Origin of the sequence: Antrihabitans stalagmiti, assembly GCF_016482825.1 — a bacterium.
Taxonomy (GTDB): domain Bacteria; phylum Actinomycetota; class Actinomycetes; order Mycobacteriales; family Mycobacteriaceae; genus Antrihabitans; species Antrihabitans stalagmiti.
In genome coordinates, this window is record NZ_JAEMNV010000008.1 from 115,344 (window position 1) to 173,014 (window position 57,671).

The 57,671-nt window shown below is 64.0% G+C and carries 56 protein-coding genes (2 of these 56 cut by a window edge); 10 read left to right on the forward strand and 46 right to left on the reverse strand.

Annotation, left to right across the window (positions count from 1 at the left end):
- The 4 genes from JGU71_RS22410 to JGU71_RS22425 form a co-directional block, all read right to left on the reverse strand.
- Positions 1-228: the 5' portion of an alpha/beta hydrolase gene (locus JGU71_RS22410; RefSeq protein ID WP_199706735.1), read on the reverse strand. It extends 810 nt beyond the left edge of the window; 228 of the gene's 1,038 nt are visible here — the first part of the coding sequence; the start codon lies at positions 226-228; its stop codon lies off the left edge, out of view.
- 153 nt (positions 229-381) lie between these two features.
- Positions 382-630, reverse strand: coding sequence for a F0F1 ATP synthase subunit C (locus JGU71_RS22415; protein ID WP_199706737.1), 249 nt, complete (start codon positions 628-630; stop codon positions 382-384).
- Positions 631-664: 34 nt separating this feature from the next.
- On the reverse strand, positions 665-1,900 hold the full coding sequence (locus tag JGU71_RS22420; RefSeq protein WP_199706739.1) for a glycosyltransferase: 1,236 nt from the start codon (positions 1,898-1,900) through the stop codon (positions 665-667).
- Entirely contained in the window at positions 1,900-2,544 is a 645-nt protein-coding gene (locus tag JGU71_RS22425; protein ID WP_199706740.1) for a TetR/AcrR family transcriptional regulator, read from the reverse strand. The genes JGU71_RS22420 and JGU71_RS22425 overlap by 1 nt, the downstream gene beginning before the upstream one ends.
- Positions 2,545-2,683: 139 nt before the next feature.
- Here JGU71_RS22425 and JGU71_RS22430 point away from each other — a divergent pair, with 139 nt between their 5' ends.
- The 3 genes from JGU71_RS22430 to JGU71_RS30440 all read left to right on the forward strand — a co-directional run bounded on the left by JGU71_RS22430 (position 2,684) and on the right by JGU71_RS30440 (position 8,044).
- A complete protein-coding gene (locus JGU71_RS22430; protein WP_199706742.1) occupies positions 2,684-3,370 on the forward strand; it encodes a hypothetical protein in 687 nt (228 codons plus the stop codon).
- 71 nt (positions 3,371-3,441) lie between these two features.
- Complete coding sequence (locus JGU71_RS22435; RefSeq protein ID WP_307829773.1) at positions 3,442-6,732, forward strand: arabinosyltransferase domain-containing protein; 3,291 nt, start codon at positions 3,442-3,444, stop codon at positions 6,730-6,732.
- A gap of 64 nt (positions 6,733-6,796) precedes the next feature.
- Positions 6,797-8,044: a GGDEF domain-containing protein gene (locus JGU71_RS30440; protein WP_199706743.1), complete on the forward strand. Its 1,248-nt coding sequence runs from the start codon at positions 6,797-6,799 to the stop codon at positions 8,042-8,044.
- 32 nt (positions 8,045-8,076) lie between these two features.
- Here JGU71_RS30440 and JGU71_RS22445 read toward each other — a convergent pair whose 3' ends face one another.
- Positions 8,077-8,448, reverse strand: a complete 372-nt coding sequence (locus JGU71_RS22445) for a hypothetical protein (RefSeq protein WP_199706744.1) — start codon at positions 8,446-8,448, stop codon at positions 8,077-8,079.
- Positions 8,449-8,493: 45 nt separating this feature from the next.
- On the opposite strand from JGU71_RS22445, the gene JGU71_RS22450 reads away from it, so the two are divergent.
- Positions 8,494-9,261 carry an AraC family transcriptional regulator gene (locus JGU71_RS22450; protein ID WP_199706745.1) on the forward strand — a complete coding sequence of 256 codons (768 nt, stop codon included), beginning with the start codon at positions 8,494-8,496 and terminating at the stop codon, positions 9,259-9,261.
- A gap of 2 nt (positions 9,262-9,263) precedes the next feature.
- Here the strand turns inward: JGU71_RS22450 and JGU71_RS22455 are convergent, their stop codons facing one another.
- From JGU71_RS22455 to JGU71_RS22520, 13 genes are all read right to left on the reverse strand, one after another.
- On the reverse strand, positions 9,264-9,437 hold the full coding sequence (locus tag JGU71_RS22455) for a hypothetical protein (RefSeq protein WP_199706746.1): 174 nt from the start codon (positions 9,435-9,437) through the stop codon (positions 9,264-9,266).
- 37 nt (positions 9,438-9,474) lie between these two features.
- The gene (locus JGU71_RS22460) at positions 9,475-10,023 is read right to left on the reverse strand and encodes a hypothetical protein (RefSeq protein WP_199706747.1); all 549 of its coding nucleotides are present in this window, start codon (positions 10,021-10,023) and stop codon (positions 9,475-9,477) included.
- A 73-nt stretch (positions 10,024-10,096) separates the two neighbouring features.
- Positions 10,097-11,950, reverse strand: a complete 1,854-nt coding sequence (locus tag JGU71_RS22465; RefSeq protein ID WP_199706748.1) for an ABC transporter ATP-binding protein/permease — start codon at positions 11,948-11,950, stop codon at positions 10,097-10,099.
- 161 nt (positions 11,951-12,111) lie between these two features.
- On the reverse strand, positions 12,112-12,990 hold the full coding sequence (locus tag JGU71_RS22470; protein WP_199706749.1) for an acyl-CoA thioesterase: 879 nt from the start codon (positions 12,988-12,990) through the stop codon (positions 12,112-12,114).
- A 28-nt stretch (positions 12,991-13,018) separates the two neighbouring features.
- Positions 13,019-14,437: a pyruvate kinase gene (gene pyk, locus JGU71_RS22475; protein WP_199706750.1), complete on the reverse strand. Its 1,419-nt coding sequence runs from the start codon at positions 14,435-14,437 to the stop codon at positions 13,019-13,021.
- 62 nt (positions 14,438-14,499) lie between these two features.
- A complete protein-coding gene (locus tag JGU71_RS22480) occupies positions 14,500-16,008 on the reverse strand; it encodes a glutamate synthase subunit beta (RefSeq protein ID WP_199706751.1) in 1,509 nt (502 codons plus the stop codon).
- On the reverse strand, positions 16,001-20,575 hold the full coding sequence (gene gltB / locus JGU71_RS22485) for a glutamate synthase large subunit (protein WP_199706752.1): 4,575 nt from the start codon (positions 20,573-20,575) through the stop codon (positions 16,001-16,003). Before gltB ends, JGU71_RS22480 begins: the two co-directional genes overlap by 8 nt.
- Positions 20,576-20,950: 375 nt before the next feature.
- Positions 20,951-22,555, reverse strand: a complete 1,605-nt coding sequence (lgt, locus tag JGU71_RS22495) for a prolipoprotein diacylglyceryl transferase (protein ID WP_307829774.1) — start codon at positions 22,553-22,555, stop codon at positions 20,951-20,953.
- Positions 22,552-23,355 carry a tryptophan synthase subunit alpha gene (trpA, locus tag JGU71_RS22500; RefSeq protein ID WP_199706753.1) on the reverse strand — a complete coding sequence of 268 codons (804 nt, stop codon included), beginning with the start codon at positions 23,353-23,355 and terminating at the stop codon, positions 22,552-22,554. Before trpA ends, lgt begins: the two co-directional genes overlap by 4 nt.
- Positions 23,352-24,656, reverse strand: coding sequence for a tryptophan synthase subunit beta (trpB, locus tag JGU71_RS22505; RefSeq protein WP_199706754.1), 1,305 nt, complete (start codon positions 24,654-24,656; stop codon positions 23,352-23,354). Before trpB ends, trpA begins: the two co-directional genes overlap by 4 nt.
- Before the next feature lie 75 nt (positions 24,657-24,731).
- Positions 24,732-25,541, reverse strand: coding sequence for an indole-3-glycerol phosphate synthase TrpC (gene trpC / locus JGU71_RS22510; protein ID WP_199706755.1), 810 nt, complete (start codon positions 25,539-25,541; stop codon positions 24,732-24,734).
- An 87-nt stretch (positions 25,542-25,628) separates the two neighbouring features.
- Positions 25,629-26,285 (reverse strand): TIGR02234 family membrane protein, encoded by a 657-nt coding sequence (locus tag JGU71_RS22515; RefSeq protein ID WP_199706756.1) that lies wholly within the window; start codon positions 26,283-26,285, stop codon positions 25,629-25,631.
- On the reverse strand, positions 26,282-27,856 hold the full coding sequence (locus JGU71_RS22520) for an anthranilate synthase component I (RefSeq protein WP_199706757.1): 1,575 nt from the start codon (positions 27,854-27,856) through the stop codon (positions 26,282-26,284). The genes JGU71_RS22515 and JGU71_RS22520 overlap by 4 nt, the downstream gene beginning before the upstream one ends.
- Positions 27,857-27,912: 56 nt before the next feature.
- Here JGU71_RS22520 and JGU71_RS22525 point away from each other — a divergent pair, with 56 nt between their 5' ends.
- On the forward strand, positions 27,913-28,368 hold the full coding sequence (locus JGU71_RS22525) for a peroxiredoxin (protein ID WP_199706758.1): 456 nt from the start codon (positions 27,913-27,915) through the stop codon (positions 28,366-28,368).
- 10 nt (positions 28,369-28,378) lie between these two features.
- Positions 28,379-28,960: a permease gene (locus tag JGU71_RS22530; RefSeq protein ID WP_199706759.1), complete on the forward strand. Its 582-nt coding sequence runs from the start codon at positions 28,379-28,381 to the stop codon at positions 28,958-28,960.
- 65 nt (positions 28,961-29,025) lie between these two features.
- Here the strand turns inward: JGU71_RS22530 and JGU71_RS22535 are convergent, their stop codons facing one another.
- The 14 genes from JGU71_RS22535 to hisD form a co-directional block, all read right to left on the reverse strand.
- Complete coding sequence (locus tag JGU71_RS22535) at positions 29,026-29,892, reverse strand: DUF559 domain-containing protein (RefSeq protein WP_307829775.1); 867 nt, start codon at positions 29,890-29,892, stop codon at positions 29,026-29,028.
- Positions 29,893-30,049: 157 nt separating this feature from the next.
- Entirely contained in the window at positions 30,050-30,415 is a 366-nt protein-coding gene (locus tag JGU71_RS22540; protein WP_199706760.1) for a hypothetical protein, read from the reverse strand.
- Positions 30,416-30,477: 62 nt separating this feature from the next.
- On the reverse strand, positions 30,478-33,201 hold the full coding sequence (locus JGU71_RS30445) for an AAA family ATPase (RefSeq protein ID WP_199706761.1): 2,724 nt from the start codon (positions 33,199-33,201) through the stop codon (positions 30,478-30,480).
- Positions 33,202-33,260: 59 nt separating this feature from the next.
- Positions 33,261-33,440, reverse strand: coding sequence for a tautomerase family protein (locus tag JGU71_RS22550; protein ID WP_199706762.1), 180 nt, complete (start codon positions 33,438-33,440; stop codon positions 33,261-33,263).
- 22 nt (positions 33,441-33,462) lie between these two features.
- Positions 33,463-33,810, reverse strand: a complete 348-nt coding sequence (gene hisI / locus JGU71_RS22555) for a phosphoribosyl-AMP cyclohydrolase (RefSeq protein WP_199706763.1) — start codon at positions 33,808-33,810, stop codon at positions 33,463-33,465.
- Between the two features lie 24 nt (positions 33,811-33,834).
- On the reverse strand, positions 33,835-34,608 hold the full coding sequence (hisF, locus tag JGU71_RS22560; RefSeq protein ID WP_199706764.1) for an imidazole glycerol phosphate synthase subunit HisF: 774 nt from the start codon (positions 34,606-34,608) through the stop codon (positions 33,835-33,837).
- Positions 34,605-35,423 (reverse strand): inositol monophosphatase family protein, encoded by an 819-nt coding sequence (locus JGU71_RS22565; protein WP_199706765.1) that lies wholly within the window; start codon positions 35,421-35,423, stop codon positions 34,605-34,607. Before JGU71_RS22565 ends, hisF begins: the two co-directional genes overlap by 4 nt.
- A gap of 10 nt (positions 35,424-35,433) precedes the next feature.
- Positions 35,434-36,168 (reverse strand): bifunctional 1-(5-phosphoribosyl)-5-((5-phosphoribosylamino)methylideneamino)imidazole-4-carboxamide isomerase/phosphoribosylanthranilate isomerase PriA, encoded by a 735-nt coding sequence (gene priA / locus JGU71_RS22570; protein WP_199706766.1) that lies wholly within the window; start codon positions 36,166-36,168, stop codon positions 35,434-35,436.
- An 11-nt stretch (positions 36,169-36,179) separates the two neighbouring features.
- Positions 36,180-36,440: a hypothetical protein gene (locus tag JGU71_RS22575; protein ID WP_307829777.1), complete on the reverse strand. Its 261-nt coding sequence runs from the start codon at positions 36,438-36,440 to the stop codon at positions 36,180-36,182.
- Entirely contained in the window at positions 36,437-37,069 is a 633-nt protein-coding gene (hisH, locus tag JGU71_RS22580; protein ID WP_199706767.1) for an imidazole glycerol phosphate synthase subunit HisH, read from the reverse strand. The genes JGU71_RS22575 and hisH overlap by 4 nt, the downstream gene beginning before the upstream one ends.
- The gene (locus tag JGU71_RS22585) at positions 37,066-38,217 is read right to left on the reverse strand and encodes an MFS transporter (protein WP_307829778.1); all 1,152 of its coding nucleotides are present in this window, start codon (positions 38,215-38,217) and stop codon (positions 37,066-37,068) included. Before JGU71_RS22585 ends, hisH begins: the two co-directional genes overlap by 4 nt.
- Positions 38,218-38,224: 7 nt before the next feature.
- On the reverse strand, positions 38,225-38,848 hold the full coding sequence (gene hisB, locus JGU71_RS22590) for an imidazoleglycerol-phosphate dehydratase HisB (RefSeq protein ID WP_199706930.1): 624 nt from the start codon (positions 38,846-38,848) through the stop codon (positions 38,225-38,227).
- Entirely contained in the window at positions 38,845-39,981 is a 1,137-nt protein-coding gene (locus JGU71_RS22595) for a histidinol-phosphate transaminase (protein WP_199706768.1), read from the reverse strand. The genes hisB and JGU71_RS22595 overlap by 4 nt, the downstream gene beginning before the upstream one ends.
- A complete protein-coding gene (hisD, locus tag JGU71_RS22600) occupies positions 39,978-41,339 on the reverse strand; it encodes a histidinol dehydrogenase (protein ID WP_199706769.1) in 1,362 nt (453 codons plus the stop codon). The genes JGU71_RS22595 and hisD overlap by 4 nt, the downstream gene beginning before the upstream one ends.
- 125 nt (positions 41,340-41,464) lie before the next feature.
- Here hisD and JGU71_RS22605 point away from each other — a divergent pair, with 125 nt between their 5' ends.
- Entirely contained in the window at positions 41,465-41,938 is a 474-nt protein-coding gene (locus JGU71_RS22605; RefSeq protein WP_307829780.1) for a GNAT family N-acetyltransferase, read from the forward strand.
- Positions 41,939-41,945: 7 nt separating this feature from the next.
- Here JGU71_RS22605 and nadC read toward each other — a convergent pair whose 3' ends face one another.
- The 3 genes from nadC to nadA all read right to left on the reverse strand — a co-directional run bounded on the left by nadC (position 41,946) and on the right by nadA (position 45,464).
- Positions 41,946-42,803 carry a carboxylating nicotinate-nucleotide diphosphorylase gene (gene nadC / locus JGU71_RS22610; protein ID WP_199706770.1) on the reverse strand — a complete coding sequence of 286 codons (858 nt, stop codon included), beginning with the start codon at positions 42,801-42,803 and terminating at the stop codon, positions 41,946-41,948.
- A 1-nt stretch (position 42,804) separates the two neighbouring features.
- Positions 42,805-44,361, reverse strand: coding sequence for an L-aspartate oxidase (locus tag JGU71_RS22615; RefSeq protein ID WP_233529974.1), 1,557 nt, complete (start codon positions 44,359-44,361; stop codon positions 42,805-42,807).
- 77 nt (positions 44,362-44,438) lie between these two features.
- Positions 44,439-45,464, reverse strand: a complete 1,026-nt coding sequence (nadA, locus tag JGU71_RS22620) for a quinolinate synthase NadA (RefSeq protein WP_199706771.1) — start codon at positions 45,462-45,464, stop codon at positions 44,439-44,441.
- Between the two features lie 74 nt (positions 45,465-45,538).
- Between nadA and JGU71_RS22625 the strand changes: the two genes are divergently transcribed.
- Positions 45,539-46,246 (forward strand): NUDIX hydrolase, encoded by a 708-nt coding sequence (locus JGU71_RS22625; RefSeq protein ID WP_199706772.1) that lies wholly within the window; start codon positions 45,539-45,541, stop codon positions 46,244-46,246.
- 27 nt (positions 46,247-46,273) lie between these two features.
- Here JGU71_RS22625 and JGU71_RS22630 read toward each other — a convergent pair whose 3' ends face one another.
- Genes JGU71_RS22630 through bioB form a run of 3 tightly spaced genes read right to left on the reverse strand, consistent with a single transcriptional unit; the run spans position 46,274 to position 48,118 of the window.
- Positions 46,274-46,876: a DUF2567 domain-containing protein gene (locus JGU71_RS22630; RefSeq protein WP_307829782.1), complete on the reverse strand. Its 603-nt coding sequence runs from the start codon at positions 46,874-46,876 to the stop codon at positions 46,274-46,276.
- Positions 46,873-47,082 carry a biotin synthase auxiliary protein BsaP gene (gene bsaP, locus JGU71_RS22635; protein ID WP_199706933.1) on the reverse strand — a complete coding sequence of 70 codons (210 nt, stop codon included), beginning with the start codon at positions 47,080-47,082 and terminating at the stop codon, positions 46,873-46,875. Before bsaP ends, JGU71_RS22630 begins: the two co-directional genes overlap by 4 nt.
- Before the next feature lie 22 nt (positions 47,083-47,104).
- Complete coding sequence (gene bioB, locus JGU71_RS22640; RefSeq protein ID WP_199706774.1) at positions 47,105-48,118, reverse strand: biotin synthase BioB; 1,014 nt, start codon at positions 48,116-48,118, stop codon at positions 47,105-47,107.
- 109 nt (positions 48,119-48,227) lie between these two features.
- Between bioB and JGU71_RS22645 the strand changes: the two genes are divergently transcribed.
- Positions 48,228-48,815, forward strand: a complete 588-nt coding sequence (locus tag JGU71_RS22645; RefSeq protein WP_199706775.1) for a TetR family transcriptional regulator — start codon at positions 48,228-48,230, stop codon at positions 48,813-48,815.
- 21 nt (positions 48,816-48,836) lie between these two features.
- Here JGU71_RS22645 and JGU71_RS22650 read toward each other — a convergent pair whose 3' ends face one another.
- From JGU71_RS22650 to JGU71_RS22685, 8 genes are all read right to left on the reverse strand, one after another.
- A complete protein-coding gene (locus JGU71_RS22650; RefSeq protein ID WP_199706776.1) occupies positions 48,837-50,150 on the reverse strand; it encodes an AAA family ATPase in 1,314 nt (437 codons plus the stop codon).
- An 81-nt stretch (positions 50,151-50,231) separates the two neighbouring features.
- A complete protein-coding gene (locus tag JGU71_RS22655; RefSeq protein WP_199706777.1) occupies positions 50,232-51,395 on the reverse strand; it encodes an alpha/beta fold hydrolase in 1,164 nt (387 codons plus the stop codon).
- 70 nt (positions 51,396-51,465) lie between these two features.
- Complete coding sequence (sthA, locus tag JGU71_RS22660) at positions 51,466-52,869, reverse strand: Si-specific NAD(P)(+) transhydrogenase (RefSeq protein WP_199706778.1); 1,404 nt, start codon at positions 52,867-52,869, stop codon at positions 51,466-51,468.
- A 90-nt stretch (positions 52,870-52,959) separates the two neighbouring features.
- On the reverse strand, positions 52,960-53,316 hold the full coding sequence (locus tag JGU71_RS22665; RefSeq protein WP_199706779.1) for a VOC family protein: 357 nt from the start codon (positions 53,314-53,316) through the stop codon (positions 52,960-52,962).
- A gap of 5 nt (positions 53,317-53,321) precedes the next feature.
- Complete coding sequence (locus JGU71_RS22670; protein ID WP_199706780.1) at positions 53,322-53,768, reverse strand: DUF8021 domain-containing protein; 447 nt, start codon at positions 53,766-53,768, stop codon at positions 53,322-53,324.
- Positions 53,769-53,807: 39 nt separating this feature from the next.
- Positions 53,808-54,494, reverse strand: a complete 687-nt coding sequence (gene bioD, locus JGU71_RS22675; protein ID WP_199706781.1) for a dethiobiotin synthase — start codon at positions 54,492-54,494, stop codon at positions 53,808-53,810.
- Positions 54,491-55,636, reverse strand: a complete 1,146-nt coding sequence (locus JGU71_RS22680; RefSeq protein WP_372433220.1) for an 8-amino-7-oxononanoate synthase — start codon at positions 55,634-55,636, stop codon at positions 54,491-54,493. Before JGU71_RS22680 ends, bioD begins: the two co-directional genes overlap by 4 nt.
- Positions 55,637-55,677: 41 nt before the next feature.
- Positions 55,678-56,943, reverse strand: a complete 1,266-nt coding sequence (locus tag JGU71_RS22685; protein WP_233529926.1) for an adenosylmethionine--8-amino-7-oxononanoate transaminase — start codon at positions 56,941-56,943, stop codon at positions 55,678-55,680.
- An 81-nt stretch (positions 56,944-57,024) separates the two neighbouring features.
- Here JGU71_RS22685 and glgX point away from each other — a divergent pair, with 81 nt between their 5' ends.
- Positions 57,025-57,671 carry the start of a glycogen debranching protein GlgX gene (glgX, locus tag JGU71_RS22690; protein WP_199706784.1) on the forward strand. It continues 1,474 nt past the right edge of the window, so only the first 647 of its 2,121 coding nucleotides appear in the window; the start codon lies at positions 57,025-57,027; its stop codon lies beyond the right edge, outside the window.

Below are 57,671 nucleotides of genomic sequence, written 5' to 3' on the forward strand. Positions count from 1 at the left end.
CACGGTCCCCTTCGGCGGAATCATGACGAACCGCGCCAACCAATCGACGATTCCGGTCGGCAGTGGCCAATGAAACACATACGTCAGTAGGTGCAGAGCAGGCCGCACGGTATAGCGCAGTCCCGTAGTCAAGCAACGCCCCTGCCAGCTGATCGACTCTTCCCGAAACACCAAACGCCCAGGTAGGGAGCGGACGTGATCGGAGTGCGCGTTGCGAGCTGCGGTCATCGTGTTCTGCCTTTCTGGTGGCGCCGGTGCCACGCAGCGACAATACCCGACTGACGTATCACTCGTCGAACAATGCTCAGGTTGGGCCACCACGAACGGGCTACCAGTGCTCACTTTTCGGTCAAATCGCGACACTGTTAGCCCGTTCGTCGGCTACCCACCAGGCGTGGCAAAAACGAACAGCGCCATAAACGCGATGTTGATGAAGAACGCGGCTTCGACAAGACCGACGGTGATGAGAAACGGCGTGAACAGGCGAGACTGCGCCTCGGGTTGCCGCGTCACCCCCTCGATGAACTTCGCTCCAGCCAAGCCGTCGCCGACCCCGACTGCAATGGCTCCCCCGGCCAGCGCGATCGAGCCCGCGATCAAGGCGTCCCCCATCAGTGCTTCGCTTGCCATTCCATTCCTCTCGTTATGCTCGAGCGACGATTCGCTATGCGCGGATCAGCTTTTCGACCGTGGTCACGACCATCGCGGCGCCGTCTTCCTCGGCGATCCGGCCTGCCAGGTCCTGGGCAGCAGCTCGGTGGCTCGGCTCGCTCAGGGCCGCATCGATCGCCTTGGCCAGTCGATCCGCCGTGAGCTTGGGCCGTGGCACCGTCGCGGCGCTCGCACCGAGGTCGTGCAGACGTCGCGCCCAGAACGGTTGATCGCCACCCGGCGACGGAATGGCGATGGTCGGCAATCCCGCGCGCAGCGCGGCACCGGTAGTTCCTGCCCCGCATGAATGCGCAACGGCGGCAACTTTTTCGAACAACCAATCGTGCGGTACGGAACCGACCGTCATGACACCGTCGCCGACGACATCGAGTCCTGCCCCGCCGGCCTGAACCACCCCGCGCACACCGACCTGCACCAGCGCCTCGTGGATCGTTTCCGATAGGCGAGCCGCATCGTCTTTGCCGAGAATCAAGCTGCCCAATCCGAGAAAGACCGGCGCAGAACCGGATTCGAGGAACGACACCAACTCCGCCGGCGGTTCCCAGCCGATCGGGCGTTGCGGCCACCAGTATCCAGTCACTTCGAGGCCGGGTCGCCAATCCTGCGGACGCGGCACGACAGTCGGTGAAAAGCCATGCAGTATGGGCCATTCCGCGGCAGTGCGCTCCTGCCGCAGCTTCCGTGCGGACTTCGCCGGGAGTCCGAGCTGGTTTCGGAAGCCCGCAATCGTCTTGCCGTAGAGGCGGTCCATCAATCCTGCTGCTCGGCGCCCGGCGCTGCGGTTCACCATCGAACCGCCGGACCAGGCTCCCATCAGCGACGGCGGGAAGGCGGACGTCTTCGACAACGGTTGCAGCCGCACACCGATGCTCGGAATATTTCTCGCCTCGGCGAGCGGATGTCCGGCAAGTTCGGCGAATGGCGTCAGCAACAAGACATCTGCCGGTACCTCGTCGAATGCGGCAAGCAGGTTCTCACCGAGCTTGCGCATACCGCTCGGCCGCACGAGCTTCATTGCCTCCTTGAGTGGATCTTTCATGTCCGGGTCGACATCGAGTTCGACGTCGATTGCCCGAGCCTGGAGTCCGCAGCCCTCGATTTCCTCGACGAGGTCCGGCGTTGTCGTCATAACGACGTCATGGCCGGCGTCGACGAACTTACGACCGAAATCGGTCAGCGGAACCAGGTCACCTCGCGAGCCGTAGGCCGCGATCACAATTCTTGCCACTACTCCCCCGTTTCGTTGTGTGCTCGAGTTGCCAGATCGAACGCGACGACGAGATCTTCGCCGTACGCGTGGATATCGAAGTCCGGATCACTTGCCGACTTCAGCACTGCGTTACCGATTGCGCCACTCACCGCAAGACTGATGGAACTCGGTGACAGCGAGCGGAATTCGCCGTTTTCGACCCCTGCTGTGAGAATCGTTGCGAGCTCCAGCTTGGCCAGTTCTGCCAGCTTGGCGGGAGGCAGATCGACGCCCAACTCACCGAGCCGTCCGCCCGAGCGGCTTCGATAGTTCGACGCAATCTCCATCAAGGCGAGTTGATGCGATCGGTGCGTTGCGATGTAGGACGTGTGTGCCCGAATGTGCGCCGCGAGCTTGCCTGCGGCGGTCGTTTCCTGCTCGACGAACGGCAACATGATGTCGATGAGCGACCTGTACAACTCTGCGACGATCGCAGCGACGAGGTCGTCCTTGTTCCCGAAGTGGTAGAGCACGACGCTCATCGCCACGCCGACGCGCTCCGCGATCTTGCGCACGGATGCCTGGTGGTATCCGAGTTCGGCAATCGCCTCGATCGCGTACTCCACGATCTGGGCACGACGCGCCGTCTCCGTGAAGGTCGAGCTGCCGTCTTTAGATCGCATGATCGAACTATAGATCAGGTGATCTAATCGCGCAATTTCCATGACACGGCAAGCAGGTTTGCCGTCCCGCCGCGCGGGTATTTCGTGCGAGGACTGCACGCTCCGAAGAACTCAGCACGTACTAGGCAAAGGGGATTTCATGCGAAAAGCGGCCTTGATTGCGGGCGTAGCTATCGTGGTCGCGGGTTGCGGCAGCGACTCCGGCTCGTCCGAGTCGAGCGATGCAGCTTCGGACAGCTCAACCGCTTCGAGCGCGAACACAGCCGCAAGCAGCCCGACCGTCGAACCCGGCCGCGAGAAGAACGACGGCGCCGACCAAGTCCCCGAATGCGGTACCACTAAGCGCAAACCGAACACCGAAAAGCCGCCGGCACAGCATATTCCGATGGAGCTGTGCGATGCGGCAGTGCTCGAAGACGGCAAAGGCGGCGAACTCGAGTTCACCGTCGAAGCAATCAAGACGGACCTACCCTGCACAGCGAAAGACGCAGAGGCCGCACCGAAGAACGGTCACATCGTCACCGCGTTCGTGTCGGCGAAAACGAGCCCGCAATTCGACGCAACGATCTTGCCGACCGGCCTGAACGGTCCACCCTCAGGCGCGGGCTGGTCGATTCTCAATGCAGAAGGCGCAACGGAGCCCGACATATCTTCCAATGCCAGCGAACGATGCTTTCCCATCGACTGGCCTTCCCTGACGCCCGACAAGACGTACCGCTTCCGGGTCGCGTTCGATGTGCCGAGCGACAGCGGTGCACTGGTGTTCGTGCCTACCACTTTGCCGAGTGCACAGTTGCAATCGCCGAGTTGGCAGTGGAATTTCTAGTCACGTAGACGCCTACACGCTGACCACGCGAAATCGGGTCCGCGGGCACCACTCGGCTAGCGTGGTGCTCCGTGACGGAAAGCAAGGGGGCGGTGCGGCGTTCGGCCGCTGCTGAGCCCGCCACGACAGCAGCCAGCAATCGACCGACGAACAAGGCGCGGTTGGTCGCAATCCTCAGCGCGTCGATTGCGGTCCTCGCTGCTCTCGCTTTGCCGTTCCTTCCGGTAGAGCAGGCGCAGTCGAACGTCTCGTGGCCGCAGGCAGGCGATGTTTCCTCTGTGACGGCACCGTTGGTGTCGTACGCGCCGCAACAGCTGAGTGCGGCCATTCCGTGCACCGCGATCGACCGCCTTGCAGACTCCGGCGGCGTCGTCGTATCGACGATTCCACGGCAGTCTCCCGAATTCGAACGCTACGGCTTCGTCGTCAAAGTCGTTGCCGCCGAGGCAGACCGCACCGGCCGGGTCGACGTCGTCTCGCGCAACACCCTGCTGTGGTCGGCGCCGGTCGACACACTGCGAAACCAGCCGTGCGCCCTCGCCGTGTCGATCGACCCGACCCGCGCGACGGTGACGACGACAGGTGCCGAGACCAGCGCCGATACGACGAACAACGGTGATCTGCGTCCACAGACGGTCGGCTTGTTCAGTGAGTTGACCGGCGCCGCACCGGACGGCCTGAGCGCCGGTGTCGTGGTCGACTCGCGGTTCTCCTCGTCACCGACGCTCCTCAAATATTTGCTGCTGATCCTCTGTGGACTGGCGACGGTGACGTCGTTGGTCGCGCTGCATCACCTCGACGGAACCGACCGGCGCGCGACGCGACGTTTGCTCCCTGCGCGCTGGTGGTCTGTCCGACCGGTGGACGCCGTCGTGTTCGGCACCCTCGTGGTGTGGCACTTCATCGGTGCGAACACCTCCGATGACGGCTATCAGCTCGGTATGGCACGGGCGGCTCACGACTCCGGCTACATCGCCAACTACTTCCGCTGGTTCGGCGTTCCCGAAGCGCCCTTCGGCACACCGTATTACGACATTCTGTCCTGGATGGCGAAGCTGTCGACGCTCAGCCCGTGGATGCGTCTACCTGCTCTGCTTGCCGGCATCCTCGCGTGGTGGATCATCAGTCGCGAGGTCATTCCACGTCTCGGTAATGCAGTTCGAAGCAGCTCGATCGCGGTGTGGACGAGCGCGCTGGTCTTCCTGTCGTTCTGGCTCCCTTACAACAACGGACTGCGCCCCGAGCCGATCGTCGCGCTCGGCGTTCTCCTGACGTGGTGCTCGGTCGAGCGAGCGATCGCAACGCGCCGTCTCCTACCCGCAGCTGTCGCCATTTTGATCGCGGGCTTCACGCTGACCGTCGGACCGTCCGGCCTGATCTGTATCGCAGCGCTGATCGCCGGGGCACGCCAGGTTGCCGCTATCGTCACCGAACGCGCTCGCAGCGTGGGCAAGCTCGCCCTCCTACTGCCTCTCATGGCGTCCGGGCTGGTCATTCTTGTCGCCGTTTTTGCAGATCAGACGCTTGCGTCGACGCGAGCGATGACCGAGGTGCACAGCAAGATCGGCCCGGGCGAGCCCTGGTTCTTCGAGTACCTGCGCTACCAGTACCTGTTGCAGATCAACTCCGACGGCTGGCTGACAAGACGTTTCGGGGTCTTCGTGATGGTGCTCGGTTTGCTGGTGTGCGCGACGACGATGCTGCGTCGAGGCGGCCGGATTCCTGGAACGGCGGCCGGACCGTCACTGCGAGTCGTCGGTGTCACCCTCGGTGGGATGGCGTTGATCATGTTCAACCCCACCAAGTGGACCCACCATTTCGGCGTCTTCGCCGGTCTCGCCGCAGTGGTAGCGGCCCTGACCGCGGTGGCGGTGAGCACACACGTGCTGCGCTCACTCCGTAACCGCGCCCTGTTCGCCGCTGCGGTGTTCTTCGCGCTCGCCTTGTCGTTCGTCGGCGCGAACGGCTACTGGTACGTCTCCAGTTGGGGCATCCCGTGGTGGGACAAGCCGCCGACGATCGCGGGCACCGGATTGTCGACCGCCGCCGCCGGCCTGGCCTTACTCGCGCTGCTGGCAGCAGCGTGGTTCCACATCCGACCGCCCCAACCCGGCCGCGACGATGTCATCGCCACCCGGATTGCGCGAGTTCCTGTATTGACCGTTGCCGCTGCTTTCATGGTGATGTTCGAAGTGTTGTCCTTCGTCAAAGCTGCTGCGGCACAGTTTCCCGCGTACTCGATAGCGAAATCGAACGTCGAAGAAGCCTTTGCGGGCGGGTGCGGACTGGCCGACGACGTTCTCGTCGAAGACGACCCGAACCAGTCGATGCTCGCACCCCTCGACGGGGACGTGGGCGACGCACTGGCGGGTCCGTCGACGACGGGTTTCACCCCGAACGGCGTCGCAGCAGACCTCACCTCCGATGAAACCGAGTCGACAACCGGGCAAGCGAACACCGTCTCGACCGACACCGAAGACGAGACGCCGCAGGAGAGTTCAGCAGGAACAGGTGGCGGCGCCGGACAACGCGGCGTCAACGGCAGCAACGTCGCGCTGCCGTTCGGACTCGATCCGGCCACGACTCCCGTGCTCGGCAGTTACCGCGAGGGCGAGCAGATCCCGGCAGCGTTGACCAGCTCGTGGTATCGGCTGCCCGCCGCCAACGAGAGCAATACACGCGGCGACATCATTGCCATCGCCGTAGCCGGCCGGATCCGCTCCGTCAACGCCGACGGCGTCGTCACGAACGGGCAGAATGTCGAGATCGAATACGGCACAACGCAACCCGACCGGACCGTGACGACGCTCGGACGGATCACGCCGATCGACATCGGTCCGTCGCCGACGTGGCGCAACCTGCGCGTGCCGCTCGATCAGCTGCCTTTCGAAGCCGACACCGTTCGCATCGTCGCAACCGACGCCGACCTCAACCGAGACCAATGGGTCGCCGTCACTCCCCCACGAGTACCGCAGACCCGAACGCTCTCGGACTTGGTCGGCACAGAGGCGCCCGTGTTGCTCGACTGGGCAGTTGGGCTGAACTTCCCGTGCCAGAACCTGGTGTCGACCGACGCTGGTGTCGCGCAGGAACCTGAGTATCGGATCCTGCCCGACCGAAACGGCGCGACGATCACCAACCTCTGGCAGGGCCGCGACGGCGGTGGACCACTCGGCTGGATCGATCTGCTCCTCGGAGCACGGACCATTCCGTCGTACCTCGACAACGATTGGGACCGGGATTGGGGGTCCATCGAGCAGTACTTCCCCCTCGATCCTGACGCCGCCCAAGCGCGCGTGACCGTCGATGACGTGCAGCGATCGGGAACTTGGAGTCCTGGGCCGATTCTGACTCAGTACTAGTCACCCGACCAGGTCACCTGTCGTTTCGCTGCTCCCGACTGCGGGATAGTGCAGTATCTGGGGTGTGGAGGGCTTCTTGCGCGAATGGTGGTCGTCGAAGGGCGACTACCGCTGGGTCGTCGACTACTTCGAGCCGCGCGCGATGGAAAGCAAGATTCGGTGGCTGCTCGCCGTGTGCACCGCCCTACTCGGTGTGGTCTCCGCAATCATGATCTTTTCGCCGTCGGGTCCGCGAGACGGCTTGCCCACCGCGCTGGTCGCGGCCGCGACAGTATTCACTCTTGTCGCAGCCCTGCATTGGATCTTCTTCGGCTGGCCGTCGTGGCAGTTGTCGGCCGCGTTCGTCGTCTGCGGCGACCTCGGAATAACGGCCGTGTGCTGGCAGTACTCCAACCATCTCGTCGGCATGTACGGCTTGAATTCGTTCGTCGTCCTGTCGCTGTACCTGGTCTTCTTTCACGGTCCGAGGGCGCTCGCGTTGCACTCTGCGTGGGCTCTGTTGTCTCTGACCGTCTTTGTGATCGCGGTCGGGTGGGGACCCGACGGCGACCCAGCGATGGCAATCGCGCAAGGTCTCGCGTCGGTCGTGATCGTCGTTGCCATCCCCCCGATTCTGCAGATCGGTTTCTGGATGATGCGGTCGGACGCCGACAGCTCCATGGTCGATCCCCTCACCGGCTTGTTGAACCGCCGCGGGCTGTACATGCATGCGGGAGAACTCATCTCGCTAGAGGGGGCAGCGGACGCGGACGTCATCGTGATGGTGCTCGATCTGGATCGCTTCAAACACATCAACGACACGCACGGCCACGCGATCGGCGACGAGGTACTCGTGCGATCGGCGCGTCGAATCAAATCGGTCGTCCGTGGCGGCGCTGTACTCGCCAGATTCGGCGGCGAGGAATTTGTCCTCGTCGACGTGATTCCGCGTTTGCACGCAGATGCAGTCGCGGAGCGAATCCGGGCAGCCATTGCGGCACCGACGGACATTGCGCCAGTCACGGCGAGTATCGGAGTGTCCTGCGTATCGGGTAGCGGCTTCCTTGCTGCGCGAATGCATCTCGCGGACCTGCTGGACACCATGGTTGTCGTGGCCGATCAGGCTATGTATCAGGCGAAGCGGGACGGTCGTGACTGCGTCGTCGTCGATCTGCGAGGCGTCGACACGGCTTCCTCGTCCAGTGGTTCGGGCACACGGCTCCCCACTTTGGCATCGCACGTACACGGCACCGGTAAAGGGCGAACTCGTCGGGACAGGCGTCGTAGTTTCGATCGGCGAAGCGGTGCGGACAGGCGGCTCCGCCGCTCCTGAGTCTTTTTGGAGGGCGGGCCCGCCGGAAAGACTCACGAGGCGAGTAGCGCCCCCGCCGCACCCAGACCGACGAGTGCTACGACATCGGCGCGGAGAACACGGCGGATCTGCTGATTCACGCCCTTCGTGCTGCCTGCAATCGCGACGTAACTCGTCATGCTGACCGCCGCTGCGACGATTGCCGGCACCCTCATCGATGTCACGAAAGCGCTCACGATCAGTCCGATTCCCACAATCGCAAGCAACACCGCACGATGACGTAGGAGAACGGTCAACACAGGATCGTCCACGTCGACGCCGTACGCGACGCGCGTTCGAGCGACCGAGAACGCGACCACTCCCGGCGCCGCATTGACCAGACCGACCACGACCAGCAAAGTGACTGCCACGATTTCGATGGACATCGATGTGCCTTCCTGTTTGTGCGACCCCGTGCAAGCATGTCGAACATGGGCACCGCCGCGCTTCCAGAAACCTGCTGTCGCACGGCGACGTTGTGGCTGGGTACCGGCTATGCCTGCTACCTCGGCGCTTCGCTTCGACTCGACGCACACTCCGGATCGGTGCAGTGCTTGGCCGTCGGTGTCGACGCTCCGTTCACGCTACGGACCGCAGAGCTCGGCGAGCGGACCGTCCGCAGTGCACTGATCCCACCCCGCCGAGTCCATCGAGTGCTTGCACACGGGGACCGGATGTTGTTCTGCTACTTCGATCCTGGCTCACCGAGAGCGCGCGGGACGCTCGCGAGGATGGCGAGCATCGAGCACGGGATCGGCTTCGCGCACGACGCGGAATCGGAGTTGATCGCCTCCGCGGAATCTGCGGACCCGGACCCGATGCAGATCCTCGACTGCGCGGGCGGGCGTGTGTCAGCGCCGATCGATGCCCGGATCGTCGAAGCTATCGCGACGCTGCGCGCGAATCCCGGCAGCACCGTCGATGCAGGAGAACTTGCGGCGGCAGTGCATCTTTCGACGTCACGCTTCCTGCATCTGTTCTCCGCGCACGCAGGAACCAGCTTTCGCCGCTACCGACTGTGGGTGCGGATGGTGCATGTCGGCGCTGCGGTTTCGAAGGGACGCGATCTCACGACTGCGTCAGCGGACGCTGGGTTCGCGAGTCCGTCTCACTTCAGCGACGCGTTCCACACGATGTGCGGTCTGACCGCCACAGCTCTGCTGGCGTCCGGCGCACGGATCGTGTTGCTGGACAGCTGACGTCAGTCCGCTGTGGACCGTCTTCGAATCTCTTCCTCGAATGCGCTGATCACGCGATCGATCTCGCGGTAGTCCGCGGAGTCGGCGCCTTCGTCGAACCCCGCATCACGGGCTTTTCGAAGGTTGGCCAATCCTGGTTCCAATTCGGCTGTGTCGAGTACTCGCGGATCCTGCATGACGTCGATTGTCCTCGTTTTCGAGCGTCGATGGGGCCTAACGGGAGTTCGGAGCGAGCATGCAACGCGGTGGAAGTGGACCAGGGCCGTCCGCTCGCACGAGCACGCTACGCACAGACTTCGGGTCGACACCGGGAAAGTCGATTCGTACGTTGAACTGACCCGGTGCGACGTCGACCGTCGTGGTCCGGTCGCCGTCGGAAGCCGTCACCGTGACCGTGATCCGCGCCGGGCCGTACTCGAACAACGTTGCGGTGACGCCACGTCCGTCGGTGAACGGGCTCCAGCTGTTTGCCGACGGGCACGCCATCGCGCGACCGCCGTCGTTGGAATCGGGCAGCGGCGGCGGCGTCCGCGGATACGGCATGGGGACAGGCGTCGGGACCGTCGTGGTTGCCGGGCTGGTCGTGGCTGGTTCGGTCGTATTCGGTTCGGCGATAGGGGGTTCCGACGGCGGTGTCGGTTCGGCGCTCGCGGGTGCAGATCCGATCAGCGCGACGCCGATCGAGACGGCGACCACGGCCGCCGGAACCAAACGAACGGCCGCAGGGACGCGGAACGACATGTACGACTCCAATCGGCCCATAAAACGAGAGTGCGCGCAGACACGCAACACGTCAACTTTCACAACTGCAATCGCCGAACGGACTTTCGCGCTGCTACTTGTCCACGGTAACCGGCGAAAGCCGCCACGGACCGTCACCTTCGAGCTCGAGCATCTGCGTGTGGTGCTGATCGACCGTACTGCGGTGCGCGACGCTCACCAAGATCAGCTCGGGCACCTCTTCACGCACCAGTTTGTAGAGTGCGTACTCGAGTCCCTCGTCGACGGCCGACGTCGCCTCATCGAGGAAAACCAGCTTCGGCTTGATCAACAGAATGCGCGCAAAAGCGACACGCTGCTGCTCACCCGGAGACAGGATCTTGGCCCAGTCCTCTTCTTCGTCCAGGCGGTTCGCGATGTGGCCGAGGCTGACCTTGTCGAGAGTCGCGCGCAATACCTCGTCCGAAATGTCTTCCGGCTTGGCGGGATACGCGATCGTCGTGCGCAGATCACCGAGCGGTAGGTATGGGATCTGCGACAGGAAGAGCGTTTCGACGCTGTCAGGACGCTTGATTGAGCCGTCGCCGAACGGCCACATCTGGGCCAGTGTGCGCAGGAGAGTGGTCTTTCCACTGCCGGATGCACCCTTGACGACGAGCGCGTCGCCGGCGGTCAGTCGCAGGTTGAGGTTGTCGATGAGAACTTCACCGTCAGGCTTGCGGACATCGATGTTGTCCGCTTCCAACGCATCGTCGAGTTCGGTCATCGTGATCTTCGGCAAATCGCGTGACTTGCTGTTCGCAACCAAAAGACCGTTGAGACGAATCAACGACGCGCGATAGGCGGCGAAGTCGTCATACGCCTCACGGAAGAAGGACAGCGAATCGTGGACCGCGCCGAATGCGCGGGAAGTCTGCGAGATGTCACCGAAGGTTATTTCGCCCGCGAACAAGCGCGGACCCTGCAGGATCAGCGGGAACAGCTCGGCTGTCTGATTGACGGTGAGGTTCCAGCCTTGGAATTTCAGCGTTCGGAACACGATGTGCCAGTAGTTCTTGATCACCTTTGCGAAGCGTGTGAACAAGCCGTTTCGCTCGACGCCTTCGCCACGATAGAAGGCGACGTTCTCGGCGCTGTCACGAAGGCGGACCAATGCATACCGGAAGTTGGCGTTGAGGCGTTCGTTGAGGAAGTTCAGCTTGATGAGTGGGTTACCGATCCAGAACGCAACCACCGTCGTCACCAGCACGTAAATGATGACAAGGAACATCATCGCGCGAGGCATCGTCCACCCGAACATGTTTACGGGGCCGGACAGATCCCACAGGATCTTCGTGAACGAGACAACTGTGACGATTGCCGAAACAGCGCCGAACGACAGCGTGCGCGACGTCTGGACGAAGTCGAGCGTGTCCTGCTGGATTCGCTGATCGGGGTTGTCGATCGGCTCCGAGATGAACCGGCCTCGGTAGTAGGCCTGGCCGTCCAACCAGTCGGTCGCGACGCGCTCGGTGAGCCAGACACGCCAGCGAATGTCGAACCATTGCCCTAGCCAGAAGTCGACGAGAACCCTGACGACATGGATGGTCGCGAGCACGGCGAACACCACAACAGCGTTCCAGAACGCCGACTTTGCACCTTCCAGAGCTGCGGCGTCACCCGCTGCAAACGCCTGGGCGCCGAATTGCATGGACGTGTACTGGTCGTTGCTCCAATACGAGAACAGCACCGACATCCGGACGCCGAACAACGTGGAGAAGAGCAGGATCCCGAGTAAGGCGTAGACCTTCCAGCTGTCGCGACTCGAGAAATAGGGTCCAGCGACGTTCCAGAAGTCACGGCCCCACTTCGTGAACCTCAACAACAGCGCGACAACGATCAGGAAGATCGGCGCAGTGATCGCGAAAGCCTTCAGTATCCAGAACAGGCTCTGAACGACCTCGCTGCTCCAGTCGACGCTGGTTTCCATACAGGTCCCCCATCAGGGCGAATAGCTAACGGCGGCAAAGCTGGCGAAGTCTAACCCGCCGCAACGCGTCTCGCGCGACGAGGGCGCTGAGGGCGCTGCGCGCCTCGTGAGTCCTTTCGGAGGGCGGGACCGCCGAAAAGACTCACGAGCGGCGAAGCCGCCTACGGCTTCCGAGGGAAGTGGCGAATCAAGCCCTCTTGGACGACAGTCGCGAGCAACTCGCCTTCCAGCGAGAAGTAGCGGCCCGTACCGAGACCTCGGGAACCGGCGGCAACCGGTGATTCCGTCGCGTAGAGGGCCCAGTCGTCGAACCGGAACGGCCTGTGGAACCAGATCGAATGGTTGACGGTGGCAGCGACGATTCGGTCGTGCCCCCACGACAGACCGTGGGTCGTGATGATCGAGTCGAGCACCGTCGTATCCGACGAATAGCCCATGATCGCAACGTGAATAAGTGGGTCCTCGGGCAGATCACCGTCGGCCTTCATCCAGACCCGGTTGTGATTGAGTCGTTCGCCGGTGCCCTTCATGATCCACGCGGGATCGTTCGCGTAGCGCATGTCGATCGGCTTCAACGCATTGACGAACATCTGCAGCCGGTCCTCGTAGCCGACGAAATGATCGCCCAGCGGCGGCAACACATCCGGATACGGCACGTCGGGCACCTCGACAGCGTGCTCGAGACCCTTCGTCCAGTCCTGGAACGCGGCGAGCATGACGAACAGGTCGACCCCGTTCTGACGCGCGGTCACCATTCGATTCGCAAATGCGCGCCCGTCGCGCTGCCGGGTCACGTGATAGGTGATGGGCAACTTGACGTCGCCACCGCGGATGAAGTGCGCGTTGATCGCGTGCACCGGCCGACCCGCTCCGACCGTCCGGCCCGCAGCCATCATCGCTTGCGACACGAGCTGACCGCCGAACGTCCGGCTACCGACCGGTCCGAGGTGCTGTCCGAGAAATACGTCCTCGTCGACCTGTTCCAGTTCGAGCAGTTCGAGCAAGGTCTCGAGATCGGTCTTCGGCCGAACAGCGGTCACAACACTCCCGTCACTCCGGTTGCCCGGCTCAGTAGTCCCCTTCGCCGATCCGATGAACGTGGATCAGGTTTGTCGAGCCTACTGTCCCGGGTGGTGAGCCCGCGACGATGACAACGAGGTCGCCGATCTCGTAACGCTCGAGTTCGAGCAGCGACTGATCGACCTGGCCGATCATGGCGTCGGTGCTTTCGACCCGGGGTACGAGAAACGTTTCGGTGCCCCACGTCAGCGCCAGCTGACTGCGGACCTCGGGCAGCGGTGTGAAGGCAAGCAACGGGAGGTTCGTGTGCAGCCGAGCGAGCCGGCGCAACGTGTCGCCCGACTGGGTGAAAGCGACCAGAGCCTTGGCGTTGAGCCGCTCGCCGATATCGCGAGCGGCGTAGGAGATGACGCCACGCTTCGTGCGCGGCACGTGGGTCAGCGGAGGCACCCGCGTCGAATCCGTTTCGACGGCCTGGACGATCCGCGCCATCGTGCGCACCGTCTCCATCACGTACTTGCCGACCGACGTCTCGCCCGACAGCATCACCGCGTCGGCACCATCGAGGACGGCGTTGGCCACGTCGGAGGCTTCGGCGCGGGTCGGTCGCGAGTTCTCGATCATCGATTCGAGCATCTGCGTCGCGACGATCACCGGCTTCGCGTTCTCGCGAGCCATCTGGATCGCACGCTTCTGCACCAACGGCACCTGCTCGAGCGGCAGTTCGACACCGAGATCGCCGCGAGCGACCATCACCGCATCGAACGCGAGGACGATCGCCTCGAGATTGTCGATCGCCTCTGGCTTCTCGAGTTTCGCGATCACCGGGATCCGACGGTCGACGCGATCCATGACCTCGTGAACGAGTTCGATATCGGCCGGCGAGCGGACGAAGGACAGCGCGATGAAGTCCACTCCCAACCGCAGCGCGAACTCGAGGTCCTCGATGTCTTTCTCTGACATCGCAGGCACGGACACGTCCATACCTGGCAGCGAGACGCCCTTGTTGTTGCTGACGGGTCCGCCTTCGGTCACCCGACAGACGACGTCGTTGCCGTCAACGGACTCGACGACGAGGCCGACCTTGCCGTCGTCGACGAGCAGTCTGTCGCCGGCTTTCGCGTCCTCTGCCAGCTGTTTGTAGGTCGTGGACACACGATCGTGGGTGCCGTCGCACTCGTCGACGGTGATGCGGACCTGTTCTCCGCTTTCCCACACCGTGCGGCCCTCGGCGAAGCGGCCGAGACGAATCTTCGGGCCTTGCAGGTCGGCAAGAATGCCGACAGCGCGGCCGGTCACGTCGGACGCGGCCCTCACGCGGTCGTAGTTGGCCTTGTGGTCTGGGTAGTCACCATGGCTGAAGTTGAGACGTGCAACGTCCATACCGGCCTCGACTAGCTCCCGGATACGTTCGTCGGTAGCGGTTGCAGGGCCGAGCGTGCAGACAATCTTGGTCCGTCGGGTCACGGAACGAGCGTAGTCCAGCATCCGGTCCCGCGTCGTGAAGGACGAAGGGTCACAGGTACCTCTTACCGGCTCACTGCCAACGGCAGCGCGGTCGGATGGACGGGAGCAGGCAATTCGGAGTGGCCCATCAGGTAGGTGTCGACGCCCTGAGCTGCCGAACGACCCTCCGCGATCGCCCACACCACAAGGGAGGCACCGCGATGAGCGTCACCACACACGAATACTCCGGGCACCGTCGTCTGGTAGTCGGGACCGCAGGACAGCACGCCGCGACGATTCAACGACAACCCGTACTCGTCCAGCAGTGCCATATGCTCGACGCCGTCGAAGCCGATTGCGAAAAGCGCCATATCGCAGGGCAATTCGACTTCTTCACCGATCGGCACGATCGACCTGCGGCCGTCGGCGTCGCGTTTGACCTCGACCTCCGCAAGCACCATTGCTCGAAGATTGCCACCCTCGTCGCCGACGAACCTGCGAACGGCGACCTGATAGCGACGAACCCCACCTTCGGCATGCGCGGGCGAGGTGCGCAGCACGAGTGGCCATGCCGGCCACGGTGATCGCGCGTCATCGCGCTCCGACGGAGGCTCGGGGTTGTAGTCGAGTTGTGTGACGGACGCAGCACCCTGGCGATGGGCAGTACCGAGGCAATCGGCACCGGTATCGCCGCCGCCGATGATGACGACATGCTTGCCGTGCGCGCTGAGCGGCGTGGGTCCGTCGCCTTCGCCTTCGCGATTCGACGGCACGAGGTGCGACATCGCGAGGTGCACCCCCTGCAGGTCGCGACCGGGGATCGAGTCGTCGTCGCGGGCGCGTAGCGCGCCGACGGCCAACACGACGGCGTCGTACTGCTCGCTCAAGGTCTCGACCCGAACATCAACTCCGACTTCGCATTCGATGACGAAATGGGTACCTTCCGCACGCATTTGCGACAGTCGCTGATCGAGTACCGACTTGTCGAGCTTGAAGGCCGGGATGCCGTAACGAAGGAGTCCACCGAGTCGGTCGTCGCGCTCGTACACGGTGACATCGTGCCCAGCACGGGTAAGTTGTTGCGCCGCAGCGAGTCCCGCCGGACCCGATCCGACGACGGCGACCTTCTTGCCGGTGTTGATCGTCGGCAACTGCGGCGTGATCGTTCCCGCCTCCCACGCGGTGTCGGCGATCGCCTGCTCGATGCGCTTGATCGTGACGCTGCCGCCTGTGTCGTTCTCCGCGATCGACAACACACACGCCGCCTCGCACGGGGCCGGACACACTCGTCCCGTGAACTCGGGAAAGTTGTTGGTCGCGTGCAACCGATCGATCGCAGCATCCCACCTGCCGCGGCGGGCTAGATCGTTCCATTCGGGTATCAGATTGCCGAGCGGGCATCCCGAAGATCCACTGTGGCAGAACGGAATACCACAATCCATGCAGCGACGAGCCTGGACGGAGACCTCACGGTTCCGCTCGACGGGTGGTTGGTCGGCGTAGATCTCCCGCCAGTCGTGAATGCGCTCGCTCGCAGGCCGCTTCGGCGCGTCCTTCTTCCGAATGTGCAGGAACCCCTGTGGATCAGGCACGTGCAGCCTCCATGATCGCGGCCTCGACATCGCGTCCCTCGGCCTTGGCAACTCGGGTCGCCCTCAGTACGCGCTTGTAGTCGGTCGGCATCACCTTGCAGAAGCTTCGCGAGCGTCGCGGCCAGTCGGCAAGGATCGATTCCGCCAGCGCGGATCCGGTCCAACGGTGATGCTTCACAACAACATCGCGCAACCACCTCAGATCGTCGGCATCCGGTGCATCCAGTTCGACCATTGCCGGATTCACCGCCGACGGATCAAGGCCGAGCACGTAGGCAATGCCACCGGACATACCGGCTGCAATGTTGCGTCCGGTCGGTCCGAGCACGACGACCCTGCCGCCTGTCATGTATTCGCACGCATGATCGCCGACGCCTTCGACGACCGCAGTCGCGCCGGAGTTGCGTGCACAGAACCGCTCCCCCGCGCGACCCCGCAGGAACACCTCACCGGACGTCGCGCCGTACAGGACCGTGTTGCCCGCGATCACGTTGGCCTCGGCCACGATCGGAGCATCGGCGTGTGGACGGACGACCACCCGACCACCCGAAAGTCCCTTGCCGACATAGTCGTTCGCGTCGCCGACCAGATCGAGCGTGATACCGGGTGGCAGGAAGGCGCCGAGCGACTGCCCAGCAGAGCCGGTGAGCGTGATCCGAATCGTGTCGTCGGTCAGCCCGGATGCGCCGTAGCGACGGGTGACCTCTGCGCCCAACAGCGTTCCGACAGTGCGATTCACGTTCCGCACGGGCAGGTCGAGGCGCAGCGGACGCGCGTCCTCCAACGCGCTCGCAGCGAGTTGAATCAGCGTCTGATCGAGTGCGAACACCAGCCCGTGATCCTGGGTCCGGGTGCGGCGGCGTTGGGGCATCGGTTGACCCTCTGCGTCGACCGGAACGTGGAAGACAGGGGTTAGATCGAGACCTCGACTCTTCCAATGGGCGATGCCGTCGGCGGTGTCGAGCGCATCGGCGTGACCGACCGCCTCGTCGATGGACCGGAAGCCCAATTGCGCCAGGTACTTCCGCACATCCTCGGCAATGAAACGGAAGAAGTCTTCGACGAATTCCGGTTTGCCGGTGAAACGCTTGCGCAGCTCTGGATTCTGCGTTGCGACACCGACCGGGCAGGTGTCGAGATGGCAGACGCGCATCATGATGCACCCCGCCACCACCAAAGGTGCTGTGGAGAAGCCGAACTCCTCGGCACCGAGCAGTGCCGCGACTATCACGTCCCGTCCGGTGCGCAGGCCACCATCGCACTGGACCGTCACGCGATCGCGAAGTCCGTTGAGTACCAACGTCTGCTGAGCATCGGCAAGCCCGATTTCCCACGGTGCGCCTGCGTGCTTGAGCGAGGTCAAGGGCGACGCCCCGGTGCCGCCGTCGTGACCGGAGATCAGCACGACGTCCGCGTGCGCCTTACTGACGCCCGCTGCGACCGTACCGACGCCGACCGAGCTGACCAGCTTCACGTGTACCCGAGCGTTGTGGTTCGCGTTCTTGAGATCGTGAATCAGCTGCGCGAGGTCTTCGATCGAATAGATGTCGTGATGTGGTGGCGGACTTATCAAACCGACACCCGGCGTCGAGTGTCGCGTCTTCGCGATCGTCGGATACACCTTGAACGCCGGAAGTTGCCCACCCTCACCGGGTTTAGCGCCCTGGGCCATCTTGATCTGAATATCAGTCGCGTTGACGAGGTAGTCGCTGGTGACTCCGAATCTGCCGCTGGCTACCTGCTTGACGGCGCTCCGCCGCTGCGGGTCGTACAACCGGTCGGTGTCCTCGCCGCCCTCACCCGAATTGGAGCGTCCGCCAAGTCGATTCATTGCGATCGCCATCGTCTCGTGCGCCTCCGCCGAGATCGATCCGTAGCTCATCGCTCCCGTGTTGAACCGCTTGACGATCTCGGCGACCGGCTCGACCTCGTCCAGCGGCACCGGCTCACGCAGCCCTTCCCGGAAGCCGAACAGTCCGCGCAGTGTGCCGCCTTCCGCCGAGAGTTGGTCCACCTGTTCGCTGTACTTCGCGAACACCTCGCTGCGACCGGTCCGCGTCGCATGCTGCAACAGAAAGACCGTTTCGGGTGTGAACAGGTGCAGCTCGCCTTCGCGGCGGAACTGATACTCACCACCCACATCGAGCCCGCGATGCACAACCGCGGTCGGGTTGTCGGGAAATGCCCTGCGGTGGCGCAATTTCACCTCTTCGGCCAACACGTCGAGACCGACTCCGCCGAGCTGACTGACTGTGCCGGTGAAGTATTCGTCGACCAACTCGCGATCGAGCCCGATCGCCTCGAACGCCTGCGCACTCGTGTACGACGCCACCGTCGAGATGCCCATCTTCGACATCACCTTGAGGACACCCTTGCCGAGCGCGACCAGATAGTTCCGCGTCGCGACGCTCCGCTCGACACCGGTGAGTTCGCCGCTCGAGATCAGATCTTCGATCGTTTCCATTGCGAGGTAAGGGTTCACAGCCGCGGCGCCGAAACCGATCAGCATCGCGACATGATGCACCTCGCGCGCATCCCCTGACTCGACGACGACCGCAACCTGGGTCCGCTCCTTGGTCCGTACGAGGTGGTGATGGACCGCGGAGATCGCCAACAGCGACGGTATCGGCGCTCGACTGTGGTCGGAATCTCGGTCCGACAACACGATGGTTCGGAACCCGGCCGCAATCGCTTCGCTTGCGCTGATCCGCAATTCGTCGAGCGCCTCGGCAAGCCCTTCGCTTCCGCGTTCCACGTCGTAGAGGGTCCGCAGGACGGTCGCAGCGTGACCGGGATGGTCACCGTCGTCGTTGATGTGAATGAGCTTGCCGAGTTCGTCGTTGTCGAGCACGGGCCACGGCAACACGATCTGTCGGCACGATGCCGGCGTCGGTTCGAGTAGGTTCTGCTCCGGCCCCATCACCCGGCGCAGCGACGTCACGATCTCTTCGCGTATCGCGTCGAGCGGTGGGTTGGTCACCTGAGCGAACAGCGCGACGAAGTAGTCGTACAGCAGCCGGGAACGCCGCGACAGCACAGCGATCGGAGTATCGGTTCCCATGGAGCCCAGAGGTTCTCCCCCGGTTGCTGCCATCGGATGCAGCAATACTCGGAGGTCTTCCTCTGTGTAGCCGAACGCTAGCTGGCGTCGTACGACGGCCGCGTGGTTGTGCGCGACCCGCTGTCGCTCCGGCAAGGTGTCCAGACCGACCAGGCCCGAATACAGCCACTCCTCGTACGGATGCTCCGTCGCCAGTTCGGTCTTGATCTCGTCGTCGTCGATGATCCGACCTCGCGCCGTGTCCACGAGGAACATCCGCCCGGGCGACAGTCTGCCCTTCTCGACGACGTCCTCGGGCGCAACCGGCAGCACACCCGCTTCACTGGCGAGGATGATCCTGTCATCGAGCGTCCGCCACCAGCGTCCCGGTCGTAAACCGTTGCGGTCCAACACCGCACCGACGCACGTTCCGTCCGTGAAGGTGACGCACGCGGGTCCGTCCCATGCCTCCATTATCGACGCGTGGTACTGGTAGAACGCGGTCCGCTCCGCTGCCATCGACGTGTGGTTCTCCCACGCCTCGGGGACCATCATCATCACGGCGTGCGGGAGCGTACGACCCCCGAGGTGCAGCAATTCGAGCACCTCGTCGAACGATGCCGAATCCGAGGAATCCGGCGAGCAGATCGGGAACAGCCTGCTCAGGTCGCCTGGGATGAGATCGGATGCGAGCAGTGCCTCTCGCGCGTGCATCCGATTGCGGTTACCGCGGACGGTGTTGATCTCGCCGTTGTGTGCGACGAACCGGAACGGATGCGCGAGCGGCCAGGACGGAAAGGTGTTGGTGGAGAAGCGACTGTGCACGATCGCAATGGCACTCGCGCACCGCTTGTCCCGCAGGTCGGGAAAGAACAGCGGTAGCTGTGCGGTCGTCAGCATGCCCTTGTAGGCGATCGTTCGACTCGACAGCGACGGGAAGTAGACGCCGGTTCCCGCAGCCTCGGTATCGGGCGTGATTCGTTCCGCTTGCTTGCGAAGCGGATACACCAAGCGGTCGAGAGCAAGGCCGCCTACGTCGCCGCTCGGTGCTGCGACGAACAGCTGACTCATATGGGGCAGACAGGACAGTGCTGTGCGGCCGACGTCGGCTCCCGCGGGATCGACGGGAACCTCACGCCAGCCAAGGATTTCGAGGTGCTCGTCCTCGGCGATCGCTTCGATTCGGTGCATCGCCTCGAGCCGAGCCGTCTCGTCCTGCGGGAGGAAGCAGATCCCGGCGGCATAGGTGTTGCTACCGTCTGCCAGCTGTTGCGGGAGCTCGAATTCGACAGTCTCGGAGAACAACTCGACTGGCAGCTGAATCAGGATGCCGGCCCCGTCACCACTGTTGGGCTCAGCGCCCGCCGCGCCGCGATGATCCAGATTCTCCAGCGCAAGCAAACCATCGGAGACGATCGAGTGCGACCGCAGACCACGAATGTTCGCAACCATGGCTACGCCACACGAATCGGCTTCGCGATCCGGATGGTACAAACCCTGCGCTGAGGGAAGCTGAGAGAAAAGCACCGGGGACCTCCGCGTCTGCCAGCGGTGCCGTCGGAGAAGGCGCAGCGCGCTATCCGGTGGCCTCGCTAGCGGGACCGCCACAAGGGCGTCTGCTATCGGTTTGCCGGGACAGCATCGGCCCTTGAAGGACTCGAAATATCCGAGTTGTCCGAGCCTAGCAGTTGCAGGCCGGTCTCTCTCGGCGAGAATTCCGAACTCCGCAGCGCGCATTGACACTTCGCAGCGCCCGCAACGTGCTGGTGGGCGTGCGCAGTGCCGGGTGGTGCTGCGTAGTCGCCGGGCGCATTGCCAGCGCCTACGGCGGGAGGGTGCCCCTGCCGTCATCGGACGACGTCAAGGTGACCCTGGCGCCGTCCGAGTCGACGAAGCGAGCAGTTACTTGGAGCGGTCCAGCCGCGATCGGACTCGACGGAAGAGTGTCTGCGCAGATTTCGAGGCCTTCGCAACGACCGCCGATCGGGTCGTCGAGTCGTCCGGAGTTGCCGGTTCCGTTTTGGCAGGCTCTGCTTTTGCGGGCTCGACCTTGGCCGTCTCGGCCTTCGCCGGCTCTGCTTTCGCCGGCACAGCCTTCACTGGCTCAGCCTTGGCGGCTTCGACCTTCTCCGGCTCAGCCTTCACTGGCTCAGCCTTGGCGGCTTCGACCTTCGCTGGTTCAGCTTTCGCCGGCACAGCCTTCACTGGCTCAGCCTTGGCGGCTTCGACCTTCTCAGGCTCGACCTTCTTGGGCTCGGGCTTGGCTACCTTGGCTGGCTCAGCCTTCGCCTTTGTCACCGTCGCGGCCGGTGCAGCGGCGGTCTCGGAGACTGCGGCGTCCTTCGGGGCAGCGTCCTTCGCGGAAGAGTCCGCATCGGACGCCTCGACAGCCTCGACAACCTCGGCCTTCGGCTCCTTGTTCAGCAGCGACTTGACGCGACCCGCGAGTGTCGGCGCCGCGACTGCTCCCGCTGTACCTGCCGTCCCGTCCTCGGGCACCTCGGCGGCGTCGTCATCGACATCTTCGGTGTCGTCGGTGTCTTCGACGAGTCCAGCACCGTCTTCGTCGACCTCATCAACCTCGTCGGCTTCCGCGTCAGCCTCGAGCGCAGCGGCTTCGCGCGTCTCCCTCGACAGCAGTTCCTCCGGTTCCTCGCGACCCTTCTCGGCGAAGATGAAGTAGGCGGCAGCGAGAACGAAGACGATCGCCGACGTGAACGAGTTGATCCGAATTCCCGCGATGTGGGACGCCTCGTCGGCACGCATCAGTTCGACACCGAACCGGCCCAAGCAGTAGCCAGCCACGTACAGGGCGAACAGTCGACCGTGACCGATTTTGAAGCGACGGTCCAGCACGACGAGCAGACCGACGATCAACACGTTCCAGAGCAGCTCGTACAGGAACGTCGGGTGCACTACCTTCTCGACGACGCCGATGGACACACCGTTGAGGTCGTTGCGCTCACCGAGCGAGTTGAAGCGCTGGTAGATCTCCAGGCCCCACGGCAGGTCGGTTTCGCGGCCGTAGAGCTCCTGATTGAAGTAGTTGCCGATGCGGCCGATCGCTTGCGCGAGCAGGATGCCTGGCGCGATCGCGTCACCGAAGGCGCCGAGCGGTATGCCTCGTTGCCTGCAGCCGAGCCACGCTCCGATGGCGCCGAAGAAGACGGCACCCCAGATACCGAGACCGCCCTGCCAGATTTTCAGCGCATCGATCGGGCTCTGGCCTTCGCCGAAGTACTTCGGCCAGTCGGTCGCAACGTGATAGATGCGCCCACCGATCAGACCGAACGGAACCGCCCAGATCGCGATGTCGAGGACGGTGCCCGGCTCTCCCCCACGCGCGAGCCACCGCCGCTCGCCCCAGAAGATCGCGACGATGATTCCGACGATGATGAAGAACGCGTACGCCCGCAGCGGGAACGGACCCAGCTCCCAGACGCCCTGCGGCGGGCTGGGGATGTAGGCCAAGACGTCCGTCGCGGAGGTCGGCAGAGAAGAAGTCACGACGCAACGGTAGCGGAGCGCACTCCTCGAGCGAGTTCGGCCGTGAGTCGACGGACTTCGTCGACACCTTCGCCGGCCGCCGAAACCAACGCCGAACCGACGATGACGCCGTCGGCGAACTGAGCTATTTCCGCTGCTTGCGCACCTGATCGGACACCGAGCCCGACCCCTACCGGGATATCGGAATGAGTCCGGATGCGGGCCGTCAACTCGGGCGCCGCAGACGAAACGGCGTCACGCGCACCCGTCACACCCATCGTCGACGCCGCGTAGACGAAGCCGCTGCTCTTGTCGATCGTCATGTTGAGACGCTCTTCCGTCGACGACGGCGCGACGAGGAAGATCCGATCGAGATGGTGTTGTTCGGATGCGGCGAACCACTGGTCCGCTTCTTCCGGAATGAGGTTGGGCGTGATGAGTCCAAGGCCGCCCGCCGCAGCGAGATCGCGGGAGAAGGCGTCGACGCCGTAACGGAGGACTGGATTCCAGTAGGTCATCACGACGGCCTTGCCGCCGACGGACGCGATCTGCTCGACGACCGTGAAGACGTCACGAACCCTGATGCCGTTGCTCAACGCTTGTTCGGCGGCCGCCTGGATCACCGGCCCGTCCATGACGGGATCGGAGTACGCGATGCCGACTTCGATGACGTCGCAACCTGATTCGACCATCGCCTTGAAGACGTCGATCGAGCCGTCGAGATCCGGGTAACCGGCGGGCAGATACCCGATCAGTGCCGCCCTGTTCTCGGCGCGGCACTGCGCGAAGGTCGGCGCAAGGCGAGATTCACGTTCACTCATGATGCCGACCCCTCCGCATTCGTTGCTTTCGCTTCGTCGAGCAGTCCGAACCACTTCGCAGCGGTATCCATGTCTTTGTCGCCGCGACCGGACAGGTTCACCAAAATGATTGCGCCAGGACCCAATTCCTTGCCGAGCTTCAGTGCGCCCGCGACTGCATGTGCCGATTCGATGGCCGGGATGATGCCCTCGGTTCGACTGAGCAGAAGCAAAGCGTCCATCGCTTCGGTGTCGGTGATCGGCGCATATTCGGCGCGCCCGATGTCCTTGAGGTGAGCGTGTTCGGGTCCGACGCCCGGGTAGTCGAGGCCTGCCGAGATCGAGTGCGATTCGATGGTCTGGCCGTCGTCGTCCTGCAGCAGGTACGAGTACGCACCCTGGAACGCTCCGGGCGTGCCACCCGCGAATGTCGCGGCGTGCCTTCCGGTTTCGACACCGTCGCCTGCAGCTTCGTAACCGACGAGACGAACGTCAGCATCGTCGATGAACGCGTGGAAGATGCCGATCGCATTGGACCCGCCACCGACGCACGCTGTCACTGCGTCGGGCAGCCTGCCGGTCAGTGCCTGCACCTGAGCGCGTGCCTCCAGTCCGATGATCCGCTGAAAGTCGCGGACCAGAACAGGGAACGGATGCGGACCCGCGGCCGTACCGAAGCAGTAGTAAGTGTTGTGGGCGTTGGTAACCCAGTCGCGCAGCGCCTCGTTGATCGCGTCCTTGAGGGTGCGGGATCCCGACTCCACCGACACGACGATCGAACCGAGCAGACGCATGCGAGCGACGTTCAGCGCTTGCCGTTCGGTATCGAGCGCGCCCATGTAGATGATGCATTCGAGGCCGAGCAGTGCGCACGCAGTCGCCGTTGCGACACCGTGCTGACCTGCGCCCGTCTCGGCGATGATTCGGGTTTTGCCCATCCGCTTGGCGAGCAGCACCTGTCCGAGCACATTGTTGATCTTGTGCGAGCCGGTGTGATTGAGGTCTTCGCGCTTGAGAAGAATCCTTGCGCCACCGGCATGTTCGCCGAGACGTCGCGTTTCGTACACCGGCGATGGCCGCCCTGTGTAGTCGCGCTGCAACTGGTCCAGCTCGTCGAGGAAGGAGTCGTCGATGCGGGCTTTCTCGTACTCCGCGGTGACTTCCTCGATCACGGCCATGAGGGCCTCGGGAACGTGGCGGCCGCCGTAGACCCCGAAGTGTCCACCGATGTCCGGCTCGTGGTGGCTACGTTCGGAAATGCCGTCGCTTGCCCTCGGAAGGCCTGCGCCCTTGGCGTCGAGTATCGATACTTGCTCTCGCATGTGTTAGCTATCCCCTGCTGCCATTGGTCCAGCCTGATTTGTCGGATGGTGAAACGGCACGGCTCACCGACAGGTTCAGCGGGCCGGCTTGGGGCACGACGGATGCGTGCCTGCCGTCACCAGATCGGCTACCGCGCTGCGCGGATCGCCACTGCGTACAAGTCCTTCGCCGACGAGGACGGCATCTGCACCCGCACCCGCGTAGGCGAGCAGGTCAGCTGTCCCACGGACACCGGACTCGGCGATCCTGATGACTTCAGACGGTAGTCCGGGTGCGATCCTGGCAAAGCTGTCGCGGTCGATTTCGAGAGTCTTCAAGTTCCGCGCGTTGACTCCGATCACCTTGGCACCGGCTTCGAGAGCGCGATCGGCCTCTTGTTCGGTGTGCACCTCGACCAGCGCCGTCATACCGAGTGATTCGGTCCGATCGAGCAGCGACGCAAGCGCGTCCTGCTCCAGTGCGGCAACGATCAAGAGGATGACGTCGGCGCCGTGCGCCCGTGCTTCGTGGATCTGATACGGCCCAACCATGAAGTCTTTACGCAGCACAGGAATGTGAACTGCGGCACGTACGGCATCGAGATCGTCGAGAGATCCGTGGAAGCGGCGGCCCTCGGTCAGCACGCTGATGATGCGAGCGCCGCCGGACTGATACGCCAACGCAAGTTCGGCGGGGTCGGCGATTTCGGCGAGCGCGCCCTTCGACGGGCTTGCGCGCTTGACCTCGGCAATCACGCCGATTCCAGGCTCACGCAACGCGGCGATGGCGTCGAGTGCTGGGGGTGCCGCCGCAGCTGCAGCCTTGATCTGAGCGAAGTCGAGAACAGCCTCGCGGGCGGCGACATCGGCGCGAACCCCGTCGAGAATCGAGTCGAGTACGGTCATCGCTGCTCGAATCCTTTCTGGGAAATCGGCCGATGTTGTCGGTCGTTGATCGGATCTTGACTAGCGTAGAGGGCTTGCCCTACGCGGTTATCGCCGGGTGCCATCGTCGTCCCCGTCGTCGGCGGTCGGATCGGTGCCCGCATCGAGCGCATCCCACAGCACCCGTTGCGACGTTTCCGCATCGCCTGTCTCCGCTGCTTTCGCCACCGAGACTTTCGCCAGTTCGCCGGCGTTCGAGCCACGCCTGTCGTACTTGGCGGACAGGCCGCGCTGTGCCGAATTCCTTCGGAGCAGAAGCAGTCCGGCAACGACCGAGACCACCCCGCCGAGCAACGCGAGCAACGCCGCCGCTGGATGTGTTTGCACCCCGGTGACCTCTGCTCGCCCGGGCAGTTCGGCAAGTCGTCCAGCACGGTCGTTCGTTGCGCTACCCGCAAGCAACGCAACGGCAGGCACGGCTGCGGCGACACCGACCGCGACGATCAGAACCGCGAACACTTTGAGTACCCATCCGCGGACGGCGAAAACAGCTGCGATCGCTGCGACGAATACAAGCGCGAACGGCGTCAGCGTCGCTGCCCACGTCCCGCCGAGGATCGCGTCGACGCGATCCTCACCGAGGCCGTCGGACGACTCGACCCGCACCCAGGTCAGCCGCGACGACGCCCACAGACACAGCGCCGCGACGGCGAGTGCTGCCACTGCCGCCAACGGGTACCTGCGCGCCGGACTCTGCTCGGTCAATCCGAGGCACCGCCGTAGGTCCGCATGGTCTTCGCGGCGGCGATCGCGCCGAGCACAGCCATCGCTTTGTTCTTCGCCTCGGTGTCCTCGTACTCGGCGACCGAATCCGCGACGACGCCTGCACCGGCCTGCACGAAGGCCTTCCCGTTTTTCACGAGCGCTGTGCGGATCGTGATGGCCGTGTCCGCGTCACCGGCGAAGTCGAGGTAACCCACGATGCCGCCGTAGATGCCGCGTCGCGTCGGTTCCAACTCGTCGATCAGTTCCATCGCCCTGACCTTCGGTGCACCCGACAGCGTTCCCGCCGGGAAGCACGCGGCAACTGCATCGAGTGCACGCTTGCCCTTTGCGAGGTGACCCGACACCGTCGACACCAGATGCATCACGTGGCTGTACCGCTCGATGTGGCGGTACGCGCTCACCTTGACGGTGCCCGGCTGGCACACCCGCCCCAGATCGTTGCGGCCGAGGTCGACCAACATCAGATGCTCGGCGTTCTCCTTCTCGTCCGCGAGCAGACCCTTCTCCAAGAGAATGTCGTCTTCTTCGGACTCGCCACGCCACCGGGTGCCTGCGATCGGATGGGTCGTCGCGACACCGTCTTTCACCGTTACAAGGGCTTCGGGACTCGACCCGACGATCGAGAACGCCGTGCCGCCGTTGCCGTTCGGAATGTGCAGCAGGTACATGTACGGACTCGGATTCGACGCCCGAAGCATGCGATACAGGTCGATCGGGGTCCCGTCGTAATCCATCTCGAAGCGCTGCGAGAGCACCACCTGGAACGCCTCACCCGCTTCGATTTCCTCGACGAGTCTGCGCACGCCGGCACCGAACTCTTCGGTTGTGCGCTGGCGCCGAAAATCCGGCTTGGGACGGTCGAACGTCGACACCGTCGAGGGTGCGGTCGTCGCAAGCGCCTCGGTCATCTTGTCGAGCCGTGCGACCGCGTCGTCGTATGCCTCGTCGACGTGGGCGTCCGTACCGTTCCAATTGACCGCGTTGGCGATCAGAGTGATCGCACCCTCGTGGTGATCGAAGGCCGCGAGATCGGTCGCGAGCAGCATCACCATCTCGGGAATCTGCAGATCGTCGACCGCATGGGTCGGCAGCTTCTCGATCCGACGAACCGCGTCGTAGCCCATGAACCCGACCATGCCGCCGGTCAGCGGGGGAAGCCCCGGCAGGCGTTCGGTCTGCAACAGATCCAGCGTCGCCCGCAGCGCTTCGAGTGGGTTGCCACCGGACGGCGCGTCCGCCGGAATCGCACCCAGCCACGCGGCTTCGTCGTCGACGACGGTCAACGCCGACGGGCTGCCCGCTCCGATGAACGACCACCGTGACCAGGACCGGCCGTTCTCCGCCGACTCGAACAAAAACGTGCCGGGTCCGTCGGCTGCGAGTTTGCGGTACGCCGACAGTGGCGTCTCCGAGTCGGCGAGCACCTTGCGCGTCACCGGAACAACACGATGCTCAGCGGCAAGCAGTCGGAACTGAGCGCGCGTCGTCGTCGAGTCACCCGCAGTTCCGTGTGCCGGTGCGGGTGGAATCGTCGTGGTCTCGCCAGCCATACGAGCCATTGTCTCAGTCACGCAGGTGTGTACGTGCCACAGGTACTGTCTGTTCAATGAAGCAAGGCGAGCGCGCTCCCCAATTCGAACTGCCCGACCAGACCGGAGCCAACCGCTCCCTGGACGACCTGCTGGCCAAAGGTCCGGTTGTGTTGTTCTTCTACCCGGCAGCCAACACTCCCGTCTGCACCGCGGAGGCCTGCCACTTCCGTGACGTCGCAGCCGAATTCGACGCACTCGGCGCAAGCCAGGTCGGCATCAGCACCGATTCCGTCGACACCCTCGCAGGTTTTGCGAAGAGCCAGCGCCTCGACTATCCGCTGCTCGCTGACGTCGGCGGTTCCGTCGCGGCCGAGTTCGGTGTGAAGCGTGGACTGCTCGGCAAGCTTGCACCGGTCAAGCGCCAGACCTTCGTCATCGACACCGATCGCACCGTCCTCAAAGTGATCGCGAGCGAATTGAAAGCGAACACTCACGCTGACCAGGCCCTCGAGTTCCTGAAGAGCCGATAGGCTGCGAGTTATGACGTCGCAGAACGCCGATCCACAGACTCCAGTCAAAACCGGCAAGCCCACGTGGCTGAAGCGGACGATCGCCATAGCAATAGCAGCGGTCGTCCTCGTGATCATGTACTTCATCCTCGCGGCATTCATACCGCGCTGGTGGGGCATTCGTATCGGCGAGGCCGCCGACGGAACCTTCACGCGCGGAATCGGATTGGGGCTGCTGCTCGGCGTGGTCTGCACAGTCGCACCACTGCTGCTGTTCCTCCTCGCCGGGTTGTCGTGGAAGAAGCGCGGCGGCAAATTCGTCGCAGCAATCGCCGCGGTCATCGCGCTGATCATCGCGATCCCCAACTTGATGACACTGAGCATCGTCGTCGGCAGCGGCGACGGCGCACATTCGGGTGCTCGCAGCTTGGACACAGAAGCACCGGGTTTCCGTGGCGGCACCTTGGTCGGCGCAATCATCGGCGTCCTGGTGTTCGTGTTGGTCGCCTTCCTCGTCGTGCAGTTCAAGCGACGCGGCAAGCAACTCCGCAAGGCAAAGGCTATGCAGCAGATCGATCGCGCCCAGCAGACGATCGACCAACCCCACGTCTGAGTTCTCCTCGAACGGGCTCTCAGTGCCGTGATTTCGCCGAAATCGCAGCACTGAGGGCCCGTTCGTTATGTCTGAGCTCCCCGTTCGCGCAGCACGCTGCGGATCTGCAGCATCAACAGCGGGCGCCCGAACATCAACTGCTTCGCCTTGACCCGGATCACCCGCCAGCCCGCAGCCTCGAGCGCATTCCATCGTTCGATGTCGTTGTTGCGGGCGAGCTTGTCGAAATGGTGATCACCCTCGTATTCGACGACCACTCGCCAGCACCGCCAGCCCATGTCTGCACGTCCGATGAAGCGGCCGTTCGCATCATGGATCTCCAGCTGAGTTTCCGGCTGCGGCAGTCCCTCTCGCACAATCGCCAAGCGGGTCTTGGTCTCCCAGGTCGACTCGGCGCCTTCGTCCGATAAGTCGACGACCTTACCTATCTGCCGCAGACCGCGATCACCGCTACGTGCGTCGACGTATTCGGCGAGTTCGGTGCGTGTCAGCCGCGTGCACTGATACATCATGTCGACAGCCTCGACCGCGGAGTCGAGGTCCAGGCGGCGCCCAAGATCGTAGGCGGTTCGCACAGGTGAGGTGATCGCGCACGAGCGTCGCACCACAACGTCCTCCTCAGCTAGGGCGTCCCGGTAGATCACGAGGTTGGCTGGAGTTGTTCGATGGTCGGTAAGGTTCACGACCGCAGGCGCGGACGTATCGATCCATTTCGCGCCCCAGAATGCCGCCGCCGACCACCCCGCCAAAACCCCTCGCCCCTTCGACCAACACCACGCAGCATGTGCAAGAGTGACGGCGTTCCACTCGGCCTCGCGACGGATGTAGACGTCCGGAAATATGCGGACATAGTCACGGTCGACGCTGTATCGCGTGACCAACCCGTTGCGGAGCGCCTCCGAGCGCCGCAACGGCATGTAATTGGGCTGCACGTTGCAGACGATCGCACGACACAGCTAGGGACCCTCGGCTAAAGCCCAGGTCGGAGATTGCCCTGTGGATAGCCGCCTACTTGTGGACAAAGCGTCGAACGGGCTCTCAGCGCTGCGATTTCGACGAATTCGCGACACTGAGAGCCCGTTCGAGACCTCACCAGGGGCGCTGGGGCGGCTGCTGGTACTGCTGAGGCGGCTGTTGAAACTGCTGCCTCGGTGCCGGTGACTTCGCGATGATCAAACCGAGCAGGATGAATGCCAGTCCGACTACGCTCGCGGAGTTCAATCCGGCGTTGAGCCACTGCTGATCTTCGTTGTATTCGGGCCGCCAGATGTCGAGCTGCTGCAGTCCCAGATAGACCGCCGACGGCAGGCTGAGCGCAACTCCAAGGATCCCGAGGGTGGTTGCCCCGCCGCCTCGACGACGGCTGCCTGCGAGCAACGCCAGCAATGCGATGGCCAAGATAACCACGACAGCCGCAGAGTTGACCTTGTAGAGGGTGTTGATCGAGTCGTACATTGCGCTCCCCTATCGCTTGATCGATCGAGCGTATGGCCACACCACGGTCCGCGCAGCGAGAGCTACAAATACAAACCTGTCGACGGCTCGTCACGCTCCGGCGCGGAATCGCGAACGTCTTCGACGCGAACGAGCCTCAGCTCGTCGACGTCGGGTTTCATATTCGAGCTCGTCAGCCTGATCGCCTGCTGACCGAGGATCGAATCGATCAGGTGCCGCATCGCGCGGGCGTTGCCGAAACCGTTGCCACGCTTCATCCGTCCGACGATTCCCGCGACGCGCTCGACGACGCCGTCCGCAAGGACAAGACCGGATTCGACGATCATCGCCTCGAAGATCGTCACGAGTTCGACATTCGAATAATCCGGAAACTCCAGTTGCCGAGCGAACCGTGACTCGAGTCCGGGGTTGGACGCGAGGAACCTCGCCATCTCGTCGCCGTACCCCGCGACGATCACCATGAGGTCGTTGCGGTGATCCTCCATCAGCTTCACCAGTGTCGCGACAGCTTCGTGCCCGAAGTCTCGATAGCTGTCCGGGGGTGTCAGCGCGTAGGCCTCGTCGATGAAAAGCACACCGCCGAGCGCGCGTTCGACAGCCGCACGAACCATCGGGGCGGTCTGACCGATGTAGCGACCGATCAGATCCGCGCGCGAGACCTCGACCAGATGCCCGGACGACAACATCCCGACCGAACTGTAGATCCGCGCCAGCAACCGGGCGACCGTCGTCTTGCCGGTACCGGGGTTGCCGAGAAAGGCGAGGTGGCGCGTGGGTGGCCGGACCACGATCCCGGCTTCACGACGCAATTCGAAGGCGGCCGCTTCGGCCCGCAACAGCCGCACCTCTTCCTTGATCGAGTCGAGCCCGACCAGGGCGTCCAACTCCCCCATCGGATCACCGATCTCGCTCGCCGCGCCTGCGACCTCGGTTGGGAGGTCGTCGGCGGTGACGGTCGCCGCGGTGTTGTCGGTCCGTGCCCGAGCCGCGGTGACGGCATCGTTGGCGAAGGCCGAGACCAGGTGGCCGTTGCGCAAATTGCGGAAGGGCCGGATGCCGGCCAACCTGGTTCCCGCGGCCGCGACGGTCTCGTCGTCGACGGTGCCACCCAGCCGAACGACTTTGCGCCGGAACAAGTCTGCGAACGTAGGCTCGTCCAGGTCGTAGGTCACTGCGGTTCGAAACTCGCGAGCAAGCGCAGGGTTCGCGTCGTAGACGGCACGATGCCCGTTCTCGCTGCACAAGGCGATGACGTCGAGGCCCTTGTGCTCGTCGAGCAACCGCAACAATTCGCGGCCGACGCTGTTGTCCACCTCGGACGAAGTCAGCAACTCGTCCAAGCCGTCGACTACGAGCACACGTTTTCCTGCGCACGCATCGACTTCACGGCGCAGCAATTCGATCGAGGATCCGACGCTTCGGTCCGCAAACATCGCAGCGGGCAGCCAGCGGGTCGGCTCGACAGCGCCGACTCCACGAAATGCGTCGGCGACCATGTCGACAGCGACGCCCTTGCCGGTTCCCGCCGGTCCAGCGATGAGCAATCGTATTGCGGCACCGCCACTTTCGGCCGCACCGATGATCGCAGCCTTCAGCTCGGGCTGGCCGACGATCGACAACGCCGCAACCTCGTGCGGCTCGGGTTCGTCGCCGATCAGCAGGGCGTCCCCATCGCCGATCGCGTGCGCCTTGGCGATCGAATTGATGACGCGACGCCGCGTCACCATCGAGCGCAGGCTTTCTTCGAAGTCGTGCACCGGCACCGACGACGACTGGTTCCCGTATCGGGTTTGCGCACGGTTGGGAACCCCGTACGACGCGCCGTCGAGCCTGCGGGCCATGTCCAACCAGGTCCGGCAATGCGCGAGGTGACCGTCGATCGCAGCACGGACCAACCAGCGAACGGTCGCGTCCTTCCATTCGTTGGTGTCGAAATCGCCTGCCAGTTCCTGCATTTGCGCTTCGACCGCGGTCAGCAGATCGATGCCGAGCGACGCAACCAATGCACTCGGCGCGAACTTGACCCCGGCGGCGAGCAGTAGACGCGCGATCGCGGTCGCGACCTTGTCACCACCGACCGCGCCGGCCAACGTCCGATGGATGGCGACGAACCCGTCGGCAGCCCACGTCAGATATCCGACAGGACCACTCAACTCGGGCAGAACGTCGACGATCTTGCTGTCCGCGAAATCACCCCACCTGTCGGCGAATTCTTCGATCGGTGCCGTGAGATCCCATTCGTGTTCGGCCTCGTCGGCCGCACGGTCGTCGATCAGCTTGGCGAGTGCCGCCCTGCGGGCTTCGATCGGCTCGAAACCGGCGAATACGTCGACACATTCGCGCAGCATCACCAATGCGGTAGCGCGGCGATCCCGATCGGTGCCTGCAGTTTCCATCAGAGCCCAACCCGGCGGACGCCAACGACCGTCCTGACCACGAACGAAGTTCCATCGCGGACGCGACGGCGTCAGTTCGGAACTCCGAAACGGATCGGTGACCGCGAAGACCATCTCACCCCAATAGCCCGAACGCACAGCACATGAGCCGAGCAGAAATCCGAGCATTCCGTCGAGCGTGGTGGCAATACCGTTGTGCGGCTCGCGAAACCCCCGCTGCGAATCGACCGTCCACTCGCTGACCCGCGGATCTTCGACCAAACGCGCTGCCCGACTGTGCATCTCGTCGAGCAATCCGGCGGGAATACGCCACGGACCGAACGAATAGAGGTCGATGACCGGCTCAGCCGCATAGGAAAGCTCGAACTCGGGCGGCAGTGTAAAGCCCACGGAGTTTCCAAACGTGCTCACGTGGCGCAATCTACAGCCAGTGCGGTGTTCACCGAGGGTCAGCCGAGAGGTTTCCCTCCGACACCCCAGGCTTCACGCGGAATGTCGGTCATGGTGACCCACACCGCGTCGGGATTTTTGCCCGTCGCCTCGGCATAGGCGGCGGTGACCGCGGCGATTGCTGCTCGCTTCTGGTCGGCAGTCAATCCGGGCGTCTGGCTGATCTGAATCAAAGGCATGCGGCCATCCTGCCGCATACCTCTATGCGTCGGACGCGAGCAGCACGTCGGCATCGAAGCAGGTGTGGGTGCCGGTGTGGCACGCGGCGCCGATCTGGTCGACGACGAGCAGCACGGTGTCGCCGTCGCAGTCGAGCCGCACTTCGTGCACGTACTGCGTGTGACCGGACGTCTCGCCCTTGACCCAGTACTGCTGGCGGGAACGCGAATAGTAGGTCCCCTTGCGGGTTTCCAACGTCCGGGCAAGCGCTTCGTCGTCCATCCACGCGACCATCAGTACGTCGCCGGTGCTGCGCTCCTGCGCGACTGCCGAAAACAGGCCGGCGTCGTTGCGCTTCAGTCGCGACGAGATGGACGGATCAAGACTCATACCCCAGTTATACCGGTGAGCCGATCAGCGGACGACGATGCCCTCCGCACGCATGACGTCCTTGACCTCGGAAATTCGCAGGTCACCGAAGTGGAAAACGCTCGCAGCCAGCACCGCGTCGGCCCCGGCCTCGACCGCGGGAGCGAAATGTTCGATCGCACCGGCTCCGCCGCTTGCGATAACGGGGACGAAGACTGCAGCTCGGACCGCACGAATCATCGGCAGGTCGAAGCCTGCTTTCGTTCCGTCGGCATCCATCGAGTTGAGCAGGATTTCCCCGACTCCGAGTTCGGCGCCACGCACCGCCCACTCGACGGCGTCGATACCTGTTCCCCGTTTTCCGCCGTGGGTCGTGACTTCCCAACCGGACGGTGTGTCGGGTTCGCCGTCCGGAACCGTCCGCGCATCCACCGAAAGGACGATGCACTGCGATCCGAAACGTTCACTGAGTTCGCGAAGCAGTTCGGGACGAGCGATGGCAGCGGTGTTCACCGATACCTTGTCGGCGCCGGCCCGCAGCAGCCGGTCGACGTCGGCAACACTGCGCACACCACCGCCGACGGTCAACGGGATGAACACCTGCTCTGCCGTGCGGGTGACGACGTCGATCATGGTGCCGCGATCCGACGTCGACGCTGTGACATCGAGAAACGTCAGCTCGTCCGCACCCTGCGCGTCGTACGCGGCGGCAAGCTCCACCGGATCGCCGGCATCGCGAAGGTTCTCGAAGTTGACGCCCTTCACAACACGTCCGGCATCGACGTCCAAGCACGGAATGACGCGCACAGCGAGTGTCACAGTCCGATCCCCTCATCCGCGCCCACAGACCCGATAATTCCCAACAGTTCCTCGTGCACGCCCGGCGCGGCGGCGAGAACCGACCGCGACCCGATCGTCCACGGTGCACCGGCAAGATCGGTGACGACGCCTCCTGCGGCACGGACCTGAGCGACGCCTGCCGCGTTGTCCCACGGATGGTGACCGAAGACGACGGCACCGCCGAGAACACCAGCGGCTGCATAGGCGAGGTCGACACCGGTGGAACCATGCATGCGCAGACGCGACGACTGAGAGCTCAAAGCGCCGAGCAACAGATGTCGGTAGTCACCACGGATGACACCCCGGCTGTCGACGTTGAACGCACCGAAACCGATCATCGACGACGACAGCGATGCTCTTTTCAGGGCAGGGACCGGCTCGGCATTGCGATACAGCGGACCTTCGGGTCCTGCTGTGTAGCGCTCGCCCAGCAGGGGCAGCCAGGTCAGGCCCAGCACCGGCTGACCCTCGTGCACAAGTGCAAGGAGCATGCCGCACAACGGAAGTCCGGCGGAGTAGTTGAACGTCCCGTCGATCGGGTCGAGTACCCACGACGTACCCGACGCCAGTTCCGGACCGCCGAATTCTTCGCCGTGAACTTCGATTCCGGTGCGGTCGAACAACTCTGTGGAAAGCCGACGTTCGAGTTCGAGGTCGACCGCGGTCGCGAAGTCGTTGGGCCCCTTCTGAACCGCGCTGGGAGCGCCGACGCCTGCGATGAACCGCTCGGACGCCGCATCCAGCAGTTCGCTTGCGACAGCGAGCAGTTCGACGGGGTCAGCTGGCAGAGTCATCTGGTTCCGGCTACTTCGACACCGCAGCGAGAGCGTCCACAAGCGTGAATCGTCCGGCGTACAAGGCTTTTCCGACGATCGAACCCTCGACGCCGTCGTCGACCAACGTCGCGATCGCTTCGAGGTCGGCGATGGACGACACGCCACCGGACGCGATAACGGGGGCGCCGGTCGCAGCGCAGACCTCACGCAGCAGATCGAGATTCGGGCCGTTGAGCATGCCGTCGCGGCCGACGTCGGTGACGACGTAACGCGAGCAGCCGTCGCGGTCGAGGCGCTCGAGCACCTCCCACAGGTCGCCGCCGTCGGTGACCCAGCCACGGCCACGCAACTGGTAGCGGCCGTCGATCAGCCGGACGTCGAGGCCGACTGCGATCCGGTCGCCGTGCTTGGCGATCGAACGAGCACACCATTCGGGATTTTCGAGTGCGGCCGTACCGAGATTCACTCGCGCGCAGCCGGTCGCCAACGCGGCTTCCAGGGACTCGTCGTCGCGGATGCCGCCGGACAGCTCGACCTTCACGTCGAGTTCGCCTACGACCTCGGCAAGCAGCTCACGGTTGGAGCCGCGACCGAAGGCGGCGTCCAAGTCGACCAGATGGACCCACTCGGCGCCGTCGTTCTGCCACGCCAACGCGGCATCACGAGGCGAACCGTAGCTGGTCTCGCTACCGGCAGCACCTTGGACAAGTCGTACGGCCTCACCGTTCGCAACATCGACGGCAGGCAAAAGAACCAGGCTCACGTGCGTAAACCCTACTGCGTCGGATGCGGGTCGGAGTGCTCGGGATCATCGGAATCACCGAACGCACGGTTCGTGATGCGTGTCGCAACGAAGCCGAGTGCTGCGACCGCGGCGAACACTCCGATGATCGCTATCGCGAGCAGAACGCCGGGTGGTGCCGGAATCGAGACGACAAGTACCGCAGTGACGACCAGGACCAGCGTCGCAGCCCCGATCGAGAAGATCACCAGCTTGGCGTAGGACAGGTCTGGTCGTGAGCGGCCCTGTGTCACAGGCTGTTCACCCAGTTCTGGAGTAGGACCGCACCTGCGTCGCCCGACTTCTCGGGGTGAAACTGGGTAGCTGACAGCGGACCGTTCTCGACGGCGGCGAGGAAGGGTCCACCGTGTTCGGCCCAGGTCAGTTTCGGCGGCGCGAGCAGATCCGAGTCCGGCAGATCCCAGGTCTGAGCTGCGTAGGAGTGCACGAAGTAGAACCGAGTTGCGTCGTCGAGGCCTGCGAAAAGCACACTCTGTGGTGGCGCAGCAACCGTGTTCCAGCCCATGTGCGGCAGCACCGGCGCTGGAAGCCGGCCAACGGTGCCTGGCCATTCGCCACACCCCTCGGTCTCGACCCCGAACTCGACGCCTCTGGCGAACAGGATCTGCATCCCGACGCAGATGCCGAGCACGGGTCGACCGCCTGCGAGCCGCCGACCGATGATGCGTTCTCCCCTGACCTCTAGCAGTCCAGCCATGCACGCGGCATAGGCGCCGACGCCGGGAACGACAAGCCCGTCTGCCGCGAGGGCGGTATCGAAATCGGACGTCACCTCGACCTGTGCGCCGACCCGCGCAAGTGCACGCTGGGCGGAATGCAGGTTGCCGGAACCGTAATCGAGCAGCGCAACCGACTTCGTCATGTCTTAAGCGTAAAGGGCACTGCGATCGCGGCCGCCACGGCGGCGACTACGAACGCCAACGAGTAACCCTGCACTGTCGCGAGCACCCCGAGTGAGAGCGCACCGATGCCGGTACCGCCGTCGTAGGCGATGTTCCACGCGGCGCTGGCCGAGCCCCGCCGATAGGGACCGGCAGCGGCGAAGATGACGACGAGACTGTCGTTCTGGCAGGCACCGAAGCCGAGGCCGAGCAGTGCCCCGCCCGCGATCACTCCAAGTGCCCATACGTCGCTGTGCAGCGCGAACGCGAGCAGCACCAGCCCCGTTGCGGCAACAGCGAGCGATGGTGAGAGCAGTCGTCCTGGACCGAATCGGTCCGACAGAGCTCCGGCCGCGTACCGACCCGCAACCTGACATGCGCTCGTCGCCGCCAGCGCGATGGTCGCAACGATCGCGACGTCATGCGTCGCAATCGGCACAAGGCTGGTGACGCCACCCAGGGCCGCCGCAAGCACGATCATCGCGAGCAGTGGGCCGACAAGAGCCGTGAACGGAATTCGCACCCGACGTGCACCGTCGTCGCTCGACTTGGGATACACGTCCGGCAACAGTGCGACCGCTGCCATGGCAATCGTCGGGATGAACGCACCGATGACGAAAACCGGAGCAGTCGAGGTGAGGTCGACAAGCGCCAACCCTGCAGGCAGACCGACGACCTGACCACCTGCGGAGGAGATACCGATTGCAGCACTTGCCCGTCCGAGTTGATGTTCGGGCGTGATCTCGGCAACGAAGGCGGCGCCGGCAACGGTGATGAGCCCGAACCCGATACCTCGGACTGCGGATATCGCGAGCACCGGAATCGCGTCGGTCGACAGAAGCAGCGCAAGGGCGGGCAAGCCGAGCAAGGCGGCGCCCGTGGCGAGGACACGGCGATAGCCCCACGCTCGCAGGAGTTTCGGTGTTGCCAACTGCACTGCGACCGTGGCGGCCATGAACACCGCCGTGCTCGCCCCTGCGATCGCGTCCGACTCACCGGACAGCGACAACGCAAGCGGCACAACGGGAAGCAACATCGCCCAACCGCCGAACACCGCCGCACCGATAACCAGAATCGTCGGCAATCCTCGAATGGAAAGCAGCGACGGCTCCCGTCGTTCGCGGGTCACTAGTGCATCACAAGGTGCCCTTGGTGGACGGCACTCCGCTGACCCGTGGATCAGGTTCGACGGCCGCACGCAGTGCGCGAGCCACCGCTTTGTATTCGGCCTCGGTGATGTGGTGCTGATCGCGGCCGTAGAGCACCCGAACATGCAGTGCTATGCGGGCATTGAGTGCGATCGACTCGAACACGTGGCGGTTGATCACCGTCGAGTAGGGCGCGCCACCTTTCGCGGGGTCGCCCGGAATGATCGCGTGCAGCAGGTGGTCGGGTTCGCCGGTGTGCATGCAGTACGGCCTACCGGAGACATCGACTGCGGCATGAACGAGCGTCTCGTCCATCGGGATGTAGGAGTCACCGAAACGGCGGATACCTGCCTTGTCGCCTAGCGCTTGGCCGAGTGCCTGGCCGAAGACGATCGCGGTGTCCTCGACCGTGTGGTGCGATTCGATCTCGGTGTCGCCCTCTGCGTGCACTGTCAGGTCGAAACTGGCGTGGGTGCCGAGCGCGGTGAGCATGTGGTCGTAGAACGGCACGCCGGTGGAAATATCGACGACGCCCGTGCCGTCGAGGTCGAGCTCGACGACGATCGACGACTCCCTCGTCGTACGTTCGACTCGCGCTTTACGTGACATCAGCTCGCTCCACCTTCTTTTGCAATTTCCGTAGCAACCAGTTTCTCGCTGACCCGCAACAGTTCGTCATTCTCCGCTGCCAGGCCAATGGTCGCACGCAAATATCCTTCGATACCGACGTCACGGATCAACACGCCCTCGTCGAGATAGTGCTGCCACGCTCGCGGTGCGTCGGCGAAGCGACCGTAGAGGACGAAGTTGGCATCGCTGGGGACGACGTCGAAGCCGAGCTCGGCCAACCTCGCCATCACCCGATCACGTTGTGCCGCAAGCTCTGCCACGCTGCCGAGGGTCTCGTCCGCGTGGCGGAGGGCGGCACGAGCAGCCGCCTGCGTGACTACCGACAGGTGATACGGCAGGCGAACCAGCAACATTGCGTCGATGACGGCGGGAGCTGCGACCAGGTAGCCGAGTCGCCCGCCGGCAAACGCGAAAGCCTTACTCATCGTTCGAGATACGACGAGTTTCGTCGGATACCTGTCGATCAACGTCACCGCACTCGGCCCTGCCGAGAATTCACCGTAGGCCTCGTCCAAGACGACGATTCCCGGTGCGGCGGCGAGGATCGCCTCGATGTCTTCGAGCGGAATGCTGTGTCCGGTCGGGTTGTTCGGACTCGTCACGAACACGACGTCAGGTCGGCGTTCGGTTATCGCCAGTACCGCGTAGTCGATATCGAGTGAGAAGTCGCCGTTGCGTTTGGCTTCGATCCATTCGGTGTTGATGCCGGTCGAAATGATCGGGTGCATCGAGTACGACGGGACGAAACCGAGAGCACTGCGTCCCGGTCCGCCGAAGGCCTGCAGCAGTTGCAGCAGAATTTCGTTGGAGCCGTTGGCCGCCCACACGTTGGCCGTCTGCACGTCAACACCGGTTTGGGTCCGCAGGTATGCCGCGAGGTCGGTACGCAACGCGACAGCGTCACGGTCCGGGTAGCGGTGCAGTTCGGCAGCCGCTGCACGAACCGATTCCGCGACATCGTCGATCAGCGCCTGCGTCGGCGGGTGCGGGTTCTCGTTGGTGTTCAACTGCACCGGCACTGTCAATTGAGGTGCACCGTAAGGCGTTTTGCCACGCAGACTTTCGCGAATCGGAAGTTGGTCGAGGTTGATGCCGGAGCCCGGTGCCGTGCTCACCGCTGATCCTGTCGCGGCCCGCCGGCCAGGCTCTCGAACCGCAGCCGAACCGCTTCACCGTGCGCTGGAAGATCTTCCGCGTTCGCGAGCGTCACGACGTGACCCGCGACCTCGTCGAGTGCGGCCTCCGAATAGTCGACGACGTGAATACCGCGGAGAAAAGTCTGCACGCTCAATCCGGACGAGTGCCGCGCGCAACCTGCCGTCGGCAGCACGTGATTGGAGCCTGCGCAGTAGTCGCCGAGGCTGACGGGCGACCAGGGCCCGACGAAAACCGCTCCGGCACTTGTCACTCGCGCCGCAACGGCCGAGGCGTCGGCGGTCTGAATCTCGAGGTGCTCGGCGGCGTAGGCATTGACGACTCGTAGGCCTTCGTCGATGTTCGGGACGAGAACTGTGCCGGATTGCTTGCCGGACAGGGCTGTTGCCACGCGCTCCTGGTGCTGGGTGACTTCGAGTTGGGCTGTGAGAGCGTCGTCGACGGCATCGGCGAGTTCGACACTGTCGGTGACGAGCACGCTTGCGGCGAGGACGTCGTGCTCGGCCTGGCTGATGAGGTCGGCCGCGACGTGAATCGGGTCGGCGGTTGCGTCGGCCAAGATCGCGATCTCGGTCGGGCCTGCCTCGGCGTCGATACCGACCAGGCCGCGGCACAGTCGCTTGGCTGCGGTCACGTAGATGTTGCCTGGCCCGGTGATGAGGTCGACGGGCTCGAGTTCGGCAGAGTCGGTATCGGTTCCGCCGTAGGTGAGTAGCGCGACCGCCTGTGCGCCACCGACCGCCCACACCTCGTCGACACCAAGAAGCTGAGCTGCCGCCAGGATCGTCGGGTGCGGCAGACCGCCGAACTGCGCCTGCGGCGGCGAGGCGACAACGAGGGAGTCGACCCCCGCGGTCTGGGCCGGGACCACGTTCATCACGACACTCGACGGATAGACGGCGTTGCCGCCAGGCACGTAAAGGCCGACCCGGGCAACGGGAATCCAGCGTTCGGTGACGGTGCCCCCGGGGACCACCTGGGTCGTCTTGTCGGTCCGCCTCTGGTCGGCGTGGACCAGGCGCGTGCGCTCGATCGCAACCTCGAGTGCCGCGCGAATCGCGGGATCGAGCTCGTCGAGAGCGCGCTGCAACTCGTCAGCCGATACCCGGACCGTCGTCGGGGCGATGCCGTCGAACTTCTCGCTGAACTCGTTGGCGGCCTCGACACCGCGGTCGCGAATCGCCTCGACGACGGGACGAACCTGATGCAGTACCGAGTCCACGTCCACTCCGCCACGCGGTAGCGCGGCACGAAGTTCGGCCGTTGTGGTGGTTCGACCGCGCAGATCGACGCGGGCGAGCTGGGTACGGGCTGGCATCGGTTTCCTCTCGAGACTGACGCACCGGACAGGGCCTCAACATCCTTTGGACGCCCTTGGCGCACTACAAGGATACTTCTGCCGGTGATCGGTCTCCGACAGCGTCGCGCCGCTAGCCTGATTCCGTGGCACGAACGACGCGGTTGGAGATCAGGGTCGACGACCTGACCGATCGCGTCGTCGTGGCCTTTCTCGACGATCACATCGCCGACCTGCGGATCACGTCACCGCCGGAAAGCACCCACACCCTCGATCTCGATGCGTTGAGGAGCCCCGCCGTCACCGTCTGGACGGCATGGGAGGGCGAGAAGCTTGTCGGTTGCTGTGCGCTCGCGGCGCTCGACGCACGTCATGCTGAATTGAAGTCGATGCGCACAACGCCGCGACGCATACGGTCGGGCATTGCGTCAGTGCTGCTGACGTTCGTCGTCGACGAGGCGCGTCTACGCAGATATCGGCGGCTCAGTCTCGAAACCGGATCCATGGACGACTTCGAGCCCGCACGAAAGCTGTATGCCAAGCACGGCTTCGAGTACTGCGCACCGTTCGGTGACTACGTGGACGATCCGAACAGTGTGTTCATGACCAAGGCCCTGTAGCAGCCGCTCACATGTCCAGACCGAGGTCGAGTACCGAGACCGAGTGCGTCAACGCACCGATTGCCAGGTAGTCGACGCCGGTGCTTGCGTATTCGGCCGCGACGTCGAGTGTCAGACCACCCGACGATTCGAGCTTGGTTTGCGGCGCGGCGGTGTTGCGACGCTGCACGGCCATCTGGGTCTGCCAGAGCGGGAAGTTGTCGAGCAAGACCAGTTCGACGTTCTCGGCGAGGACGGCGTCGAGTTGTTCGAGGCTGTCGACCTCAACCTCGCACGCGATGTCGGGGCGTAGCTCGCGCACAGCACGCAGGGCCGCGACCACAGATCCCGCAGCGACGACGTGGTTGTCCTTGATCAGTGCCGCATCGCCGAGGCCCATGCGGTGGTTGACGCCGCCGCCCATGCGAACGGCGTATTTCTCGACGGCACGGAGTCCAGGGAGGGTCTTGCGGGTGTCCCTGATCTTGCAATCGGTTCCCTCGACGGCATCGACCCACGCTGCGGTGGCGGTTGCGATACCGGACATGTGGCACAACAGGTTCAGCATCGTGCGCTCCGCGGTGAGCAGTTGGCGTGTCGGCGCCAGCACGCTCAGCACCGTGGTGCCCTTGTCGACACGGGCGCCGTCGAGCAGGCGTTCGGTGACCTCGTACTTGCCTGCGCCGATCACCTCGTCGAGTACGAGGAGACCGACGTCGATTCCGGCGACGGTTCCCGGCGAACGCGACACGACAGACGCTTTTGCAACTGCATCCTCGGGAACGGTTGCGGCACTGGTCACGTCGGGTCCGTAGCGGAGGTCTTCTTCCAAAGCAGTTCGGATCACCCGCATCACATCGTCGAGTGATAGAGAGTCGTCGACCATCTCAGCGCACCTTTTCAAGAGTCTGTTGGGAAATCCGGAGTTCGCCGCCCTCGTCCATCCGGATCGAAATGCTGTGCCGCTGCACGTCACTGGTCTCCGGATAGTCCGATCGGGTATGGCAACCGCGACTTTCGAGCCGAGCCGAGGCAGCGAGGACCAACGCGTTCGCTGTGACGGTGAGGGCCGAATCTTCCAGCGCCGTAACGTCTCCCGATCCCCATTTCGGAGCCGCGACCAGTTGTGAGTAGGCATTCGTCAGACCGGCATTGTCGCGAACGACGCCCGCGTTGTCCGTCATCAACTGCTGGACTTGCGCGCGCGGCAGTCGTGCGGTCGCCCACAACACCGAGTCACGTACCTGGGCGGTGATGCCCTTGCGTTCCGCTGCGGCGATGCCAGCACGCTCGCCGACGACAAGCCCTTCGAGAAGACTGTTGGACGCCAATCGATTTGCACCGTGCAGGCCCGTGCGTGCGACCTCACCTGCGGCATACAGCCCTGGCACACCGGTGTGACCGTTCACGTCGGTCACCACGCCACCGCACTGGTAGTGCGCTGCGGGAGCGACCGGAATCAGCTGCGTGGTCGGGTCGATACCGGCAGCCAAGCAGGACGCGGTGATCGTCGGAAAACGTTGCGCGAAGCCGTCGATGCTGCGGGCGTCCAGGAAGACGTGATCGGTGTCGAGCCCACGAAGGCGGGCTGCGATCGCCTTCGAGACCACGTCGCGCGGGGCGAGATCTCCGCGCGGATGCACACCCGCAGTTACCGAGTTACCCTCGGTATCAACCAACTTCGCGCCTTCACCGCGAACAGCTTCGCTGATCAACGGGCGTCGACCGACCCCACCGGATGCGAACAACACCGTCGGGTGGAACTGAACGAACTCGATGTCGGCGACAGTCGCGCCGGCATCGAGTGCGAGCGCAACTCCGTCTGCCGTCGCACCGGGTGGGTTGGTGCTGCACGCGTACAGCTGACCGAGCCCACCCGTGGCGAGCAGGACCGAGGGCGCATGTACGACGCCGTAACCCTTGTCTGACAGCACTATTACGCCTTGCACTCCGGACATCGGGTCGGTGACGATCCGTGCCGCAGCAGCCCCGAACAATACCGGCAGGCCTGCCGCGTTGAGGGCGCGCTGCACTTCGGCACCGGTCGCGTCGCCGCCTGCGTGAATGATCCGGCGCGTGCTGTGGCCGCCTTCTCGGGTCCGCGAGACCTTGCCGTCGCGACCGAGGTCGAACACGGCACCGAGGTCGGTCAACGATGCGATGGCGTCCTGGCCACCGGACACGATGGATTCGACCGCAGCAAGGTCGCACAGACCCGCACCGGCTTCCATCGTGTCCTTCACGTGCGACGCAACGGAATCGCGCTTCGGCGCGACGACGGCGATGCCGCCCTGCGCGTATTGCGTCGACGTGTCGGTCGGTCCACCTTTGCTCAAGGTCAGGACGCGCAACCCGCGCAGCGATGCCGCGCGGGCAGCGGTGAGTCCCGCGACGCCACCGCCGACGACGATGAGATCGGCCTCGGCTTCCCACGAGATCGGCAGCCTGCGGTCCGCGAACCACGCGCCCGCGGTGATCTGGTCGGGTGTCAACGGTCCGCCCGACCCCCCCGACCCCGCTGTCACTCGCCTCCGCCCGGGGTACCGATCTCGATCATCCGCTGCACGGAACCACGTGCCAGTTCGGCAGTTTCGGGGTCGACATGCACCTCGTCCTTGCCCTCGATCAGGCAGCGCAGTAACGCGGCCGGGGTGATCATCTTCATGTACTTGCACGACGCGCGGTCGTTGACAGCCTGGAAGTCGATGCCGGGCGCGGCTTTTCGGAGTTGGTGCAGCATTCCGATCTCGGTCGCGACAAGCACTTCCTTCGACTTCGCGACCTTGGCGGCATCGATCATGCCGCCGGTGGACAGGATGTGCACGCGGTCGGCTGGGAAGGCTCCTTCGCCAGCGAGGTAGAGAGCCGATGTGGCGCAACCGCATTCGGGGTGCACGAACAGTTCCGCGTTGGGGTGCGCCTTAGCCTGTGCCGTCAGTTCGTCGCCGTTGATGCCTGCGTGTACGTGGCACTCCCCTGCCCAGATGTGCAGGTTCTTGCGACCGGTGATGCGCTTGACGTGCGCGCCGAGGAACTGGTCGGGAAGGAAGAGCACGTCACGATCCGGATCGACGGACGCGACGACGTCGACGGCGTTGGACGACGTGCAGCAGATGTCGGTCAACGCTTTGACCTCGGCCGTGGTGTTCACGTAGGAGACAACGACTGCGTCCGGGAACTCCGCTTTCCAGGCGCGGAGATCGTCGGCGTTGATGGAGTCGGCCAGCGAGCACCCAGCGCGCGCATCGGGGATCAGCACCGTCTTGGTCGGGCTGAGGATCTTCGCGGTCTCCGCCATGAAGTGGACACCGCAGAAGATGATCGTGCCCTCGGTCGCCTCGGCAGCGATCCGCGACAGAGCGAGCGAGTCGCCGACGTGATCGGCAACATCCTGGATCTCCGGCAGTTGGTAATTGTGCGCGAGGATCGTCGCATCGGCTTCACGTGCGAGTCGTTTGACCTCGACCGCCCACTCCGGCGTCCCGGTCAGGCCGGTGAACCCACCCGGGCCGTCCACGATCTGAGATTCCAGCAGTGTCGTCGCCATGTCGACTCCTTCCCACGTCCCCGGTGGCTGTGCCGAGTTCGCGTTCTCGAGGTTTTCGACTTAGGATCGAAAACATGCTTCATGGTAGCACCATCCACGAATCGCTCACCGCGGTGTTCCAAGTTAGACACTTCGACGGGCGCCCAGGGACCGACGAACGAGCCGAGCTCGCGGTCCTACTCTGGCAACGCGCGCTGGACCCGCAAGCCGGGACCTGGTCGCTGCCAGGCGGAAAGCTCCGCGACGACGAAGACCTCACCACCTCGGCGCGGCGGCAACTCGCCGAAAAGGTCGACGTCCGCAACCTTGCACACCTCGAGCAGCTGTCGGTTTTCAGCGATCCATGCCGCGTGCCGGGCCCACGAAGGATCGCGTCGACATTCCTCGGGTTGGTGCCGTTGACCACCGATCCGCAACTACCTCCCGACACCCGCTGGCATTCGGTGTGGTCGCTGCCGGAGATGTCGTTCGACCACAGCATCGTCGTCGAACACGCACGGACCCGGCTGGCCGCCAAGCTGTCCTACACGAACATCGCATTCGCCCTCGCACCGCCGACGTTCGCCATGTCCACACTGCGCGAAATCTATTGTGCTGCACTTGGATACGACGTGGACACCACCAACCTGCAGCGCGTCCTCAGCCGCCGCAAGGTGATCACACCGACGGGGACGACGTCCTCCCCCGGACCGGCAGGTGGTCGACCGGCCGCGATGTACCGGTTCACCGATTCACAGATCCGCGTCACCGACGAGTTCGCTGCCCTGCGGCCGCGGGTATGAGCTAGGTCCGCAAACGCAGTTCGTCCGTCACCAACCAGTCGAGAGATTCCGGCTACTCGACCATTCGTTCGGGTCACTGTCGACGTTGTGCGACGGGTCCGTGTTCGGCCGCGCGACCCCCAGATCGTCGCGAGGACTCATCGCCGCAAGGACGAGGACTGCCAGGCTGGCGAACAGCGGCTGGACCAGCAGAACGACCGGCGTCCCGACGCTCGGCGCAACGGCAACTATTTGATCGAGCGCGGGCGAATCGACGTGCGGAAACCGAAGCGTCGCAACAAATTCCGCGAAATACTTCATCGCGACGACGCCGACCGCCGAACCGAGCAGCAAGCCGAGATACAGCACCGGCCCGCGATTCGCCCGTAGCTGCCAGCCCGCCACCGCGGTCAGCACGCCGACGACCGCGCCGATACAGCCGAACATCGCCAGACTGTCGAACTGGTGCGCGCTCTCCCCGGTCAAGGCAGCGCCGCTATCGGGCCCGACGACGACGAAATGTTCAGCGGGCGCGATGAAAGCCCAGACCACAGCTCCGAGCACACTGACAACGACGGTGCCGATGGCAACCAACGAAGCGGCAGTCGGGTCGCTGCGGCGGTCCGTACGCGGACCTCTCGCAGCCGTCACCGCTGGTGCAGATCTGCAGAGTCGATCACGCCGTGCCGGGAACATTTGGCCCACCAGCCGTCCGGACTGACCTGAACGACCATGCGCCGACCGCACTCCTCGCAGAAGCGCGGCGGTTCCAGACCCAGCGCTGCAGCGGCCGGAACTGTGTCCTCGTGACCGGGAACGATCCGCAGACCCGTGAACGGGTTGTAGCGCTCATCCATACCGACAGATGATGTCACGTCTCTACAGCGTGTCGTTGAGAGCCTTGATCGGCATCTGCAGCTCGACGAGCAGATTCAGATCCTGCTCCGCGGGCCGGCCGAGCGTGGTCAGGTAGTTGCCGACGATGACGGCATTGATGCCGCCGAGGATGCCCTGCTTGGCACCGAGATCGCCGAGAGTGATTTCGCGGCCACCTGCAAACCGCAGGATGGTGCGCGGAAGGGCGAGCCTGAACGCAGCGACGGACTTCAGCGCCTCGCTCGCGGGCAGCACCTCGAGGTCGCCGAACGGCGTACCCGGGCGCGGGTTGAGGAAGTTCAGTGGTACCTCGTCGGGCTCGAGTTCGGCAAGATTCGCCGCGAACTCGGCGCGCTGTTCCAGGCTTTCACCCATGCCGAGGATGCCGCCACAGCAGACCTCCATGCCGGCAGCGCGGACCATACGCAGTGTCTCCCAGCGCTCTTCCCACGTATGCGTCGTGACGACGTTCGGGAAATGCGACCGGGACGTTTCGAGGTTGTGGTTGTAGCGATGCACGCCCATCGCGGCGAGCTGGTCGACCTGCTCCTGGGTGAGCATGCCGAGCGAGCACGCGATCTGAATGTCGACCTCGTTGCGAATCGCTTCGATACCGGCAGCGACCTGCGCGAGCAGTCGCGCATCCGGACCACGGACGGCGGCGACGATGCAGAACTCGCTCGCTCCGCTCTTGGCTGTCTGCTTCGCAGCTTCGACAAGGCTCGGGATGTCGAGCCAGGCCGCGCGCACAGGCGACTGGAACAGACCGGACTGCGAGCAGAAGTGGCAGTCCTCTGGGCAACCGCCGGTCTTGAGGCTGATGATGCCCTCGACCTCGACCTCCGGGCCGCACCACTTCATCCGCACGTCGTGAGCGAGACCGAGCAGATCTTCGAGTCGGTCGTCGTCGAGACGCAACACCTCGAGAACCTGCTCTTCGGTAAGTCCCACACCACGTTCGAGCACCTGCTCGCGTGCAGTGGCGAGGATGTCGAGCCGGGCAGGTGCCTGCGTCATGCGGTTTTCCCTTCGGGTGCAACTTGAACGGTGTTCAGGCTAGGGTAGCGACAACCCGTAGTCAAAACAGGGCTGCAGTCGACAGGGTGGGTTCAACCAGGAGGTATTCGTGCAGCTGCGTCGACACGACGTGCTCGATGGTGCGATCGCGATCCTCGACGAGTACGGACTCGCCGACCTCACGATGCGGCGGCTGGCAAGTTCGCTGCACGTACAGCCCGGCGCGCTGTATTGGCATTTCCCGAACAAGCAGACACTCCTCGGCGCGGTTGCCGACCGCATCCTCGAACCGATCGACGCACCGGTTACGGCCGTCAGTTGGGACGGCCAGCTTCTCGAGCTCGCTCATCGACTCCGAGACGCTCTGCTCTCCATTCGCGACGGAGCGGAATTGGTCTCCGCCACGTACGCGTCGCGGCTCACGACGACGCAGGCGCGCGAGAAGTTCGTCAAAGCCGCGCTGCGAGCGGGGATGCCGCGGCCCGAAGCCGAGCTTGCCGCATACACACTGCTCTACTACGTACTCGGCCATACCGTCGACGAACAGTCACGTATGCAGATGGACTCCTACGGCGCGCTCACCGAAGATGCCTCTCCCCTGTTCGAAACTCCTGATGCGACAGCACGATTCGACTTCGGTCTGCAGCTGTTCGTCGGTGGCGTTCGCAATCGCCTCGGTGACCGGGTCAGGGCCTAGTTGCGCGACCGCGCAGCCACGTCACAGGTAGTTCCCCACCAGCGGCTCAGGCTTCCAGCGACCCTGACCGACGACATCACGAAGCCGTTCGGTGCTCAGATCACCGCCGTGAATCAGCACCGCACGCCGCACGATTTCGCGAAGATCAGCACCCGACACGTCGCCACCGATGCTTGCCGCGACCTGCTCGACATCAACCGTGTCGGCACAGTCGAGCTTCGCGATCAGGCCACGCAGGATCGCCGCGCGGCCACGCACATCCGGGTAGTCGAGATGGATGATCGCGTCGAACCGTGACGCCCGCGTCGCCGCTTTGTCCAGTGCCGCAGGATCGTTCGTGGACGCAATTGTCAGGACGTCGTCGTAGCGCTCGGTTCCATCCATGACGGCAAGAAAGTCTGCCAACGCCGCGCCGCCGGTGCCGTTGTTGCGATCACCGACGTAGAGGTCGATGTCTTCGAGGACGACCACCGTCGGACCCAGTTCCTTCGTCTCTTCGAAAACCGCACGCAACACGTACATCGCAGCGCGGGCTTCCACAAGAATGACGGTGAAATCGCCGACCAATTCCTTCGCAACGATCGAACTGATCGCACTCTTGCCGACACCGGGCGGACCTGCGAGCAGGATGCCGCGCCGGGTTCCCAGGTCGAGTGCCCGCATCAATTCGGCGCGCGTCGTCACCGCAGCGACGTTGGTATCGATCTCGTCCCACACCTGCTGCGGGACAGACAAACTCGACCGCTCCATCGACGCGAGTTCAGTCACGTCGAGTTGGAGCCCATCGTTGCACGTCGCGTGCAGCACCCTGCCACGAAGCAAGTTCTTGCTCTTGGCGGTTGCCGTGATCGCGTCGAAAACCGCGCGCGCGACTTCCCGATCCTCCGGTGCCGCATAGACGAAAAGAGCGGGTCCGCGGTAGCAGTCTGCCGCGATCAGACGAACGACAACGCCTGCGGCACCCAGGATTCCGCGTGCAAAGAACGTCGACAGAGTCTTCGGCAACGAGAAGCTGACACCATCGAGTTCGAGCCTGCGCCATTCGGGAGAATCGTTGCCATCGCCCGGTCCTACTGCAGGGCTGTGCAATTCGATCAATTCTGCCAACGTGGCTGCCACCGACAATGCGCTCGTTGCGGACAGCCGAACAGTTTCTGCCACAAGCGACGTATGCGAAACACCGAGATGCCGCGCGACGAAGGTCTCGTCGGTCTCGGTGCTACCCGCTGTGCCGGAGAGGATTTCGCCGAGCACTTCGAGACTGCGCCGCACGCAGGCGTCTTCACCGATCAGCAGTTCACGCAGATCGGTTGCGGGCAGCACGGGTGTGCTCATGTGTCGTTCCTCCTGTCCGGTTTCGGCAACGGAAGGACGTTACGCAATCTGCAAGCGGGGCGCACCTGATTTTCCCTGCGGTCAGGGACCGCTTTGCGCCGAGTCCTGCCGGCCCCCTGTGTCGTCGATTCGCAGCAGAAACGGCGCGACATTGTCCGCGATTGCGGCGTTGTAGTCGAGAGATCTCTGAATGGGGTTCGCATGTCCGGTATTGCGCATCCGCACCACGAGCAGCAGGCCCTGCGGTCCCGCTGTCTCTTCGGTCAGGACCCCCTCGGTGTACTCGACATCGACGACGTCGTCGTCGAGCGCACGCCGAGGTCGCAAATAGACGATCATGGGCCGACGTTTGTCCTCGTGCGGCTCTGCCAAAGCTTCCAGATTGTCGACGGCACCGGACGCCACGATTACTTTGAACTGCGCCTCGATCAGCCCGTTGCTCGCAGCATTGCCGGACAGCAACTTGTCGTGCAGCACCTCGGCGACCGCGTCGACGAACTCGACCGGATCCGCCTTCCAACCGGGCGAGTACAGATCCCAGAACCGATCACGCCGCGCACCCATTTCGACCAGAAAGCGTAACGACCGACTTTCTCTTGCACCGGGGACCCAACCCATCCATCGGAGCATGTTCTCGCCCGTGTCGCGCTTGTCCGACCGAACGGCGTGCAAGCTCACCGGCGTGCAATCCAGCAATACGCCGATCAAATTTATGTCGGTCTCCTGATGGATATGCTCGGCCACTTCGAGAGCAACGACTCCACCCATGCTGTGTCCCGCGACGAACAGATTGTCGACACCCTCCTGATCGGCGCGCTCCGCAACAATCCTGCTGATCACCTGGGTGTCGATACCCCCGTTGTCGTATTTGACGACCCACACACGCCCGATCGCCGCCAGCGACGGCAATGCCGCGGCCGTTGGACCCGCATCCAAACTTCCGAGGCCGACCAGGTCGACAACGGCCGTGTCGCGCTTGTCCGGATCCGCCGAATCGAACACCTCGTAAACCTCAGGCCTGGTCAAAGCCAGACGATCGCGTTCGGGCAACACATCGACGTTCCAGTACTGAGCGAATGCCGCAGCGAACCCGAGCACCACCAGTAGTACTCGAATCAGGACGCGGCGCGAGCGGCCTAGGGTCCGCCATTGTCTGCCGAACCGGGTTTCCCGCAACCGGGCGATCCGGTTGGCATCGTCCCAATCGGAGACCGTCGACGGATGTCGAAAAACCTGCTCGGACATTTGAATTCATGATACGCACGCCGCCCCCGCGAGCCGGGCGACCATTCCCGGCGGGAGCCGTCCTGCCGGGTCAGTCGCTGAGCACCGCGAGTTGTCTGATCTTGTTCATCGCATCGAGCGCGGCAACCTTGTACGACTCGGCCAGCGTCGGGTAATTGAACACAGCATCCACCAGGTAGTCGACGGTTCCGCCGCAGCCCATGACTGCTTGACCGATGTGGATCAATTCGGTCGCCTGAGTGCCGAAGATGTGCACGCCGAGCACTTTTCGATCACTCGGCGAGACGACAATCTTCAGCACCCCGTACGAATCGCCCACGATCTGTCCGCGCGCAAGTTCGCGATAGCGAGATATCCCGACCTCGAACGGAACCTTCTCCTCGGTGAGCTCGTGTTCGGTCTTTCCGACGAAACTGATCTCCGGAATCGTGTAGATGCCGATCGGCTGCAACTCGTTCATCTCGTGCACGGGTTCGCCACACGCATGGTGTGCCGCGAGCCGGCCCTGCTCCATGGATGTTGCTGCGAGAGCGGGGAATCCGATCACATCGCCGACCGCGTAGATATGGTCGACCGAGGTGCGGAAATGTTCGTCGACCTTGATGCGCCCACGGTCGTCCGCTGCGAGGCCGGCGTTCTCCAGCTGCAATTGCTCTGTAACACCCTGTCGCCCTGCCGAATACATGACACATTCGGCCGGGATCTTCTTGCCGGACTCGAGATGCGTGACCGCTCCCTTCGCATACTTCTCGACGGCAGAAACCGTTTCGCCGAAGCGAAATGTGACCGCGAGGTCGCGCAACTGATACTTGAGCGCCTCGACGACCTCACGGTCGCAGAACTCGAGAATGTTGCCGCGCCGTTCGATGACGGTGACCTTCGTGCCGAGCGCGGCGAACATCGACGCGTACTCGATACCGATGACACCCGCGCCGACCACGACCATCGTCTGCGGGATCTGAGCCAGGTCGAGGATGCCGTCGGAATCGATGATCGTTTTGTTGTCGAACTCGACCGTCGAGGGCCGCGCCGGCTTGGTGCCGGTCGCGATGATGATCTTGTCCGCCGACGCGACGCGGTTCTGGCCCGTTCCGTCCTGGATTTCGATGGTGTTGGGATCGGTGAAATGCCCCTGCCCGGTCAGCAGCGTCACGTGGTTGCGGGAAAGCTGGCTGCGGATCACATCGATCTGCCGACCCATCACATGATTCGTGCGTGCCATCAGGTCTTCTTTTGTGATGTCTTCCTTGACTTTGTAAGCAGCGCCGTACATTTCGCGCTGACTCATACCGGTGAGGTAGACAACCGCCTCGCGCAACGTTTTCGACGGAATTGTGCCGGTGTTGATGCAGACGCCGCCGATCATGTTTCGCAATTCGACGATGGCAACCTTCTTGTCCAGTTTCGCCGCCGCGATAGCTGCTCGTTGTCCGCCGGGCCCGGAGCCCATGACCAATACGTCGAAGTCACTCATCGGAGCATTGTCGCAACAACGGGGGCACACCGCAGCGATCTTGGATGCAACGGACCGTAAACAGCTCGGGTCGCGGCTCGGCCGGTGGAGTTACGCCGTTCGGCTGCCGAGTACACAAAACTCGTTGCCTTCCGGATCTGCCAGCACCACCCAGGACACGTCGTCGCCTTGACCGACGTCAGCGCGGGTCGCGCCGAGAGCGAGCAATCGCTCGACCTCCACGTTCTGATCGTCCGGTCGAAAGTCGAGGTGCAGCCGATTGAAACCGACTTTGTGGTCGGGTACCGGCAGGAACAGCAGACCAGGAAGGGTCGTCGGGGTGCGCCTGATCTCGATGCAGTCGTCTTCGGCGTCGAATACGGCCCACCCGAGCGCATCGCACCACCAGTTCGCGAGGGTTGTCGGATCGAGCGCGTTCACTATGACCTGTTCGAATTCCAATGCCATGACAGTCACATACCCAATCCCGGAATTTTGATGTCGGCAATTATCAGATGGATGCTGCCATCGATGACCTCGAACGACTCGGTGATCTGAACCGTCGCCAGAGTCGTGGTCCCCACTCCTGCATCGAGCAGGTACTTTGCGACGACGGCGTTTCCGTTCTCGGTCGTCGAGTAGTCCCGAATCCGCTGAATGACCTTGTACTGCAGACCGTTCCGCAGGTCGTTCGACAACTGCGCGCCGGAGTACCCGGTCTGGATGCCGACCTCGTACCGCTTGGCATCCGGCGCGAATTTCACATCGTCGGGATTGTGCGTGACCAGCGCCTCGACGTAGGCGCGCGCTTGCTGTTCGCGCGGACTGTCACCGGGGACGGGCGCAGCGGCTGCGACACCGGTGGGCATGGCGATCACCGCGGCGACCGCGGGTAGACAGAGGCTGCTGAGATAGCGCATACGCCACGATATCCACGTCCTCACCGGATACGGCAACGCTCATGACCACCGAGCCAACCACTCCGCGTCGAACCAACCGGGCGCTGCACTGACGAAAGTGTCGCGATCGAAGGCACCGGCACCCTCCGGTACCGACCCGACAATGCCGATTCCAGTCGTTCGCGGCAGATCTTCGAGGTTGCACTCCGCGGCAAGATCCGGCTTTGCCGGCCAGGACCCGACTACCAGACCAGAACACGAAACACCCGCTGCCGCAAGCGCACGCACCGTCAGTGCACTGTGATTCAAGGTCCCGAGTCCGGCCGCAGCGACAACGACAACTGCGGCGCCCAACTCCAGGGCGAGCTCGACCACCGTGAACCCCCGCTCCCCGAGCCCGACCAACAGCCCGCCGGCACCTTCGACGAGGGTGACGTCGTTCTCCGAGTCGAGCTTTCGGACCGTCGACACCACGTCCGCGAGGCTCAACGCGGGAAGCCCACTCCGGCGTGCGGCGGTGTCGGGCGCAAGCGGATCCGGGTAGCGTGCCAACTCGACCAGCGTTTCGGTCCCCGAAAGCCGTTGTATGTCAGCAAGATCGCCGGGCTCATCGACCCCGATGCCGGTCTGCGCAGGCTTGCACACGGCGACAGAGCGGCCGGAAGCAGCGACAGCCGCCGCCAACGCTGCTGTGACAACTGTCTTTCCGACGCCGGTCGAGGTGCCGGTGACCAGGAGAACTGTCACGTCGCCGAGGCGGAGAGGACGTCGTCGAGAACGTGCTCGATGGTCGTCAGCTCGGCAGCGGTCAGGTTTGCACGTGCCGTCAGACGCAAGCGCGACGTACCCTCCGGTACCGACGGTGGTCTGAAACATCCGACGCTGAGCCCGTTTTCGCGGCAGGCCGCCGCAGCGTCGAAGGCGCGCTGCGGGTCACCGAGAATCACCGACACAACTGCCGAAGGTGGCACCTCGACACCGGCGATGCGCGCGATGTCGGCGGCACGGTCCAGCACAGCCTGCGCCCGATACGGTTCGCGGCGCAGCACACCCAGCGCGGCGCGCGCAGCACCGACCGCAGCAGGCGCAAGCCCGGTGTCGAAGATGAAGGTTCGTGCGGTGTCGACCAGGTGCGCACACACTCGTTCGCTTGCCAGGACGACGCCGCCCTGACTTGCCAACGACTTCGACAGCGTCGCGGTGACGACGACATCTTCCTGGCCTTCGAGGCCCAACTCGTGCACGAGTCCCCGCCCGCCGGACCCCCTTACGCCGATCCCGTGCGCTTCGTCGACGACGAGCACCGCTGCGTATCGACGAACCAGACGATGCATCTCGCGCAGCGGTGCTAGGTCGCCGTCGGCGCTGAACACCGAATCCGTTAGCACTAGTGCGCGTTCCTCGGATCGATCGCGTAGCGCCGCCTCTATCGCGCCGAGATCGCCGTGCGGAGTGACCTGCACTCGCGCTCGCGACAACCGGCAGGCGTCGACGAGCGAGGCATGGCTGCCAGCATCGGACACGACGAGCGAACCCTTGCCCGCCAGTGCAGTGACCGCTCCGAGATTGGCCGCATACCCGCTCGCGAAGACGAGTCCCGCTTCGGCTCCGACGAATTCGGCCAGCTCCGATTCGAGCAACGCGTGCTCGGTGGTCGATCCGGTGACCAACCGCGATCCGGTCGAGCCGGTCCCCCACCGCCGGAGCGACGCGATGGCGCCGTCGATCACATCGGGGTGCCGAACCAAACCCAGGTAGTCGTTGGACGCGAGGTCGATGAGTCCGGTCGCGGGTGTGCGCGGTCGCAGTTCGCGACGCAGCCCGGCAGCGCGACGCTCGCTTTCGCGATCGTCGAGCCAGCTCAGCGCGTCTTTATCGGATCCCACGATTCAGCAGCATACGCGACTTGAACGGTGTTCAAGCACCCACCTCACACCGCCTGCGACGCGGCAACCATCGCGGCTGCGATGCGCTCGACCTCGTCGGCGGTGCAGATGTAGGGCGGCATCGCATAGATCAGATTGCGGAACGGCCGCAGCCAGACCCCGGCGGCCACCGCGGCATCGGTGGCGGCCTGCATGTCGACCGGACGGTCCAACTCGATGACCCCTATGCCGCCGAGCACCCGAACCTCGACGACGCCAGGCAACTCGCGGGCAGGCGCAAGGCCCCGCTCGAGCCCGGCTGCAAGCGCGGCGACTTCGTCACGCCAATCCCGCGAAAGCAGCAATTCGACAGATGCGACCGCCACAGCGCAGGCAAGCGGATTGCCCATGAACGTCGGACCGTGCATCAGTCCGCCGTGTGCCGCAGAGATCGAATCGGCAATCCGCGACGTGCAAATGGTCGCGGCGAGGGTGAGGTAACCACCGGTCAACGACTTGCCGACGCACATGACGTCCGGGCTGACGCGAGCGTGGTCGGCGGCGAACAACTCCCCTGTGCGCCCGAATCCAGTTGCGATCTCGTCGAACACCAGCAGTACGTCGTGCTCGTCGCACAGCCGGCGCAACTCGGTGAGGTAGCGCGGATCGTGGAAGCGCATGCCGCCGGCACCTTGGACAACCGGTTCGACGATCACTGCGGCCACCTCGTCGGCATGTTCGCCGAGCAACCTGCCGAACTCCTCGATGTAAGCCGGGTCGAATTCTCGCGGCGGCTTCGGCGCGAAGATCTGGTCCGCGAGAATGTCGGTCCACAACGAGTGCATGCCGCCCTCGGGATCGCAGACGCTCATCGGAGTGAACGTGTCGCCGTGGTATCCGCCCCGCCACGTGAGCAGCCGGGTTTTGCGGTCGCGACCGATGCTGCGCCAGTACTGCAGGCACATCTTGACGGCGACCTCGACCGAGATCGACCCGGAATCTGCGAGAAACACACGATCCAATCCGGGTGGCGTCAGATCGACGAGCAGCTTCGTCAACCGCACCGCGGGTTCGTGGGTCAACCCGCCGAACATGACGTGGCTCATCAGCTGCGCCTGCTCGGTCAGGGCCGCGTCGAGCACTGGGTGGCGGTAGCCGTGAATGGCCGCCCACCAGGAACTCATGCCGTCTATCAGCTCCCGACCGTCCGCAAGTGTGAGCCGCGTTCCCTGCGCACTCGCCACGACGAGGGGACGCGTCGACGCCGGAAATCCGCCGTACGGATGCCACACGTGCGCCGCATCGATGTTCGAGATCTCGTCAGCGGTCATTTTCACAGCCTTCACGGGCACCGACAGTAACCGTGGGCTGCCTGACCCGCGAGTAACGACGACGCCCAGTAGGGTTTGGACATGGTCAAGCCCGATAGCGAGCACGCCGAACCGCACCCGCTGGCGGTCTGGCCGGGTACCGCTTACCCACTGGGCGCCACCTACGACGGGGCAGGCACGAACTTCTCGATCTTCTCCGAAGTCGCCGATGCTGTGGAGTTGTGCCTGATCGCCAAGGACGGCACCGAAACGCGTATCCCGGTCGAAGAGGTCGACGGCTTCGTCTGGCACGCCTACCTACCGTCGGTTGCCCCCGGTCAGCGCTACGGGTGGCGGGTGCACGGCCCCTACGAACCCGAAAACGGCCATCGGTGCGACCCGAGCAAATTGCTGCTCGATCCGTACGGCAAGGCGTTCGACGGCAAATTCGACGGTGACTCGTCGCTGATCACCTACGGCGAAGACACTCTCGGGCACACCATGAGCACCGTGGTCATCAACCCGTTTTTCGACTGGGCCAACGACCGTGCTCCGAAGCGGGCATACCACGACACCGTGATCTACGAGGCTCACGTAAAAGGCTTGACGGCAACACATCCCGGCATTCCCGAGGAACTGCGCGGAACGTATGCCGGGCTCGCGCATCCGGTGGTCATCGACTACCTGAAGACCTTGGGCGTCACCGCAATCGAGCTTATGCCGGTGCACCAGTTCATGCAGGATCAGAC

Excerpts from the sequence above, each read along its gene's own strand:
- JGU71_RS22565 (WP_199706765.1), bottom strand. The coding sequence starts at position 35,423 with ATGACTCTGCCAGCTGACCCCGTCGAACTGCTCGCTGTCGCAAGCGAA.
- hisH (WP_199706767.1), bottom strand. The coding sequence starts at position 37,069 with ATGACGAAGTCGGTTGCGCTGCTCGATTACGGTTCCGGCAACCTGCAT.
- JGU71_RS22650 (WP_199706776.1), bottom strand. The coding sequence starts at position 50,150 with ATGAGCACACCCGTGCTGCCCGCAACCGATCTGCGTGAACTGCTGATC.
- JGU71_RS22465 (WP_199706748.1), bottom strand. The coding sequence starts at position 11,950 with ATGGAAACCAGCGTCGACTGGAGCAGCGAGGTCGTTCAGAGCCTGTTC.
- trpB (WP_199706754.1), bottom strand. The coding sequence starts at position 24,656 with ATGCGAGAGCAAGTATCGATACTCGACGCCAAGGGCGCAGGCCTTCCG.
- JGU71_RS22670 (WP_199706780.1), bottom strand. The coding sequence starts at position 53,768 with ATGCGCTATCTCAGCAGCCTCTGTCTACCCGCGGTCGCCGCGGTGATC.
- JGU71_RS22540 (WP_199706760.1), bottom strand. The coding sequence starts at position 30,415 with ATGTACGACTCGATCAACACCCTCTACAAGGTCAACTCTGCGGCTGTC.
- trpC (WP_199706755.1), bottom strand. The coding sequence starts at position 25,541 with ATGACCGTACTCGACTCGATTCTCGACGGGGTTCGCGCCGATGTCGCC.
- JGU71_RS22425 (WP_199706740.1), bottom strand. The coding sequence starts at position 2,544 with ATGCGATCTAAAGACGGCAGCTCGACCTTCACGGAGACGGCGCGTCGT.
- JGU71_RS22655 (WP_199706777.1), bottom strand. The coding sequence starts at position 51,395 with ATGTCCGAGCAGGTTTTTCGACATCCGTCGACGGTCTCCGATTGGGAC.
- JGU71_RS22530 (WP_199706759.1), top strand. The coding sequence starts at position 28,379 with ATGACGTCGCAGAACGCCGATCCACAGACTCCAGTCAAAACCGGCAAG.
- JGU71_RS22450 (WP_199706745.1), top strand. The coding sequence starts at position 8,494 with ATGGGCACCGCCGCGCTTCCAGAAACCTGCTGTCGCACGGCGACGTTG.
- JGU71_RS22520 (WP_199706757.1), bottom strand. The coding sequence starts at position 27,856 with ATGGCTGGCGAGACCACGACGATTCCACCCGCACCGGCACACGGAACT.
- JGU71_RS22415 (WP_199706737.1), bottom strand. The coding sequence starts at position 630 with ATGGCAAGCGAAGCACTGATGGGGGACGCCTTGATCGCGGGCTCGATC.
- JGU71_RS22445 (WP_199706744.1), bottom strand. The coding sequence starts at position 8,448 with ATGTCCATCGAAATCGTGGCAGTCACTTTGCTGGTCGTGGTCGGTCTG.
- nadA (WP_199706771.1), bottom strand. The coding sequence starts at position 45,464 with ATGGCGACGACACTGCTGGAATCTCAGATCGTGGACGGCCCGGGTGGG.
- JGU71_RS22685 (WP_233529926.1), bottom strand. The coding sequence starts at position 56,943 with ATGACCGCTGACGAGATCTCGAACATCGATGCGGCGCACGTGTGGCAT.
- nadC (WP_199706770.1), bottom strand. The coding sequence starts at position 42,803 with ATGGTCGACGACTCTCTATCACTCGACGATGTGATGCGGGTGATCCGA.
- JGU71_RS22430 (WP_199706742.1), top strand. The coding sequence starts at position 2,684 with ATGCGAAAAGCGGCCTTGATTGCGGGCGTAGCTATCGTGGTCGCGGGT.
- JGU71_RS22460 (WP_199706747.1), bottom strand. The coding sequence starts at position 10,023 with ATGGGCCGATTGGAGTCGTACATGTCGTTCCGCGTCCCTGCGGCCGTT.
- sthA (WP_199706778.1), bottom strand. The coding sequence starts at position 52,869 with ATGAGTGACTTCGACGTATTGGTCATGGGCTCCGGGCCCGGCGGACAA.
- JGU71_RS22525 (WP_199706758.1), top strand. The coding sequence starts at position 27,913 with ATGAAGCAAGGCGAGCGCGCTCCCCAATTCGAACTGCCCGACCAGACC.
- JGU71_RS22550 (WP_199706762.1), bottom strand. The coding sequence starts at position 33,440 with ATGCCTTTGATTCAGATCAGCCAGACGCCCGGATTGACTGCCGACCAG.
- trpA (WP_199706753.1), bottom strand. The coding sequence starts at position 23,355 with ATGAGTGAACGTGAATCTCGCCTTGCGCCGACCTTCGCGCAGTGCCGC.
- JGU71_RS22665 (WP_199706779.1), bottom strand. The coding sequence starts at position 53,316 with ATGGCATTGGAATTCGAACAGGTCATAGTGAACGCGCTCGATCCGACA.
- JGU71_RS22455 (WP_199706746.1), bottom strand. The coding sequence starts at position 9,437 with ATGCAGGATCCGCGAGTACTCGACACAGCCGAATTGGAACCAGGATTG.
- JGU71_RS22625 (WP_199706772.1), top strand. The coding sequence starts at position 45,539 with ATGCTTCATGGTAGCACCATCCACGAATCGCTCACCGCGGTGTTCCAA.
- hisD (WP_199706769.1), bottom strand. The coding sequence starts at position 41,339 with ATGCCAGCCCGTACCCAGCTCGCCCGCGTCGATCTGCGCGGTCGAACC.
- bioB (WP_199706774.1), bottom strand. The coding sequence starts at position 48,118 with ATGACGCAGGCACCTGCCCGGCTCGACATCCTCGCCACTGCACGCGAG.
- hisI (WP_199706763.1), bottom strand. The coding sequence starts at position 33,810 with ATGAGTCTTGATCCGTCCATCTCGTCGCGACTGAAGCGCAACGACGCC.
- bsaP (WP_199706933.1), bottom strand. The coding sequence starts at position 47,082 with ATGGATGAGCGCTACAACCCGTTCACGGGTCTGCGGATCGTTCCCGGT.